The organism is Vibrio sp. 99K-1 (assembly GCF_013114585.1).
In the GTDB taxonomy this organism is placed as follows: Bacteria; Pseudomonadota; Gammaproteobacteria; order Enterobacterales; family Vibrionaceae; genus Vibrio; species Vibrio chagasii_B.
Map to the genome: position 1 here is coordinate 115343 of NZ_VTXF01000004.1, position 57671 is coordinate 173013.

The window sequence follows — 57671 nt, forward strand, 5'->3', positions numbered from 1 at the left end:
GCCGCGGTTACTGGCAGGCCCATACCGAGAATCAAAGATGCCAGTGCGATTAAGGCTATCATCACCAACAAGTCGCCATTGGCCCAGCTGTTGATCATCAATGAGAAGGTGTTACCAATGCCCGTGGTGCTGATCACGTTGATAACGAGGCCAATGCCCACTAACAATACCGCAGTGGTCGCCATATTTTTTGCGCCTTGAGAAAGCGCTTCGATGATCGCCTTTGGTCCCATTTTATGATTTTTAGAGAACCACGAAGCGACAACGACTGAGATGATTGAGATACCCGCAGCGTATGTTGGCGTAAAGCCTTGTACCAACAGAGTCACCAGAACAGCCAGTGGGATAAGGTTATGCCAACCGGACAAGAGTACTTTTAATAGAGGCTCACAACCCGAAGAGACTTTTTGTACACCGCTACGCTTCGCTTCAATACGCACGAAAAACGCCACCGATAAGAAGTAGATAAGCGCTGGCAAGAAAGAAACCGCAATGATGTCGACATAAGGGATCTGTGTGTAAGACGCCATGATAAAAGCACCTGCACCCATCACTGGTGGCATCAACTGACCGCCCGTCGATGCAGCCGCTTCCACACCAGCAGCAAAGCGTGAAGGGAAACCCGCTTTTTGCATCAGAGGAATACTGATAACGCCCGTCGACACCGTATTGGCTACGCTAGAACCAGACACCGAGCCCATCAAACCAGAACCAATCACCGCAATAAAGCCTGGGCCACCAATCACTTTGCCCGCCGCAGCGCGAGACACATCAATAATGTAATCACCAACCCCCGAGCGTACTAAAAAAGCACCAAATAGGATAAACATGAACACGAAGGTCCAGCTGATTCTAGAGATAGAACCGAACATCCCTTCCGATGAATAAAAGCTTCGGTAAAGCAGTGTCTCAAGGCTCAAACCAGGAAAGTGGAAGATGCCACTGGTCCATTGCCCCCAAAGCACCACGTAGCTCAAACACACTAGAATGAGTACTGGAATAAACCAACCCATGGTACGACGAATCAGCTCAATAACGATGGTAATCGCCAAGATAGAGAAGAACCAGTCACTGGCGATGAACTTCACGCCTCGTTCATAAAGGGCATCCTCTGCAAAGGGGATATAGATAAGGCAAGCCAATGCTGCCAATGCAATCCCGATATCGACAGCAAGAGCCACCTTGCTCTTTTTCAGCGAGATATGAGCGGGATACCAAAGCGCACAAATGATCGCGAAACCAGCAAAGTGAGTCGCTGAAATCCAAAGCTCAGGCAAGGTAGATAAAGTATTAAACCAAATGTGTAATAGGGAGAGGATCACTCCCATAGTTGTTATCGCTTTACCCACCCAAGGAAAATCCGTTCGGGTCGGCAATTCAAATTTTTTCAGTTCCTGCTGCAGCGAATCGCTCATAGAAAACTCCTGCTCTCCACAACAAAATGCGCAGAGAAAATCCATAAAATAAGCAGGTGCACGAACCCATTCACAACCTGAACGTGCACCTAGCGGTTAAGCAATTAAAGATGGTGGATCGACTAAAACAGTTAGCCGACGAAAGCCATTAGTTGACGATCAGCTCAGAAGGAAGCTCGATGCCCACTTCTTTGTAATAACGTGCTGCGCCCGGGTGAAGTGGAACAGGAAGGCCTGCAATCCCTTTCTCAAGCGCCATGGCTTTAGTTGCTTTGTGGATACCTTGTAGGAAAGGTAGGTTTTCATAGATAGCTTTGGTTAGCTGGTAGACATCTTCTTCTGAGATATCTTCACGAACCGCTAGGAAGTTAGGTTGAGCGATTGTGGTGATCGGCTTATCAACACCTGGGTAGGTGTTGGCAGGGATCTCGTACTTGGTCCAGATGTTGTAATCGCCATTCGCTTGTTTGATCTGTTCATCGGTAAACGACAGAATTTGAATGTCTTCACCCAGCGCTGCAAACGCTTGAGTTACCGCGCCCACAGGCACACCCGCTGGGGTGTTCATGCCGTCAATGGTGCCGTTTTGTAATGCGCTCGCGCTACCGCCGTAACCCATAAAGGCAAGTTTAAATTGTTCTGGGTTCACCGACAGGCCCTGCATGATCTGACGACCTGAATTTTCTGTACCTGAGTTTTTCTTACCAATCGAAAACTTCTTGCCGTTGAGGTTTTCTAAATCGCTCATGGTGCCTGTTTCAGTCAAGTCTGACCGAACAATAAAGTGCTCTACGTTTTGCCACAGCATAGAGACTGAACGCAGTTGGGTTTGACTGCCCGACTTCTCGTATGGCCCTAAACCTTGCCAAGCCCATGCACCGTACAAACCTTGCAAGATAGCAAACTGGGCTTCGTTCTCATTCAATAGTTTGACGTTCTCACCCGACCCGGCAGAGCTGATAGCCGCCAAAGAAAAGTGCTGCTTCGGCGCAAGCTTAACTTTACTCAATGTCGCCAACGCTACGCCTACTGGGTAGTAAGTCCCCCCAGTTGAAGCTGTTGCTAAGATGTAGCTGCGCTCTTCTTGAGCGGAGGCGTTGCTGATAAGGCCAATAGATGCCATTGCGATTGCTAAAGTTTTAACTAGCTTGTTGTATTTCATTGTTACTCTCCATGTAGAGTTATTCACGTTATAGTTTTGTTAACAACAACTGCTAGGTAGCAAGCACAATGCCAAAAATTAAGTTATTGATTTAATTAAATTTAAATAAAAATAACAATAATAATAGGCGGATTATTGCTTATTCGATGCAGATATCATGAGCCATTTTTTGCTCATTCAAAATGGGCATTAACATCTATATAAAGCCAGTCACATCACACTTTAGTTATCAAATGTGACCGGTATTCATAAAATCACAAATACAGAGTGAGCCATTTATTGCTTACTAATCTTCAATAAGCATTACAGTCAGATTGATCACTAAGAATCGACATAATCACTTCGATTCAGCCCATAGCGCACCATTTTTTGGTTCAGTGTTCGACGAGGTAAATCCAAATCTTGCATCACGTCATTAATGCGCCCTTGATAACGCACCAACGCATCATGAATGACTTTTCGCTCAAAGCTCTGCACCTGAACCGCCAGCGGAATACCCGCTGTCGCAGATTCCGTTACTGAGTTAGGACGACACGCCAATATGTCTCCCACCGTTAAACTTTCATCCAGCGCAAAACGAATCGCAACATTGCGCAGTTCACGTACATTGCCCGGCCACGAATACGACAATAGTGCATGGCGATCGGCTTCACTGGCCACTCGAGTTTCGCTATTCGCTTCTTGGGTAAAGTGTTCAAAAAGGATCAAAGCGTCATCTTCACGCTCACTAAGCGGTGGCAAGTGCAGCTGGGCAACGTTCAAGCGATAGAACAGATCTTGGCGAAAGTCTGGGTGATTCAACAAGTCACATTTCGAGGCAGATACTACCCTCAAATCAACATGTTGCTGCTGGTTGCCACCCACGCGTTCAACCACATTATCTTGTAAGGTGCGTAACACTTTGACCTGCATAGACAACGGCATGCTCTCGATTTCATCAAGGAAAACCGTGCCTTTATCAGCAAATTCAAGCTTACCAATGCGTCGTTTAGCCGCTCCGGTAAACGCTCCAGCCTCATGTCCAAATAGTTCGCTTTCAAACAAGTTCTCTGGAATGGCACCACAATTGAGCGGCACAAAAGGGGATCTTTTACGCTCACTAAACTCATGCAAGCAAGAAGCGACCAACTCTTTGCCACAGCCAGTTTCACCGTAGATGATCACATTAGTATCTATAGAAGCCACCTTCTGTATCTGTTCGCGCAGCTCGCACATCACCTTGCTGCGACCAATCAGAACCTGCTCAATGCCTTTTAGGTTATTTAAGTAGCTTTGGCGGTTAACTCTGTCTTGGCTGCTTTGATACTTCTCGACCGCTTCAGAGACAGTTTGGGAAAGGCGTTCAGGATCAAATGGCTTCTCGATGAAATCATAGGCGCCTTGATGTAAAGCCTTTACCGCCATATCAACATCACCATGCCCGGTGATCAAAATAACAGGGACTTCTGGCACCAAACTTTTAAAACGTCCAAGCAGCTCTACCCCATCTATATCGGGCAAACGCACATCACTAATGATGGTGTGAAAATCGCCTTGTTTTACTGCACTTAACGCATCTTGCCCAACCTCAAACGCAGTGACATCAAAGCCGGCTAACTGTAACCATTGGCTGGTTGCTTGACGCACAATCGCATCATCTTCAATCAAAGCTATACGTTGCATGGTCTGTTCCTAACACTTGAACCAAATATGCCGCCCACGGTATTCAAAAACCGAGCAGACGAAAAGGAGCTAGCTCCCACTTTGAGTAACACCTCTTTAACAGTTTTATGATGTTTGTTAGCTTCAACTTGTTTCATTCACCACCTGCTCAAAAAGCAAACACAACACAGCCTTAAACCACTAATTTAAAGGGATTTAATCAAGAATAATGAATAAAAATCGATATTGGTTATTTCTATTTGCCTGTTTAATTATTGGCTTAGTGCAGGTCACGACCAAAAACGGAATCAGCCAGTGGAAACTTGAACAAGCGCAACGTTATGCTGAGCAGCGCTTCCTTGGCTACATCGCTGAAGCAAGGCGAACCCTAAAACGTTTCTATTATCTGCCCTACCTAGTCACCAACGACGAAACTACGGTTCGCTTTATCGATGGTGAAGACCGCCTTGAAAAACGCATCAAAAAGCAGCTCATTCAATTGGACAAAGCGGCGAATACCAAAGGCTGGTATTTACTCTCCGATACGGGCGATTTACTGGTTTCTAGTGTTGAGAGGAGCAAGCTGAGTAAAAAGAACGCCAACACGATTGTGTCTAAGATCCACCAGCAAGGAGGGGCGATTTCGGTGGTGACCAAAAACAAAGGCGTCACCCCAGACTACTTTATTGCCGCGCCAGTTTATCGAGCCTCTGATGTGGTTGGCATTGTTGCGGTTCAAATAGACCTATCACTGCTGACCGATCAATGGTTTGCCGATGGAGAAGCAGTCCTGTTTCAGAATCCTCGCGAACAATTTTTTCTCTCAAGCGACCACAAGCTCAGTGCGGATTGGTTTAACGACACCTTCAATTCTCAGCCTACTGCCACCAAACGCGAATTATACGACCAAACCCATATTCGCGTTTGGCGACTGCAAGGCAAGGATTACCTAATTCAGTCAATCAAATTAGATGATCTTAATTGGCGTTTAACCTACCTCACCCCCTTAACTAGCCTCTATCAAACCACTAATTGGATAAGTTGGAGCGTCGCGGTGGGCTGTCTTTTCATCATGCTATTGCTGATAATTCTCTACCAAAGACGCCAGAAAAAACTCAGCAACCTACGAATCCAAAAGCTGATTGAAGAGTCTGAAAAACGATTGTCTGGAATGATCAACAAGACACACGTAGGACTTGTGCTGATCGATAAACACGGTCACATCCACGACATTAATCTGATGGCGAAAAACTACTTCTGCCTATCCGATTCGATGATCAGCAATATAAAAGTGTGGCAACTTTTTGAAGCCGGTAACCCGAACTCAACTACGCTACAGCTATTAAGAAATCTAGAGCAACACCAAGAGCTGGCCGAGATCACCAGCGTAGAAACTATGGCAAGACGCAGCGACGGCAGCTACTTCCCGGTGTTGTTCTCCATTAGTCCTTTTCCTTGGCATGCCACAACCTATTACCTGTGTACTGTGATTGATATCAGTAAACGTAAGAAAGCAGAGATCGCGGTACAGGAAGCCAATAAAACACTTCAACTGCGCGTCGAAGAGCGAACTCAAGATCTAAAAGATGCGCAGCAAGAGTTAGTCGAATCAAGCAAGCTAGCCGCATTGGGCCGTATGTCGAGTGCGATTACTCATGAGCTCAATCAACCGCTTACTGGCCTAAAAACCCTGCTTTCAAGTAACCAGTTACTGATGGAAAGAGGCGAGACTAAGATGTTGAAAGCGAACATGGACCTGGTGATGAGTCTCATCGACAGAATGGCCAACATGACCAGCCAGCTGAAGTCCTTCGCCTTTCAAAGATTGGAAAAACCTTATCCGGTGTCACTGACAGACGCACTTCAAGAAACCCTACGCATTCACCAAGCCGAGTTAGAACGTATCGATATTCGTGTTCGTGTCGCCTCTAATATTTCAATGGTGATGGGAGAAGAAGCGCGACTTAGACAAGTACTTGGGAATCTCTTAAGCAATGCCATCGATGCTACACAAAACCAGAAACCAGCGACCATTGTTATCAGTGCTCATACCGAGCAAGAGCGTGTCATCATCAAGGTTCAAGATAACGGTTGTGGCGTATCCGAAGACCAACTAGAAACCATTTTCGAACCCTTCCACACCAACAAAAAAATGGGTGAAGGCCTCGGACTCGGGCTCGCCATCACCGCCAACAATGTACGCGATATGCAAGGCTATTTGATTGCCAAGAACAACCCAGAACAAGGAATGACCTTCACGCTAACGCTTAAGAGTGCCGATAGTGAGTAGTTGCTTACATCATGTTTTAGACACATACTCTATTTGAATTCAGGAACAAAAAACCGCCCATAGAAGGCGGTTTGAAGAGTTTATTGGCGTGCGACTTGTTATCTCATGCTTACTTACTCAACTGCTTAAGCAGTAACTCCGTTGGACGAACAATCGCAATGATCGATTCATCGTAGATCTTCGCAGCATCAGATAGGATAGCTTGGTAGGCATTCGCGTCTGCTTCTCGAACTTGCTCACCCGCTTTCGCTTTAGCAATCAAGGTTAACGCCAAGTCTGCAACTTCGACCGTTTTCTCTGCCACCACCACAGTGTCTACCGAAGAGACATTGGCAGCAAAGATAGTTTCCGCCATTAGTGCAGCCGATTTTGCTTGCTGATAATGATCTGAAAGTTGCTCCAATGCCTGTTGATTACCTGTCGCGACTTCGTTCACCAAATCTTGCATCTCATACACTGCGTAGCTTTCTACTGGCAGCGCATCAACAAAGCGATTTAAGCGCTCGTATTGACTGTACAAAGTGCCTTTAGGCTCAGTAGAGTTCCACTTCTCCCAGTTGCGAGCATAGTATTGTGCTGGCTCGGTGTACTTTGAAAGGATACGAAGATCTTGGATATCTTGACCTCTGGCAATACGCTTTAGCAACATGTCTGCATCCGCGTGGTGACGCAGACCTACTGAGATTTCCGACCATGTATCCATCGCTTTCATGCGCTTGTACATGCTGCGCTCATCGGTCAGTTCAGCATCCGACCAGAAACGTTCTGCAATAGCGTAGCTACGAGGCCATAAGTAGTTTTCTACCGTGAGGCTGTCTTTGTTCTCAAGCCATATCGTAATCTCACCACCCAGAATCAACTCTTTTTCTTTGTCGGTAAGCTCAGCAGGGTAACCACCATTAGGCTCAGGGATGACACTACCTTCAATATCGCTACTCGCAATCACTTCACCTGTGGTTGGCCAGCGCACGTTACCAATCAATTGGTAGCTGCCCTCTGAGAATCCATTTGGATTTAGGTTCAGGTTGAACTCAGTGTAAGACATGAAGTTATCGAAGTGGCCGACAAAGGTTTTGCCCGGCACATAATCAAGGATGTAGATCTCTTCACGAGACTTGCCGTTGTAATCACTGAACGCGCGGAACGTACCGTCTTTCGCTTCAATGATGGTCAGCGTTCCCTTACGCGGGCCGCCTTTTGAGCGTGGCTTCTCCCATTGATACGTCACGAACTTCTCGCCACTATGAAGCTTATCATCAACCGTAATACCGGTTGGCATTGGGTCATTGCGATAGTGGTAACTCGTAGGCTGAGGCTGGTCTAGGTAATAGCCGGTAGACAGGATACCTGGGTAACCCTCTTTCGCCGCACGACCGATACTGTCATGACCTTGCCAGCTTTGAATCACAATAGAAGTTGGTAGATCTTTATGCCAAATCTCATCCCAACCCGTCATCTTCTTACCGCGCTCTTCCAGCATCTTCTCAACTTTTACGTTGAGGTAAGACTGCAAACCGCGCTCGCCATCAATGCCGTTCTCTGTGATGAATTTCTGATGCTTTTCGCTATTGATCCATTGAGAGTAATTCGGCTCATCGCCACCAATGTGGAAGTACTCATCTGGGAACAACTCGGTCACTTCATCAAACACATCACCCAGCATTTCATAAAGCTCTGGGTTTAGAGGGTCCATCAATGGCTCAAACACACCCCAGCCACGCTCTTGGTCATAGCTTTGACCTTCGCCACCCGACATCAAGCGTGGGTAAGCGTGCGCTACAGCAGAAGAGTGCCCCGGCAGGGAGACTTCTGGAATCACACGAATACCAAGGTTACGAGCGTACTCAACTAGGTAGCGAACTTGGTCTTTGGTGTAGTAATCACCGTCGGTGGTTTCTGACCATAGACGCGGCCAAGATTCCGTTTGAATGCGGATACCTTGGTCGTCCCAGAAGTGCCAATGGAACACGTTCATTTTCGCAGAAGCCATCGCATCTAGCTGACGAATCAACACATCAAATTCAATAAAGTGACGAGAAGTATCGTAGGAAACACCACGCCAGCGGAAGCGAGGTTCATCGACGATTGTAACGGCAGGAATATGGTAGCCAGTCGCTGTCGTTTCAACCAGTTGTAAAAGGGTTTCGATACCGTGAATAGCGCCGTAAGGGCTTGGTGCGCTCAACGTGATTTGTTCACCCTGAGTGGTAATCTTATAAGACTCTTCAGAGTCGATATTCTGAATTTCAGACTTTGGTGCCGCGTCAATATCAATGATCAGGTTTGCTTGGTCTGCGCTATCAACCTGCCAATTCAGAATCGGGATACCAGTTTGGCGTACCAAACGGTCGACAAAGCGTTTCGCCGTATACTCAACACGATCAGAATTAAAGCCTTTGATGTAAACCTTGAAGTTACCGTCGACCTTTACTTGCCCTGCTTGTAGTTCAACCGTTTGTGGGTACGGCATTAAATTAAGATCGGTATTCGGAGCCATTGCTAACGCCATTGGGGATACTACTGAACCTGAAATCAATAGAGACAATATAGTTTTTTTCATTATTAATTTTCCTATATAAGAGCGGTTCTGTTTGGTTTATCGGAGGCGATTCACAAAACAGAACCATCAGCCACTGCTGTTGTTTATCGTGAGCTCAAAAGCCTAATGCCTGTTTAAAAACGAATGAGCTCACAAACTTATGACTAGCTAACTAGCTCAACGGCTTCACGAACCAAGACGGCAATCTCATCCCACTGTTCGTTCTCGATCATCTTTGGAGAAACCATCCACGTGCCACCACAGCACACCACGCGATCAACGGCTAAGTAGTCATTGACGTTGTGTTTGCCGATACCGCCCGTTGGCATTAGCGACACATCAACGTAAGGCGCTAGCAAAGATTTCACCATATTGATGCCGCCAGACGCTTCTGCTGGGAAGAATTTCAAGAAGTTAAGACCAAGTTCAAGCGCTTGCTCTACTTGGCTTGGGTTATTTACGCCGGGAACGATTGGCATACCGATATCTTGACAGCGCTTAACCGTGTTTGGGTTCAGGCCAGGTGCAACGATAAACTCACTGCCCGCTTCTTTTGCAAGGGCGATCTGCTCTGGTGTCAATACTGTGCCAGCACCGATGCACATCTCTGGGTAAGCATCACGCATCGCACGAATTGAATCTGCTGCCGCTTCAGTACGGAACGTCACTTCTGCCACTGGCAGGCCGTTTTCTACTAACACTTTTGCTAGTGGAATCGCATGTTCCACCTTGTTGATTTGGATAACAGGGATAACTTTGAATTGCTTAAGTGTGTTGATCATTTCTTGAGACATAATAAGTTCGCTTTATTTTTCTATTTTTTAATTAAGTGATTCATGGCGCTTACCGGGATGATCGCGCCTGAATATTGAATAACGGTAGAAGCTAACTGATGACCCAGCGCTGCTGCTTCTGGTGCACTTTCACCCGTTAAGCGTGCTGCTAAGTAGCCCGCCGCAAAGGAGTCACCGGCAGCACAGGTATCAACAACGTTCGCAACAGCTGTCGCTGATACGTAGCTTTCTACTACCTTGCCGCTTTCTACCTGAACGATTTTGCATGGCTCGCAACCACGCTTGATAACGATCTCTTGGCAACCCAAGCGAAGGCAACGCTGTTGAACGCTCTCGGAGTTACCCCAAACCAGCAAGTCGTCGTCTTCAGTAATCAACGCGATGTCTACCAATGGCAGTAACTTGGCATACCAATATTGTGCTTGTTCAGTCGTCCAAAGTTGCGGGCGATAGTTGTTGTCAAAAATCACCTTACCGCCTTGGTTTGAGAACACGCCAATGGCTTTCAACAGGCGTTCACGTGAGGTGTCATCTAAAATCGCGATGCTGATACCGCTGATGTAAACCGCATCGACTTGTTTCTCTGTCAGCGCGATTTCAAGCTTATTCAGATCACCGGTTCGGAAGTAAGATTTAACTGCCGCGTCGTTGCGCCAGTAGTGAAAGTGTCGTTCACCAGTCTCATCGGTTTCGACCATGTAGAGACCAGGAAGCTTATTCGCAATGCGCTCTACGAAATTGGTTTGAATACCTTCTAACTGCCAGCTATCAATCATATTTTGAGACAGTTCATCGCCACCAAGACCTGTTGCGTAATGCACTAATAGGTTTTTATTTTGAGTTAAGCGAGAAAGGTAAAGCGCGGTATTTAGCGTGTCACCGCCAAACTTTTTGGTTAATGGGGAGCCGCTGATTTCGACCATACATTCGCCAAAGAAAGCGATATTGAAGTTAGAAGATGCAGGCATAGCCGATCCTAAAATAGATATATATATGGGGAAAAGGCCCTGCCACTAAGCAGGGCCTGAATTAAGCAAACCAGTTGTGGAGGCTAGGTTTAGCTTGTTTGATTTGCAGGACGTTGAGGTGCTGCTTCTTCTTCAAGTACGCCAGTATCAGACATTTCCATCTCCATCAGGGCACGCTCGTCATCAAGAATCGCTTTTGCCATTTCTGGTGTTACTTGGTTAGCCGGAGTCACTAGGCTCACTGCCACACCTGCAGCTAGAGCGAACAAGCATGATGGGATAACAGGGTTGCCCCAGAATGCTGTGTAGTCAGCGTTTAGCATTACTACAAATGAAGCCACAGAAGCACCCGCTAGCGTTGCAAGAGCACCTTGCCAGTTGTAGCGTTTCCAGAATTTACCCAACATACCGCACACGAACATGCCCGACATAACCGTTGAAATCATCTTAGTGATGTAGCCAATGATGTCGTTTGACGTCAGTGCGAATAGCAGTGCAAAACCAATCACCACAACCAAAGCTAAACGAGAGTAGTTCATCATTGATTCTTTGTTTGGTACGCGGCCTGTGAACATCACGTACACGTCACGCAGTAGAATAGATACACCAGCAATCGCATCTGAGCTTGCGCTCGACATAGTTGCAGATAGGCCAGCGATAAGAACAATCATGCCAACGCCAACTGGAAGTACCGTCGCTGCAATGTAAGGGAACGAGAAGTTCGGGTTATCCAGCGTTGGGTCAATAGCGTGCGCTGCCATACCAATGATTGCTGGAATGATAGAGAAGAAAAGGTACAACACACCAGACGCCACGAATGAACGACGGATAGTTGAAACGTCTTTACCAGAGTATATGCGTTGGCGGAATGAAGGCGTCGCCAGTACACCAACACCGATAACCACAGCCAGAGAAACAGCGGGCAGAATGCCTAGTTTATCGATTGCTAAAAAGCTCGTAGCAGCAGGGTCCATCGCAGCGTAAAGGTTATCCATGCCACCAATGTGGTTCACAGACATCACCGCCATCAAGATGAAGCCAGCAAAAAGGATGATAGCTTGAATGGTATCGGTCCATACAACCGCTGTGTAACCACCGATCACCACGTAGATAGTGAATGCCGCAGCAATAATGATCTTCGCAAGGTTAAGGTCAATGTCAGCAATCCACGCTAGGTACATACCGCCACCTAGAATGTGCGCACCTAACCAACCAATTGACGCGATGAAGATAAGTAGGCCAACCACGTTTTTCACTATTCGGTTAGCCCCCACGTAATACGCCAGCTCTTCACTCATTGTCATGAAGTTCAGCTTACGAACCGGAGCAAACCATAACGCAAGCAATAGGATGCCAACAGCACCGCCAATTCCGTACAGAGCACCAGCCCAGCCATTTGCGTAGCCGAAGCCAACCGCACCCATACTTGAACCCGTACCGACCATCGTCGCGACTGTTGTACCAAGTACTAAAAATAGTGGCAGGCCACGGCCGCCTAATAAGAAATCTTCGCCAGATTTTTGATTACGCGAGACAAACCAGCCTAACCAAATTAAAAAACATACGTACACGCCGAAGCCTGTAAGAAAAAGAGTGCTGTTCATTTGACACCTCTCAGTGAAATATTAAGCTCATTCCTGAACTTTTATTTATGATTCATTCATTTTATATTTCATATAATTACTTTGTTCATTTTGTATATTTTAATTAAAGTAATTTTTATAAATGTAGGGTGAGAGTATTAAGGAATAATAACAGGGATGACTACGCCCTAATACTCTCTAAGTAGGTTATTGTGATTAGGTTATAACTAAACGCGATCAGCGCGGTAGCAAGTCACATCTACTTCAACTTTCACGTCTACAACTAGGTCGCAAACCATGCAGATACGTGCCGGTGGATTAGCACCAAAGAACTCTTTGAATACCTTATTAAAAGATTGGAAGTAACGAGAATCTGTCAGTACAACCTTTACGTGTACTACGTCTTCTAGGCCGTAGCCCGCTTCAGTCATGATATCGACACAGTTTTGAATCGCTAGGCGAGACTGGTCAACAATACCGCCTTCAACCACTTCACCGTCAGTCATTGGTGTCTGGCCAGAAACATATAGGAAACCACCCGCTTCCGTTGCTCGTGCAAATGGTAAATGTTGTCCACCTGTACCTGTACCACCTTCAACACCGTAACGTTTAATAGTCATTTTTTAACTCCAGATGTAAAATATATAATATTGGTTATTCCAATAAATTTAATTTAAATAAAATAATTTCAGTTCTTTAAATTCGTTAATTACGATAAATAAAAACGCCCGAACGATTATTTTGTACAATTCCTTTTTGGTAAGTTAACTCACCATTAACAAAGACACTCTCAATTCCTTCTGCAACTGAAATAGGATTTTCAAATGTTGCGGTGTCTTTAATATTCTTTGGATCAAATAAAACTAAATCGGCAAATGCACCTTGGCGAATTTCACCTCGACCCGCTAAGTTGTAGCGCTCTGCTGACATACCAGTCATTTTGTGAATCGCTTCAGGCAATGCGAACAGTTTTTCATCTCGGCAGTAATGGCCTAACACTTTCGGGAAGGTGCCCCACAATCTTGGGTGCGGGTGCGGGTCATTCGGCAACCCATCGGAACCAACCATGGTCAACTTGTATTTCAAAACGCGCTTTACGTCGTTCTCATCCATACAGTGATAAACCGCACCCGCTGGTTGAAGCGCTTTTGCTGCCTCCATCAGGGGTAAGTTCATCTCATCAGCAATCTGCTTTAGTGTTTTGCCTGCATGTTCTGGTTTTGCTTCAGACCAAGTAATGAAGATATCGAAATCGTCCGTCACCTGTTTCAAGTCTAATGTCGAAGAGCTCGCTGAATATGGGTAACAGTCGCAAGACACATCTTGGTGCTCTGAAACCTTATCCATCAAATCAAGTACTTCAACAGTTCTGCCCCAGTTGCCTGCACCTGCACATTTAAGGTGAGAGATAACAACCGGTACTTTCGCGTATTGGCCTGTCTCAAACGCCTCTTCCATCGCGCTTAAGATCTCTTCGAATTCAGTACGCATATGCGTGGTATAGATGCCGCCATGGCTAGACAGCACTTTGGCTAACTGCATCACCTCATTCGCGTTGGCTTGCTTCGCACTTGCGTAAGCCAAACCAGAACTCAAGCCTAATGCGCCCTGCTCCATTGCTAAATCAAGGTTGCTTTGCATTGCTGCAATTTCTTCTTCGCTTGCGGTGCGTTGTAGGTCGTCCATCACTTGGTTACGCAGTGTGGTGTGGCCAACTAACGCTGCAACGTTCACCGCTGGTTGCGCTTGCTCCACTGCTTGTGCATACGCGGCAAAGGTTGGGTATTTGAAATCAGCCTGCGCGCCTAAAAGGTTCATTGGGTCTGGTGGGTCGCCAGCCAAAACTGTAGGTGATGCACTGATGCCGCAGTTACCAACAATCACGGTTGTCACACCTTGGCTGATCTTTGGTAGGCAGTCTGGGTAACGAATAACATTGGTATCGTCGTGTGTGTGTACATCGATGAATCCAGGAGCCAATGCTAAGCCTGCTCCCTCAACCAACTGGCTGCAATCTTCATGATCGATTTTGCCAATTTCGGTGATTTTTCCATCTCGGATTGCTACATCGGCACAAAACGATTGTTCGCCGGTGCCATCGAACACCTCTACATTTTTAATTATCGTATCGAACAACATTTCTCACTCTCTCAATCCACTCTGTTGATGGAGCTATATTAGAAATCCAGCCGATTATTTTCAGTGACAAAACACACATAATATTTTAATTTGTGTGATAGTTTCTATCACAAAACAAACACAAGATAGATTTAAATATTAAATAACAAACACTTAAATCATGTTAGGAATCAGCAATGAAACATAACCCTGCACAAAACGATGTTATAAAGTATCAAAAAGATTGTTTCGTCTTGACTGAAAGAGGCCAAAAAGGGAGAGCAGTATCACAAACTGAGAACGGCGTTTATCGACTGGTCGATGAAGACATTTCGCTTCCGGTAGCAATTATCAAGCAATCAGCGTTGACCAATAATCTGAATTGGATGCAATCATTCGCCGATCATCATCAGGTTAAATTGTCGCCACACGGCAAAACATCGATGACGCCTGATTTCTTTCGCCAACAGCTAGAAAATGGCGCTTGGGGAATTACCGTTGCAACACCTGCACAAGCAGAAATTGCAGCAATGGCAGGCGCAAAAAGAATCATCATGGCTAACCAATTGGTAGGTAAAACCAACATGGCGATCATCGAACAACTTATTAGTGAGTTCGACGTTGATTTCTATTGTTGTGTGGATTCATCAGTCAACGTGCAACAACTCAACCAATATTTCGCCAACAAAAAACAAACGCTAAAAGTGCTGATTGAGTTTGGTGTTCCGGGTGGTCGTTGTGGTTGTCGTTCTCCTCAAGAAGTTCTAGAGCTTGCGCAAACCATCCAAGATACGCCTGCGCTTTCGCTAGCGGGTATTGAGGTGTATGAGGGTGTGATTCATGGTGACAATGCCGAGCAAGACATTCGCACCTTCTTAAACCAGGCACTAAGCTCTGTCGAAAGCCTTGCATCAGATGGACTGATCACAGGACAGCCAATCATCACTGGCGCGGGATCGGCTTGGTATGATGTGGTGGCAGAGTGCTTGGCACACCTAACCGATTACTTGGCGATCATCCGCCCAGGTTGCTATGCCATCCACGATACTGGGATCTACCTAGATGCCCAAAGTAAGGTATTGCAGCGTGCCCAAGTAAACCAAGGCTACGCGTGTGAATTGGGTGGTGATTTAGAATCGGCACTTGAGGTATGGGCGTATGTTATCTCTCGTCCAGAGCCAACCAAACTGGTGATCGGGCTAGGTAAGCGTGATGTGGCCTTTGATGCTGGATTACCTATTGCTGAACGCGGATATCGCAATGGTGAAGCTATATCTGTGAAAGGTCTGACCGCTACTGCAGTAATGGATCAGCATACCTTTGTTGAAACAGACGGTTCTGCTGAGATTGAAGTGGGCGACATGATTGCGTTCTCAACCTCACACCCGTGTTTGACTTTCGATAAGTGGCGTTACATTGCTATCAGCGATGACGACTATCAGGTAACAAACTGGGTAGAGACCTGCTTCTAGCTCGATTTTTCAATAAGCTAGAATCAGCGAAGCATTCAGATATACTAACGGGGCTAAGGCTTAGCCCCATCAACAAAGGATCAGGATTCTTGAGTTTAGAAGTAGATATCATTTCACAAATAACCGAGCGTTTTCCCGCTCTTCGTGATGCCGAGAAAAAAGTCGCCAAGCTGATCATGGATGACATTGATTTTGCCGCCAAAGCCAGCATTACAGAACTCGCTGAAAACGCGCAAGTGAGTGAAGCTACCATTACCCGTTTTGCTAAGGCGATTGGCTGTAACAACGTTCGTGATATGAAGATCAAGCTTGCTCAAACCCTAACGGTTGGCCAGCGCTTTATTCTCGAACCGGTTAACCAAACTGGCTATCAAGGTATCTACGAGTCAATCAAGCAGAGCCTAGACATCAACCGCACTCTATTCAAAGAACAAGACGTTGAAACCGCGGTGAACTGGCTACACAACGCCAGACAGATCATTGCAATCGGCATGGGTGGCGGCTCAACTATTGCCTCTCAAGAGCTGCAACACCGACTGTTTCGTTTAGGCTATCCAGTGGTGTCGTACAACGATGGCTTAATGTCACGCATGGTTGCCGCAACAGCCGATGCCAATGATGTGATGGTGATGATTTCCGCGACAGGCTTTACTCCGGTGATCACCGAAACCGCCGAACTAGCGAAGCAATACGGGCTTAAGATCATCGCAATTACTCCGCAAGACACGCCACTGGCAAAGATTGCGAATACTGTTTTGCCAATCAAACACATGGAAACTGATTTCATCTACAAACCATCGGCGTCTCGCTACGCAATGCTAGCGTTAGTGGATGTACTTTCAATGGGCATGGCAGTTAATCACAAGAACCGATCGCGCGATAAACTGCGCCGCTTGAAGGTTGCTTTAGACTCCTACCGAGGTGGCGGCGACCGACAACCTCTTGGTGATTAAGCGTTGTCGAGAGTAGGCGTTTCACAGCTCAGTAAAAATTGAATCTAGATAGAAAAGCCCCGCATTAATCACTCAATCGAGTCGATACTGTTGGGCTTTTTTAGTTCGGGTTTTTAATGAAATCAATTAGTTGAATTAATGGAATTTATAATGAACTCGACGCGTTCCTCAACAGAACTTTTCGGCACTTCCAGCAGCTGATAGCCAAATCGGGTATAGGCTTCCACCATCTTTTCATTGGTGGCGACCGCCTCTTCAAAGTCTTGCTTACGCTCTTGGTCATTGATAAAAATCGCCTCCCAAGGTGGAAAGATAAATACCTTGACGTTGTATGCGAGCTCCTTACAGCTATTTAGCAAGGATTCTGGAATAGGCAACGTTTCTAACAAGCTGTAACCGTATGAATCTACGATGCTTCTATCAAAGAAAACGAGTTGCTCACTTGCCTCAAATGCTTGGTAATTGGCTAATTCTTCTCGCACCATCTCATCACGAAAAGCCACTTTGTCTAGCCAAGGTAAGGCACTCCCTTGTTGCTCAACTTGGTGCTGAATCACTTTACGCCCGACCTCTGGTGCGCAGCGATAGCCTTGGCTTTTCAAAGTGTCGATGACCGAGGTTTTACCTGAGCCCGGCCCACCGGTAAATACAATTAGATTTTTCAAATAGACCTCTTCAAGGGGAAAATAACGAATCGGACCTTAACGGAACCCAAGTTAACGAATCAAGGTCAGAATGGACTTAAATTCTGGTGCGCGGCAATCTTTCACAAGCTCGTATAAGCTCATTTCTAACCCAGTGATTTGAATGCCCGACTCTCGCATTCGGCAAATAGCTAAATCCTTATTAAGCGCCGTTCGAGAACTAATACAGTCGCTAACTACCTCAACCTTGTAGCCAAGATCCAACAACCCCTTTGCCGTTTGATACACGCAAATATGAGCCTCAATCCCACACACCAACCACGTAGCCACATCCTTGGCTTTCACCGCCTCAACAAACTTGGGCTCATCACACGCGTTGAACGTGAATTTAATTACTGGCTCAACCTCGCTCAATAAGTCATTCAGTTCGCTGACTGTTGCTCCCAATTTATCTGGATTCTGCTCCAAGGAAATGATGGGCAGCCCCAAAACCTGCGCGCCCTTAATCAGCTTCCCACAGTTAGAAATAAGTGTCTCACTCTCATCAACAAGGCGTGCGAGCTTGCCCTGAGCATCCACAACCACCAAGCCTGTATTTTGTCTCATTAGCATGTGTATCCCTTTTTTGGGCAACCTAACTCACTAAGCAATCTGATGGGTATGTTCTCTACTATGTAACGATTTAGCTTACAAAGCCATACAGTAATACGTATAAGACTACGGAATAATACTCACCAACGGTCGAAAGGCCGAAAACAAAAATAATTGATACTACATGACATTAAAGAGTGAGTAAGAACAATGAACAAATTCGCGAAATCAGCATTAGCACTGGGTTTAATCGGCGCGGTTTCTCTTCCTGCATTAGCAGCAGGCACTGACGGTGGTGCGTACATCGGTGGCGGCCTTGGTGTGTACCAAGATTCTGATACAGACGGTCAAGGCAACCTAGACTCAGACGGCATGGGTTACAACCTATACGGCGGCTACCAGTTCAACCGTATCGTAGGTGTTGAGCTTGGCTACAACGACTACGCAGACTACAAAAAAGGTACAGACAAACTGTCTCCAACGTCTGTTTCTGTATCAGCAAACCTAGGTTACACGTTCGACAACACGATTCGTCCGTTTGTATTGGCTGGTTTAAGTTCTGTTGACCTAAACGCAAACAAGAGCGCTGGTTACGCTGATGACAGCGGTACAGGTTTCCACTTTGGTTTGGGTGTTGAATACACGCCAATCGAAAACCTAACACTACGCCTAATTTCACAAGCAGATGCTGTGAGCGTAGAAAACTACTACGGTCCATTCAAAACCGAAGATAAGACACTGGCATTCAGCAGTGTTAGCCTAGGTGGTTCTTACAACTTCTAATGTAGCGAGCCTACGTAGAACACCCTAACGTAAATAATTCACTTTGCTGTTCCACCTTGTCATGAAGGTCACTCAGTAAAGTGAATTTTTCGTTTCTACTGCCCCACACGCGTCATTTCACTTTAGCCAGTTTATCGCTCATCATCGTCGATTTGAGCTGTATAGGTTGATATTAGAGCTTTCTTGATAGCGAGGCTAAAATAAAGAGATAAGAGGCGCAGGAGACAAGCATAGTGAATCTACCAAGTGTAAATATGTCGATAAACAAACTGCCCTTTGTATTGGCGGTATATTACCTGCTGATTATCAACATACCGCTCTCCCAAGAACTATTTAGTATTGTTCAGTCCTCAAAATCTGAGAGCCTCTGGTTTGTTCTATCCATTCCAATCTTCTTCCTCGCAGCGTTCAACTTCATCTTCCAAGTCTTCAACTGGCCGATGTTCTCCAAGCCATTCTTTATCTTCTTGCTCATCACCTCAACACTCGTCAGCTACAGCATGTTCAGTTACGGCATCTATGTAGACTATGGGATGATAGAAAACGTCTTCGAAACCAATAGCGGTGAAGCAGCCAGTTATGTAAGCGCGCACTCCGTGTTATGGCTGGTGCTGATGGGTGGCATTCCATCTCTCGTCCTTTTGTTCACGAAATTAGAAAAAGAATCATGGAAAGACTTCCTAGTATGGAAAGCAATTTGGCTTCTTTCATCTTTGATCGTGATAGCCATCATCGCAGGGCTGTTTTACAAAGATTATGTCTCGATTGGTCGCAATAACTCGCACATCAAAAAGATGATCATCCCGACCGAGTATGTGGCATCGACGGTAAAGTACATCAATAACACCTACATCAAAGAGCCTATCCCCTACCAAGAGCTAGGATTAGATGCGAAGCAAACACCGCAAGCCAAAGCAGCAACCAAACCGACCTTACTGGTGTTTGTGCTTGGCGAAACCGCGCGTGTATATAACTACCAATATCATGGCTATGAGAGAGCAACGAACGCTCACACCAAACCTTACAACCCGATATTTTTCTCTGATGTTCAGTCGTGTGGAACCGCCACCGCCGTATCTGTACCCTGCATGTTCTCTAACATGAACCGTAGTAACTACGACCGTGATAAAGCCTACAACCAAGATAACGTGGTCGACATCATGAACCGAGCCGGTATTCACTCAATCTGGCGAGAGCACGATGGTGGAGACAAGGCCGTTGCACATCGAATCAAAGAGATGACTCTCGTCGCCAAAGATAGCGACCCTTTGTGCAATAAAGACGTATGCTACGACACAGCGATGTTAGAGAACTTTGAGCAAGATACTCAAGATCTTAAGCAAGATAGCATCATTTTCTACCATATTTCTGGTTCTCATGGCCCGACTTACTTTGAACGCTATCCAGCAGAACATAAGAAATTCACCCCAGACTGTGCTCGCGCCGATATTGAAAACTGTACCAAAGAAGAAGTGATCAATACCTACGACAACACCATCTTGTACACTGATTTCTTCCTCTCACAGGCGATGCAAAAACTTGAGAAACTGACCGACAAATACAACGTGGCGTTGATGTACGTGTCCGATCACGGTGAGTCATTGGGAGAAAATGGCGTCTACTTACATGGCATGCCTTACTCTCTCGCTCCAAAAGAACAAACCCATGTCCCGATGATCATGTGGATGTCTGATGGCTTTGCCGAGCAAAAAGGGATAAGCCAGACTTGCTTAAGAAAGGCAGGGAAGGAGCAGAGTTTTTCACACGATAACTTATTTGACTCCCTACTTGGCTTAATGGACGTACAAACCTCTGAATATCGGGAGAACCAAGATATCTTTGCTCCGTGCCGCTCGTTTTAAAAGAGGCTTGTGTACTTTTAATTCCAAAGAGTGATTCTCGTATTCACTAACCATCACAACGAAACCAAGGGTGGTAAGGGGTTTAAGTCAACCAAAGGCACGTTTTGCCAGTGACTGTCGCTGGCAAACAGCCACATTGGCGCAACCGAATTTTGTTTGAGTGAAGTGACGTCCACTAACACCAGCAAAGCGTAAAAACGATGTACATAGTCAACGGTCTCTTTAGGCAATCGTAAATCGGAAAACTGCCGACTGCCCGCCTTTTTGACGGCCCGTTGCACTCGCCCTTCTCCAGCGTTATATGCCGCAAGAGTGAGGTTAATATCTCCATCAAACTTGCGATACAAAAAATCGAGATACTGCATCGCCGCATGAGTGCTGGGTTCAATCTCAAACCTTTGATCTTGCCTGTCATTAACCGTCAAACCAAACCTTTCAGCAGTCGCTGGCATCAACTGCCATAAACCTGCCGCTTTAGCGGGAGATACCGCATTGACGTTGTACGAAGACTCAAGCATAGGTACCAACACCAAGCTATCAGGGAGTGACCGCTCAGCAAGCTGCCTAAAGATTTCGTTAACTAGTGGGTCGAACTCTGCTAGCTTTTTCAATATTTGACTTTGATATGGCTTAAGCGTGTTGATATGGGGCTGGATAGCATTATGGGACGGACGATTTTGCGCATAACTGGAAGAAACTTGAAGACACATAAGGAACACCACCAGCTTAAATAACCAGTGTACGAGAAGTTGAGCGCTCAAACTTTTAGCCAAAACATCACTCCATCATCGTATTGTTTTTTATGCGTGTTAACTGTTCTTTGGCCGTGTTAACAGCCGACTTTCAACCTTAAAAGTACACAGATGCTCTGTTCAATCAAAGACTTACCAAAAAAAGGTTAATACCACGATGGTACAACCCAAAAATACCGCGAAACAGATGGGAATGACTAAGTGCTTATCTTTCTCGAGAGAGATAAAACCTTGCGGCTGTTGCACAATAAACATCACCAACAAAATATTGTAGATAGCAATCAACAAACCTACGACAAAAACATCGAAATACAGCAAACTTGTCGCTAAATAGACATAATATCCAATTAAGATGTAATCAATCAGCACTAGCCAAGCTAGGCACTTACGTGTGTTAAACATGACGTTGAGTGATTCAGTCATATCGGCTTAGCACTTCAAAAGAGGTGACTGGTTGGTTCAACTCTGCTTGTCTAACGGCCTTTCTCTTACTGTCGGGCAACACCTTATCTAACTCATGCTGAGCAAGTGGCGAAGAGCCATTACCACTACCGCCACTGCCGATCGTAAAGGACTTGTAGACCTTGTTTAATTGCGCCAACGTATTCGCCGTTAATATATAGAGTTCGATGCGACGATTAATGCCAGACTTGGTGTTCTCATAATCGACTGGAGCAGTATCACTCATCCCAGTCACTTGGAAAATATTCCGCTCTTGCAGCCCTCCTTTATTCAAATAGTAACGTGCACTGTTCGCTCTATTACTTGATAGCTCCCAGTTCGTCATGCGGCTTCCCTTATAACGACTGGCGTCCGTATGACCAGTAATGATCATCTTATTTTCAATATTCTCCAGTAACCCTGCGAGGTTGAGCAAAAGATCCTGATATAAAGGCGTTACTTTCGCCCCACCCCGGAAGAACATCGGCCCTTTGTCTGAGTCTGCAATCACCAATTTAGCGCCCTGTGGAGTAACAAAAACACTGACACTGCCAAGTGCATCAATGCCTGAAAGCTCTTGGGTTATGCGCTGTGCCAGCAATTCAAGTTCCTGCTGACTATTGAATTCCCCTTGCAATACTGAGGTGTCGTTAATTCTATGAAGATCGGCATCATAGTGGGAGGTCGCGACATGAGGCAGTGGTAGCGGGTTAATTGAATTGCCACCACTCTCACTGGTACCTAAATGCATGATTGGGTCATTGCCGTAAGCAAAGTAATTGAGGAGCTTTTTCTGATCATCAACATCCACGACCTGCAAAATCCATAGCACCAAAAAGAGACACATCAACGAAATCATCAGGTCCGCCATTGCGACCTTCCAACCACCATGCTGCAGTTCATTGCGCTTACGGCGACCTTTTTTCTGAATAATGATTTGTGGTTGCTGCATCATCGTCTCCTTAACTTGATGACGGTTGCTGTCTTAATACTTCAACCGCTTTCTCAAGTTCAACAAATGATGGCTTGTAGCGCGTCTCGATATTTTTTCGACCGGCATTGGCACACATGTGAGCCGACTGCCCTTGCGCATAAGCGGACAATATCGACTTAACACACAACAAAGGCGCTAGCTGATTCTCAGACACATCTTTAATGCTGCTCGACATCGGGCCTAACACACAGTAACAACCAAAAACGCCAGTGAAAGTACCCACCAATGCGCCAGCAATGTTCTTACCAATTTCGCTTATCTCACCATCTAACCCCTGCATCGTGAGAATTATCCCCATCACCGCCGCTAAGATCCCTAACCCTGGCATCGCCTCAGCTGTGGCATGCAGTTTCTCTGACGGCTTAGTATATTCGTCTTCTAGATGTTCAATTTCTTCTTCAAGAAACGCCTCAAGTAAATGTTGAGACTGCTTACCCGTAATCACCTGACGGAACGAATCGATAATAAATTGTGTGGTCAGCGCGTCTTTGGCAATTCGAGGATACTTCGCGAAGATCTTGCTTGATTCAGGATTCTCCACATGAATGTCCAACGCTTTGATGTTCTTCACTCTCGCGGTATTGATCAGCTCAAACATCAATGACAACAACTGCTGATAATAGTCCTTGTTGTAAGGGGTCGAGCGAAACGCAATACCAATCTGTTGAACCATCAATTTAAGCGTTGAAGAGGTCGTAGACATCAGCAAACTGGCAAAGGCCGCACCAAAAATAATGATGATCTCTGATAGCTTAAAGATGAACTCAAACTTACCACCAAGGAAAATGAAGCCGCCAAAAATCACACTCAATACAACGACAATACCGATTAACTTTTGCATACATCACTCTCCTTAATTCTGCTTTTGAGAATGTCCAAGCCTCGATGCTTGAGTCGGTGTACCTTAATCTCATTGATATCAAGGACCAACGCTGTCTCTTTGGTGCTCAAGCTCTTCACATAAACCAGGTACAAAATCCGCTGCTCCATTGCAGGGAGCGAGTTCAACACCTCTTTCACCTCGTTAAACAGCACTTCTTTGTCGGTTTCAGGTACAGCGGTTACCACCGACTCCAGCTCGATATCATCAAACACATCCACGAGAGTCATAGCTTGCTGATAATCGCTCGCTTCAACCCCTAAATGTCGACAGACTTCATTGCTGGTTGGCTCCCTCCCGAGTTGCTGGAGTAACTGTCGCTCGGCATGTTTGATGCGATTCACCAACTGGCGTTTATCACGCTCCATGTAGTCACGTCGACGCAATTCATCGATCAATTCACCACGAATACGCACCGCAACTGCACGGCGAAAATCATCATTAGCCACATGGTCAAACTTTCTCAATTCAATCACTAAGGTCATCATGGCGGTCTGTTTCAGATCTTCAAACGTGCCCTCATCCACCGCATAGCGATATTGATACAGCAACCCATTAATCAACTTAATGTTTTGCTGCAATACCAGCTTCTCAAGCTCTTGTAGCGTTGCTTGGTCATCGGTTTGAGTGTGTTGATATTTAGGCTGCATTAACATGGTGGCGACCTATTGAAATACCGCTTTGGTCACAAGCACGTCACCCACTTGCAAGCTTGGTAACTCGTCCAAATCGTCTTTCAAATCATCTTGAATGACATAGATAAACTGCTTGTTATAAAAGTAAGAGGCCTCCTTCACACTGAATTTTTTGATGATTCGATTTTTGATTCTGCTCAGTTGATCATGTACGTACCCACTGTTTCTCTCTGGCGTAAACATAGAGACATCCAGTAGCAACAGGCTTTGTCGGTTACCTAAATTAATCGGCACCAGCACATTTTCTAGCTGAACCTCGATCTGTTGTGTTGGAACCGGCTCTGGCTCACTTGGGATTAACCATGAACTCAAGGCAGCGATATTCAGTTGATTGGTTTGATAAAACCAAAAACCGGTCACACATAGAGCAAGGGTTAAAGCAAAGGTGATAAAGACTTTAATCATGTTCAGACCCTCGCTATGTATGCTTGGTATTCCAAAACATACTCTGGTTGCTCTTGCGCGTGATCATCACTGGAGGACGGACGTTCTTGCTCTAAGGGCTGATTTTGTTGCTTCGACTCAGGCTGGCGATGAGTCGGCTGGTCGAGAACGATATTTACCTCAGACAACTCTGAATTTTGCGAAGTCAATTCGTGTCGCAAACGCTCCGATGTCGCCAAGATGGCTTCTCTGGTTAGCGCAGATGACGCACTCATTTGGATGTTAACTTTGTCACCGTCCATGCGGATGTACATCTCGACCTTGCCTAACTCAGGTGGATCAAAACGAATTCGAGCCGCCTGATTTAACGTATCGAACTGAAGCTGGATCTTGTCTCTCAAGACTTGATGTATCTGCCTTTGGCTCTCTAAACTAAACTCTTTGGTCGCCTCTATCATCGGGGCCATCGCCCTAACATGGCTACTATCACTGGTAGTATTAACCGCTTCAACTAGGGGCAGCCCCGTTAACAGCGGTGTGTTGGAAATAGCTCCTAATTTGAGGCTTGCAGGAGTGGCGTTGAACATTGAGCTGGCCATCTGATGATTAGACGACAAAGCAAGCTCAGAGGAGGTGTAACTATTGGGCGTGTGACCAACAAATGAAGGCGTGCTCGCTTGCCAATCAGTCCCTGAATACTCCACGCCTTTAGAAAACAATAAAGCGCTGCTCGTTGAACCGAATTCAAAACCCGCTCCCCGTCTTTGATTCATCAATTCCAACTGCTGGGTAACAAAACGAGCAATCGCACTTAACTGCGGTGGTTGAATCTGTGATTGCAACACAAGCTCTTGTGTCGAATTGACCGACGGCACCGCCGCTCTATCACTCAGGTTCAACCCTTGCGCTTGTAATTCCAGTTGAGCTAAAGGTAAGTAAGAGTGAGTGGTATCAAGCTCAGGATTCAATAATTCAGAATTAGATAGTTGTGAGTAAGAGAGTACCGAGTGAGAAACACCAGCTATGCCTTCAGAAGAACGGGAGGTGGTGAGATAAGCAGGATCTGGAGAGCTTGCAGCCATAGACGAACTCACCTGGTCGAGTACCGAAAATAGCGACTGAAAAGACTGTGCAAGAGGCGTCATACGTATCTCGCCCAGTTCTGAAGCCAATCGTTCAGAAGCTAAAGGATCAGAAGCTAAGTGGTCAAAGACTAGAGGCGCCGATAACGTACTCGCGGTGTTACTTTTCACTGAAGAACTTGCCGTCGACAGTAAATCCAAACTGCCTCGATAAGACGACGTTTGTGCTTGCAATTCCATAATTACTCTCCCGCTCTGACCTGTGTCTGAGCATAGGCTTTGTCACGTTCACGTAGACTGATATTGTTACTAAGCTGCTGTTTTAATATGGCTTGCTCATGGTTCACCAAGATTCGGCATTGCTCATGAACCACCTTAAGTCGCCTAACGATAACAACATAGTCAGGGTGCGACTGTTCAACGGTTACAAGCACCTTTTTCACTAGCAGGTTAAGCTTCGCGATCTCAGCAAATTTTTTACGATTTGCTGCATCCTCTAACTTACTGACAAGACGTTCTAGCTGTTTAGGACTGGGCTTCATCAAGCCACTCCATGGCACCTTCCCAACCCTCTTTCAGATCGGTCACGACGCCAATCAACTTAACGATCAGCTCGGGATTCATCTCTTTTGATGCCTCAAATACAGTCGCTATGGCGTGCTCATATAAGGCGTGTATGTTTTGAATAAGCTCTTCCCCGGTCGATAAATCCAGAGACGCATCGAGCCCGACTAAGATATCAATCGATTTTTGTGTTGCTTTGGATTTGAGTTCCAAGTCTTTGGTTTCAATTGAGAATTTGACACTTTCTAACTCTTGAATCAGTCGCTCATGTAACATACAAATCAATTCAAAGCTCGACGACACTGAAGCATTCGCCGTCACTTGAACATTGGCATAATTGGCTTGCTGCTGTTTCCCTAAAAGCATGTGTTGCTCCTTAAATCGTGAAAAGTCCAGATACCGAATCCAATTGACTACTGAGTGAGTTCAGTTGAGTAAACTGAGACAAGTAGCGGTTGTAGTAAGTCTCATAGCGAGTATCGAGCGCCGCTAAGGCGTCATTAATGCGGCTCTTTTCATTGTCGAGCGTATCTATTCGTCGATTGAGGGAGCCGTTGGAGAAGTCGATATAGGTTTCAAGTTTGCTTTCAAACGCTTCAAAAACTCCACCGCTTCCGGTAAATAGCGTTTCAAAATCAACCGTCGCTGCCGCACTTTCGAATTTGCTAGAGTCCAGGCTAAGCTTGCCATCACGGTCGATTTCGAGCCCTAACTCAAACAAGCGAGTACCGTTGTAATCATCACGAATAACGCTAGCCAGTTGATTTTCAATGCTGCGCACTGCGCTATCTGAAGCCAACACTCCCCTTGCTTCATCCTCATTACCAGAAGCAGTTAGGTTAGTGATCTTAGTAACGGCACTGTTATAGGCGTCGACAAATTCTTGTAAGGAAGCCACCGTGTCAGAGAGATCATCGCCTATTTCAATCTTTGTCGCTGAATCTCCGGTGTTGTTCGCTTTAGTCAGCGTAAGGTCGACCCCATCGATGAGCGATTCAAAGGTATTACTTGAGTTAGTAAGTTGAGTTCCAAACTCACCACCGAGTGCGATCACCGCATCTTGGGCGGTTTGCATGGGAGCGGCGCTTGCTGTCGCGACGACTGTGTCCCAACCACTTGCTGCATCTGCAGACAAAGTAAAAGCAGCGTCAGCACCCTCATTTTCAGAACCAAACAGCACTTTCATCGCCCCTTGCGACTTAACGAGAGTAGCTTGAATAGAACCGTCAAATTGATCATTGAAGTAACTGACAAACTCGCTATACGTAACATCACCACTTACGTCAGTGTCTGCATCCATAATATTGATGTCTGTAGTAACGCCGTCTTGAGTGACAGAAAATACACCTCCCGACGCCATCACATCATTTGAATCGACCGAGTTGGCATCAAAAGCCACTTGATGATTGGAAGCCATCTGTTGCACAAAAACATCTAAGTTGATGTCATTCACACCAGAATCGACGGAGAGAGAGAAATAGTCATCACTCGATGTCGAAGTTGACGTTTGAGTGAGACTGGAGCCCGGTTTCGTAAATTCATAGATCTTGTTTTCTAAAGATTGAAGGGCCGTTTTAACTTTACCGATAGCGGATGTTTTAGAAGCAATCATCGACAGCTTTTGGTTATAACGAAATTCAAATGGCTGCACGTCTAAACTGGCAAAATTACTGGCTAACTGAACCGCGTCAACGTTCATAACCCTTCCCCTTAATTCTATAGGAGGTACAGCTCTACCCTCCTAGTGTTCGGCTATGTATGTAGCCGTTACTGCGAAAACAATTACTGCTCAAACTAGCCCAGTAGGCTCATCGCCAACTGCGGCACCATCTTCGATGCACTCAGCATAGAAGCACCTGATTGCATAAGCATTTGAGACTTACTCATCATGCCGGACTCATAAGCAAAATCGGTATCCATAATACGACCTCTCGATGTATCGAGGTTCTCTGTGATATTGCCAAGATTGGTAATAGTGTGATCTAAGCGATTGATATTTGCGCCAAATTTGGCTCTAGCCTCACCAATATTACTGATTAACGTGCTCATATCATCAATTGTTGAGTTAGCTGCACTTTGTGTAGAGATAGACAAAGTACCTGCGGTTCCGGCCATAAGATCTGCATACTCTGTACCAGCACCCAACGCTAGCCCTGAAGCTGCCGTGTCGTATATACCCCCAGCACCAGCATTCGCCGCAATACGAGAACTGACACTTATTGCGATATCGTCAAGCACGATTGCTAAATCAGCTTGTGACGTCCCTTCGTCCAATTCAGCTTTAGCCTTCAAATCGGCAAAATCATCATAGGTGCCTGTAATACCACCAGCATCCACACCATCACCTAATACTGTCGTGGTGGCTCCGGTAGCGAAGTTATCCGCTTCAGCCTGAAAGTCGGCACTCGCTGCAGCTCTCTGCTCAGCAAACACCGCATTAAAGCCTGTAGTAAAGCTTGAAACGCCACTCAACTCTTGGTTTAAATCTACATCTAATGTATTCGTAGCTTTATCACCAATTTGAAAAGTTACACCACCTGCGACTCCGAAAGAGTCGACTCCGGTCAAAAGCGATTTACCACCAAAACTGGTATTGTTAAAAATATTAGATAACTCACTTGCAAGCTGCCCAAACTCAGCATCCAGCGCCTGGCGGTCGTCATCAGTATATGTACCATTAGCCGCTTGCGTTGCTAAGTCACTCATTCGATAAGCAATATTGGTCATTTCATCCATTGCACCTTCTGCCGTTTGCATCATAGAGATCGCATCTTGTGAATTTCGCATTGCGACATTCAAGCCTCGGCTTTGAAGATTTAATCTGTTAGCAATTTGCAAACCCGCCGCATCATCCGCAGCTGAGTTAATTCGAAAGCCGGTGGACAGTTTTTCCATTGATTTAGTTAACGCATTGTTGGTCGACTGCAATGTATTTTGAGTCACTAAGCTTGCGTAATTTGTATGTACTGATATAGCCATCTGATGTTCCCCATCTGTGTTTGCTGTTCACTAACTGTTAACGACAGAGGAAAATTTTCATTTCATATTTTTCGAAAAAAGATCACTAAATTTAAAAATAGCAAGACTCAAAAATGAGAAGTACGTAAAAATATCCTAGTATATTAATCAACAATATTCATAATAATGGTTGTTATGAGACACGTATTTAATGCAGTGGCTGCAAAGCTAACAATTCCAATTGTGTTGCTCATGATCTTGGCGATGGTGATTTTGCCGCTGCCACCTATTCTATTGGATGCGTTTTTTACCTTTAACATCATGCTTGCCATTGTTGTCTTACTGGTCAGCAGCACCGTTTCGCGAGTGCTTGATTTCTCTATCTTTCCATCACTATTACTTGTCGCAACCTTGCTTCGATTAACTCTTAACGTCGCCTCTACTCGTATTGTTCTACTCGAAGGTCACAATGGCGGAGATGCAGCTGGTAAGGTCATTCAATCTTTCGGTGAAGTGGTTATCGGCGGGAGCTACGTTGTCGGTATCGTGGTGTTCGTGATCTTGATGATCATTAACTTTGTGGTCATCACCAAAGGTGGCGAACGGATCTCCGAAGTATCTGCACGCTTTACTCTGGACGCCCTACCAGGGAAACAGATGGCCATTGATGCTGACTTGAATGCCGGGGCTATCGATCAGAAAGAAGCGAAAACTCGACGTTTAGAAGTAGGAGAAGAAGCGGAGTTCTATGGCGCAATGGACGGTGCCAGTAAGTTTGTTCGTGGTGATGCGATTGCCGGGCTATTGATTCTATTCATCAACTTAATCGGTGGGGTGCTGATAGGCATTTTTGAGCACAACCTCAGCGCAGAAGCGGCTTTTCAAACCTATGCCCTACTAACGATTGGTGATGGTCTGGTTGCTCAAATTCCATCGCTGTTACTGGCCACCTCTGCCGCTATCATAGTGACGCGAATCAGTGACAACGATAACGACATGGCGCAAACGGTCAAAAGGCAGTTACTTGCGTCACCGAACAACTTATACATGGCAGCAGGGGTTATGTTTGTTATCGGTAGCGTGCCAAACATGCCACACTTAGCCTTTTATACCTTTGCCGTCTTACTAGCGTTTGTCGGCTGGAGACAATCGAAATTTCAACATGTGACACCCGAGACCAGCCCCGATTTAGATACGCTTCCTCAGCCCCATCAAGAAAACACCATCGACTGGAGCATTATTCCCAACGTCGATGTGATTGCTTTGTCGTTAGGCTTCAAGCTGGTTCCTTTGGCGAGCTCACAAAAGGGCGGTAACTTGATTAAAAGTATCCGTGGTAGCCGAAAAACACTCAGTGAACAAATAGGCTTTGTGATGCCAGAAGTGGTCATCACCGACAACCTTTCACTCAAGCCTTCTGAGTATGCCATTAGCATTGATGGTGATGAGATTGAGCGTGGTGAGGTGTATGCCGATAAAGCGATGGCAGTCGGCAACCATATTGACCACCCCGATCTGGATGGCATTGTTGGCATCGACCCTGCCTATCAGCTTCCAGCCCTATGGATTAAAAAAGGCGACAAAACCAAGGCGATCAACCATGGATTTCAGGTCATTGAAGTACATGATGTTATCGCGACCCACGTCAGCAAAGTATGCAGCGAACACCTAGACAACATCTTCAATTACGATGATGTAAAAGCCCTCAACCAACGACTTGCTATGCAGCATCCTGAGCTTGCAGAGAACCTAGCGAGCGTCATTAGCCCGAACCTACAAATGCAGGTCATCCGTCAGTTACTGGCTCAACAAGTGCCTATCATTAACGTAAGGACCATCGCTAATACCATTATTGAAAGCGTCGACACCATAAAAGACCCAATATTGCTGTCATCTAATATCCGGGTCGCGTTAAAACGAACCATCGTCAATTTGATCTCGCCAAACAGCAAGACCATCCATGCTTTCATTATTGGAGCAACCTTAGAAGGTGAATTGAAAGGCGCGATCTCTTTGAGTCAGCAAAGCGACCCCAATATCCCTCTCGACTCGATTCCTGTTGAACCGACTATCTTGCAAAAGTTCCAAAACCGCATGCCGACCATAGTACAAACCATGCAGAGCCAAAACCTGCCACCGGTCATAGTTGTGCCGCCTACGACACGCCCAATGATCGCCAAGTTAGCAAAAGCCTTTGCCAAAGAGCTGATTGTGTTGAGTTACAACGAGATCCCAAATGAGTATGGGTTGAACGTATTGGGGGATGTGGAATAAGTCATAAGAGGCAAGAAAGAAGCCCATCCAAGCTCAAGAAAGCCTATTGATGGACCTCTTTACCCATTGACCTTCCCGCGAAGCCAATGAATGGTAAAACACGCTGACTAAAGAATGGGTTCACCATTCACCATTCACCATTCACCATTCACCACGCGGGAATCTATTCATCCTATTGAGGTAAGACAACCTGACCTGAGACGATTGGGAAAGTGTTTATGGTTGGCTTTTTAGCCAAACGTACGGTTGTCGAGGCACCGCCAATTTCGTAAGTCACATCGTATCCATCAACTTGTGTCGATGTGGTGTATTCGGTGCTGCAGCGTTGCTCAGTGGTCGTTATTGTATCGTTTTTCTGTGCGTTATCTTGAATCTTACGCCCTGTCATTGCACCTGCTACCGTGCCAACGGCAGTCGCGATGGTTTTTCCTGAGCCACCTCCAACTTGGTTGCCCAAAGCTGCCCCAGCAGCAGCGCCGCCGATCGTGCCTATAATCTTGGCTTCATCTTTCACCTCAGCTTGTCGAGTAACCAGCACATTGTGGCAAACCTGATGAGGAGTCTTGACCGATTTAGTGACGGCCTCAACTAACGTAATATTGGCAAGTGTTGGGGCAGAAGCTTCCTCTTTACACGCTGAGAGTGTCACTACGGTTGTTGCTGCCATTACCACTGCTTTGATTTTCATTGTCTTTCCTTAATTATGTTTTTGTATCGGAGGGCATAATAAGGATTAAAATTAGTGATATTTCAGCGGTGAATGAATTCTATGTCATTGTCTGGTGAAGAGTCAGAGCCAGATAATCACACTGTAAAATTATTATCATGGCGTGGTGATTTACTATACAAACGTAGATTACGGGAGGATTTAGAATACTCGAACTCTATTTTTTTCAATGACGACGCCGCGTAACAACTTTCCAGATTGTTGGTTCTTAATTGAGACCGTATCGCCTATCAGCCCACTTTCCAACGCCATTCCTAACGTTTCTAAACGGATACTTTTCGATTGAAAAACCACATCCACAGCGTGCCCCTTTTCAACGTCATAATCCAAATACATAGAAGATGTAGTCAATAAATCGCCCTTGTTTACTGAGCGCTTGATTTTGCTGCCAGCGATTTCGTTAGCCTTGAAGAACACTTTTTGGTCTTTGTAGAGTTTGATAGGTTCAATCGCAATATCGTCATGCGTCAGTCTTTGGCCCTTCTTAAGCGCCTTATTGGCTGTCGCAGTCCAGACGGTTATTGTCGACGTGGAGGTCGCTGAAAGGGTCCATCTCTCTGGCTCACAGCGCACGTTCCACTTTTGTTTACCAAGCTTGATTTTACTTCTGTGCGTGACTTCAACCGACTCGCTACACTGTGGTAGCTGATGAATAGCTCGAGAAAAGCGAATCTGAATATCCAATTGATACTGCTGGGGATAACGGTAACGAATGGTTTGCTCAATGAGCGATTGGATTTGAGTGGAAAGTTGTTGTTCAAGAGTAATGTTACCGACTTCTGCGCTCACCTTGGTCACATAACCAAGGGCGAACAGCCATGTACTAGCTAGCTTTAATAACTTAGCCATACACCGCCTCAACCTAAACATTGACCCTTAGTTGATGCTTACCAAGCGCCTCTTCCATTGCTTGATGCTGCATCACCATGACGCTGCCTTGGCGCGCCAACTTAGTTTTGCACTGCTTGATAGTCAGCTCAATTTCCGCATCCAAAGTTTGAACACGTTGTAGTGCTTTTCCTTTGAGCCGAGCCTGCATACTTTTTGCGTACTGTCTGTCTTCACACCCCAGTCGCTTGGCCAGAGCAAATCGCTTATCGTCAGCGTCTGCTAGCCGTTGAGTCAGTGACGTGAACGCTTGATTGAGCGATTCCAGCTTCTGATACTCGCGGTTTAATATCGCCACACGAATGTCATCTAGACGTGCAGACAACTCGCCTGACAACGCCAGCACATGCTGACCATAGGTAATGTAACCAATCAGGTCGCTTCTACGTTCCATGATCCAGTCTCGTAATGACTTTCGCTAGTTCATCCATATCAAACACTAACTCTCCCGCGGAAATTTGCGCTTTAATCTGCTCGACTTTAGCCGTATCGATATCATCTACACCGTCAAAAAGGCTCTTGGTATTATCGAGTAACTCCACTTCATGTTGAGAGAGGTTAATCGGCTTCACCTTCGCTTTTTGATCCGGCTCTGTCTTTTTGTTTTGAACCACATCTACCTGAGTATGAGGCACAACGTGTTTCACATTGTCGACCTTAATTTGACTCATCTCTGCCTACCCATTTTGCTGCACTACTAATTAACTATAACGGCAGTATTTCGTCTCTGTTTCACCTTTTTCTCAATAGTTTGATTACATTGTCTCTGGTTGGCCCGCTAAAGCCGCGATGAATTGACTTCAGCGACAACTCTGGATTACTCACTAACTGATGTTTAAAACTGCCTAATTTGTGCAACTCTGGGTGTGAACAAAACGCGATAAGCTGGTCAGCTTTTTGCCTTTTCATTTTCAACATCTTCGATAATGCCAAATACAGTTTATTGACCCGTTCAAGTAAAGCATCGATTTGTTGATTCGAACCCGGCTCATTGACCAACAAGCGACTGATGTCGTCCAACACCGGATAGCGAGCTTGAGCCTGTACCGCAATCGGTGGTCCTTCAGCATAGCGACCACCTTGGCCCGAAACAAAGACCTGCCCATCCCACAATCGCCATTGTTGGTCTCGAATGCCGATCACGAACTCTTGTTGTGCATTAATTCTGAGCTGCAAATGCGCATAAGCAAACATCATCTTGAATTGTTCTAACAATACCTCTCTGTCTTCAGAGCGTTCAAACGCCAACGGTATCAATCGGTTATTGATGTACAGAGAGACAACTTCATCACGAAACCGCTCTCGCTGTAAGTCGAGCCCTGGAACCGTGAACTCGATAAAAGGGTTATCGCCTTGAATCGGCGCAAAACTTGAATCCACCACATAGTCACCAAACAACCGTTTCTGACTCCAAAACACCAGTTTTTTCTTAATCACATCGATGTGGTTAGCTTGCTCAGGGCTGTATTGATTCAGCTCTGCCAATTGGCGCAACTTAATCAATTCACTCGCCACGGTTCGTAGCACTTCCCCAGCCATCATGAGCCTGCTGTACATTTTGTGAGAGTCTGCGACTTCAGCAATCAGCTTAGGTCTTTCTTGCAAGTTCATTTGCACCATTTGCTGTCTAATGAGTGCATTATTCGGCTTGTTGCTGGTCAGCTTTTCTGGCTTCTTGATCTTTCCTGTCGTTGTCGGATTCACCTGATTCTTGCGCTGCGTAATACCCGTGAGTTTCATACTACCTCTCCAATTAGGTCAACCTTGGCTCGTTAGCAAAGTTCAGCTTGATGATCTCTTCCGATTGCATTTGTTTGACGATTTCAATGATATCTTTACGTGCTTGCTCAACCTGGCTGACCGGCACCGCGCCAATGCGCACCAAGTTTTCTTTGAGCTCTGTCGATACCCGTTGCGGCATGGAGTTAATGATGTAAAGACGGCAATCTTTATTGGTACCTTTCAGAGCATAAGCCCATTGCTCTAGGCTGACTCTTTCATTAATCAGGTTGATGGTCTCTAGGTCTTGATTAAATAGGGTAAAGAAATCAAACATCGCCTCTTCCACCAGCTCTGCGGCTTCAGCGTCTTGATCATGAAGGAATTGGAATAAATTGCTTTTGTCACCGGAATAACGGTTGATGAGGTTCGCGACAACTTTCGAACCTTGCAAGCTGGCAGACCCGCCACTGTGATAATTGATTTTGCAGCGATCGATAAGGTCTTTGAGTGTCTCCATCAGACCAGAGGTGAGTACCTGCGTCTTAGATATTTGCAGAATTAACGCATGGCACTCTTCTTCCTCATATTCATCCATGACACGGCTGCTGTATTCCAAAGGGAGGTGGGCAATCAACAGCGCTTGCAGGTTGATGTGCTCTTTTTTAAGGTCATTAACCAAGAGCTCCGGAGGAATCCACGCCAACTTTTCAGCATGTGAGCGGATCTCGTCACCATAGATCTCCGATACAAGATCTCTCGCTAAATTACCGTTTAACGTCTTTTCCAACACATTGGTGATGTATTGTCGTGTCCCGCCGAGAATCCCGGAGTGCTTACGAAAATCATCAAAAAAACCCGACAAAGAGACCAAAGCATCCTTAGCTTTAATGTCCTTCATCTTGCTCATGGCGTGCGTGATCTGTTTTATCTCTTCGTGGGTGAAGCCTTTGAGTACCTCAGAACCGATGTCTTCTCCCATCGTTAGCACCAACATCGCAACGCCGTCCACTGATTGATAGGTTTGTTTGCCATCCATGCACCTTCTCCTACTGACTTTTATTTGGTTCGTTATGCTTGTATCCAAGTACGTAAAATTTCAGCCACCCTATTCGGATCCTCTTTTGCGATGAGCTTGAGGTGTTTAATTTGAACTTCGAGTGGGCTATCTGCAGATGGCAAATTGTCATCGAGCGCTTTAATGCCGGTTGCATCAATACCTAACGATTCCAGTTTAGATTGCAATGCAGCATCAGCGGCACGCTCCTCTTTGGTAATGACGTCATCGTATTCCATGCTTTCCGCTTCCAACTCTTCTTGCTCCGCTGACTTAGTGAGATATTGAGCAAGAGGTCTCAGCACCACCATGATCATCAAACCACTGAGCATCACACCAAGTAGATATTTAAGAGGCTGCATAATATGCGTGTTCTCAAACCAAGCGACCGGGGCTTGCTCTGGAATGCCGGCAATCACAAAAGGGAAGTGAGTGGTATGAATACTGTCGCCGCGCTCGGTATTAAAGCCTATTGCTGAACGAACCACATTCTCAACATTAGTAAGCTCTTCAGGTGTCCAAGTTTGATTGGGGTTCGCTAAATCGTTGACCACAATAGAGACTGATAGGTTTTGCAATACACCTTGCTGGTGCTGAGTATGGCGAACCTTGCCGCTCACCGCATAATCACGCGATGTTTCACTTCGATTAACCTTGGCGTTGGGCTCTGGTTGAGGCTCTCCATCGGTCACGGGGGGGGTGTTACTCAATGCCCCCGGAATACCGAGCGCCATCGAAGACTCGTTCATGTCACTCAGTAAGGTCTCTTTTCGGACCACGGGATCAGCGTAGATCTCTTCTGTTTCTTCCACCTTAGAGAAATCAATATCACTGGCAATTTGCACTCGAAAATTAGCCGCACCGAGGATCGGAGTCAGCATATCGGTCGCTTGAGCAACCAAGGTTTTTTCAAGGTTACGTTTGTAATCGGATTGCTTGCCTGTCGTCACGGTAATGTCCCCAACCGTCGCGTCATTCGATAACAAACGACCGTGTTGATCGACTACTCGCACATGTTCCGATTTAAGCCCTATCACCGCACCAGACACCAAGTTAATGATTGACTCAACCTGCGTCGGCTTGAGGTCCATTCCATTGATAATATGAACAATCACAGAGGCTCTCGGCTGCTCAGCATCATCGCGCATAAACAGGCTTTCTTTGGGTATCGCTAAATGAACACGAGCTAAGCTCACGGCGCTCATGGTGGTGATACTGCGTGCTAGCTCGCCCTCTAAAGCATGGCGATAACGAGCGTTTTCCATAAACTGACTTTCACCAAGGCTCTTTGAGCTATCCAGTGAATCAAAACCACTCGGCAATTGTTCTTTTAAGCCTTTCGACGCCAATATCATCCGGATCTTGGCGACATCGCCTTCGGGAACCAGTATTTGTCCATCGTCCTGACTCAGTTGGTAACGTATTGATTCCTCGTCCAACATATGCAGCACTTGGCTAGAGTCGAAGTTCGCCGATTTACTATAGAGAGGTCTAAACCTTTCCGATGACGTCCACAACATAATCACGATGATCGCCGCTGTGATCGTCGCAAAAATAGTGATGATAATGACGTTGCGCTGTGAACTCTGCCAAAACATGGTGAGCCAACCAGAGGCTTCCGTGAGCTTCTCTTTAGCTGCTCCCATATTGTTGGTCAACGCGGGTTGAGTATCTGCTTCTCCTGCCATCGCTAATCCCTAGCCTAAATTGGCATTTTTATGATGTCTTGGAAGTTAGACACCATCTTGTTGCGCACTTGCATTAATGCATTGAATGAGAGCTGGGCTTTCTGAGATGCGACCGTTGCTCCCAATAAATCATCGCTTTTTCCTAACTCAACAGCGGTGATTTTTTCAGATGCATGAGACTGGTATCTATCCACAGTATCGAGCACACTTTTCAAGGTGTTGCTGAACGCCAGTGAACTGTCCGATACCGGATTTACCGCGAGATTGTCATGCGTGATGCCTCTCAACATGTTTCCAGTGACAGCTTGGTTAGAGAATGGATTACTGGCAACCTCTTGCTGCTGCTCTATCTTCCCTAACATGGCTTGTTGCATTTGGACTGCAGTCATCTTTTCCATTATTTACCCTCGCGGTTGCATCACTTGCGTACTAACCGAATTTCTACGCGACGATTCTTATCCCGGCCTTGCTGAGTCGTGTTGTCGTACTTGGGATAACGATCACCATGGCCACGTATCTCAATCATTTGCTTTGACACGCCATTGCCCATGAACCACTGCGCAACGTCCGATCCTCTCTGCTTCGAAAGTTGTAGATTAGCGACAGAATCACCGGAGTTATCGGTGTACCCATCAATCAGAATTTTAATGATTCTCGAGTCTCGTTTAACCAAGGTACTGATGTCGTTAATGGTGCGTTTCTGCCCTTCGGTGAGGGCCACCGCACCCTGTTGAAAGCGCAGTTCGACTCGACGTGCATGTTGGAAATTAACCGGCGGCAAGCCATAACGACATTCATTGAATTGTTCTAAAGCTGGCTTAAAGTTGGTGGTTGGGAAATAGACATCAAAGTCCATCGCATTGACGTTAAACCAAGCGCCACTCGCCATATCATCCAACATCAAGGTGGCGCCATCATCAGTCACCAGCGCCGCCCCTTGCTTGTTGACTCTTTCAATGGTGGTTGTGGTGTAAGACTGGGACGTTCCCCATACCGGCTCAGTGGTATTGAATGACGTTGAGGTCGGAAGCGAGCGCACACCTCGCTTTTCCACTCTGACTTTCATCGGGCTTGCTGCCAACAAAATGAATTGCACTGAAAAGCCAGTGTGGGGGTCGAAAGAGTTCAGTTCACACATATCAACAGACTCAGAAAACCGCCACTCGACGCTATCGAAGGGAACAATGTAGCGCTGCGCCAAAACCGGAGACGACATTACTCCCCAGCTTATTAAACATGCACTCAGCACCTTGCCAAGTCGACGTCGAAAAGCAGAAGAAATGTCTAAGCTAGCGCTCTCCCAAAAGTACTTATTCATAACAGGTCAAATAGTGAAATTCCGGCAACACGCGCAAAGGTTTTTTGCGTCGCTTCTAGCGCGATCATGCCTTGGTTAAGTTCAACGGATGCCTCTGCATAATCGAGTTCCTCTAGCTCAGAGCGAACCGTTTCTGCAAAGAACACCATATCGATGCTGGTCTCTTTTAGCCTTTCTAATGCGTTGTATTGACTCCCGATGTCGGTTAATGAAACCAACAAGTCTTGATGAAGCGCTTGGTTGGTATTGAGCGCGTTATCCAAAGCTGTTGTAAATCCCCCGGTTGCTAACTCCAACTCTGCTATCGCATTGTCTAAGTCAGTAAAAATTGCACTGCTACCTATGGTGTCGGTGATGGTTAAGTTACTCGGCACGTACTGATTATCACCCACCTTAGTTTCGCGATAATCTGAATTGGGATTTAAGGTATAAGGCGGTGCAGTATCGATTGCTGGATTGCTGATATCGGTACCTGAAAAGAGATAACTGCCATCATTGGCTTGGTTCAATGTGTTCAACATTTCCGTTTTAAGTGACTTAAGTTCGAGCACGATTCCCGCCCGACTTTCCGCATCAAGAGTGCCGTTTTTCCCTTGTAGAAGCAGTTCATTCACTTGTTGGGAGAGCGACTCCAGCGTGTTGACGTTAGTTTCGTAGCGCGTCAGTTGTGACTGCACATTTTCGATATTTCGCTGGTACTGCTGATTATCAGAGACTGTCTTTTTTAATCCCTCAAGGCGCACTGCGGCAATTGGGTCGTCGGATAAATGATTGATCCTCAGCCCAGTCGACATTTGCTCAAAAACTTTGTTCAAGCGGATGTTGTTGTCCATTAATGAACGCTGCATCACCGCGTTAAATTGGGAGTCCGTTACACGCATCACTTTTCTCCTAGAATGCTCTTAGCAAGGTCTGGAACATCTGATTGGCCGTGCTAATAATTTTCATATTGGCCTCATAAGCGTTGAGGTACAGCAGCATGTTGGCGGCCTCTTCATCGGAATTAACCGCACTGACACTGTCTCTCGCCACTTGTGCGTCTTCCATGCTCACTTGAGCTGCCGTTGCTTCGCTCTGTGCCTGGCGAGTGAAAATACCGATATCACCGAGTAGCCCTGAGTAAGCGCTGTAGGGTGTTTCTCCCACCACAGAACCATTGGTTAATGGTGTTTGTGACAGCATCGATAGGTCTTTCAACACATCGCCATTTCCGGCAAGCGTTGCACTCGATGAAAAGGCTAAGTCTTGTGCCGTGAGGCTAGGATCAATCGCCAAAGATAGGGCTTCACTGCCTGGGGTGTAAGTAAACAAGTTCTGACCCGCCACACTATTGAGGTCAAACCCAGAATTTAATGCCGAGTTCACACCGTCGGCCAAGCCTTTGGCAAGATCTGCTAGCAGTGTTTTGATGGGTTCATATTGATTCGTTTTTAGTGCTTCGAGCGCTCCTAACTCTCCACCTAATGAAGCATCAACAGGCGTTGTCATTGACTGAAAGGTGATATTCAAATCCGTGCTGTAAGGGTCGCCACTGGATAGGTCTCGCGCAAGCGATGCGGCATAGCCACCAATCACTAGAGGTTGGCCGTTTGGTGTAGAAAGTTCGACGCCGCCATTGGTGTAGATCACCTGAACATCGAGAGACTTAGAGAGTTCATTGAGGTGTTTATCCATCGCATCTTGTAAACCACCAACGTTCTTGCCTAGCAGCGCATCTTCTTGGAGCTTTTGGTTTAGAGAAGCGATGCTTTCTAATTGACTATTCACATGGGTAACCAGAGCACCATAGCGCTCACTTTGCGCGGCTTCTTGCTGGCTCAACTGGGCAGATACAGAGTTAAACTGTTGCGCCAAAGCGTCAGCATTGGTCAGTACTTGCTGGCGAAAAGCAACACTTTCGGGGGTCACACTGGCCTCATCAATGGCAGCAAAAAATCCGTTCATCCCCTGTGTCAGGCTCAGCCCATCCGCCCCCAATAAGTTTTCCAAATTGGAGAGACCATTGAAGTAGCTCTGGCTAAATTGGGCAGATTCCGTCGCTTCTCTTAATCGATTGATAGACGATTGATCGGCAATGCGCAGGATATCGCTCACCTCAACACCAGATCCTAAATTAATACCATTTACGGCATTGCCCGATAAACTGGCTTCCATGGTCACTATTTGACGGCTATACCCCGGAGTATTCACATTAGCGGTATTTTGCGCCGTCGTATTGAGCGCTACCCGGTTGGCGAGCGCGCCACTTAACCCGATGTTGGTCATACCCATTACTGATTCTCCTTATCAAAAGGTCGGCCCATAACTTGTGATGACAACTGTTTAAAAATCATCTCGGCTAATCCGAACGACGATTGACGGCTGATTCGCTGTGCAAGTTGAGCATCTAGCATGCCCTGAAACATATCGTCTGATTTCATCGACAACGGATTATCTTTGTCACTAAGCGCTTGGCTGGCAGAGCGCATTCGGGTCAGCATTTGTTGTAAAAACAACGCCTCAAACTGCTGTGAAGCCGCCAATAATCCTGAAGCAGAATTGTCATGCTTTAATTTAGCAAGCGCGTTGTTGTCCAAGTAAAAGTTGGTCATTGCTTGGCTCGAACCAGAGCTGGCTTTCGCCATGTGTCCTGTTTCAGGCGCTCTGTCCATCATTAATCTTTCAAATGGCTGTGAATATTCAGCCTGTTTGACCGACGCCGCCATTTTGGGACTATCCAGTATTGGCGCCGCATAATGACTTGATATTGGTTCAAGCGCCGCGTGAGTCACAGCCGTTAGATTCGTCATTAAATCACCACCAAGTCCCCGTTAATGGCACCCACCTCATCGAGTGCCTGCAAGATCTGCATCAGCGCTTCCGGCGTCGCTCCAATGTTGTTAATCGCATCAACGATCTCTTGCAGATTGGTCCCTCTCGGCCAAATCATAGTGGTCCCATCTTCTTCATCCACACTCACTTGTGAGTTCTGAATAATTGCGGTTTCCCCAGCAGTATTGAAAGCACCACCGGGCTGAGAAACGGATTGAGATTCCAGTATTGTCACGGTGATCCCACCTTGGCTGACCGCCGCTTCAGACACCGTCACATTCTGGCTGATCACCACTGTTCCGGTGCGAGAGTTGAACACCACCTTAGGCAATCGGCGGCCCTCTTCAACCTCAAGTTCTTGAATCATGGCAACGAACATCACTCGGTCTTCGCTATCAAGCGGGGCAGAGACTTGGATCTGACCTTTATTGAGCGCTTTCGCTACCTGACCGCCAAACATCTTATTAATGGCTTTGGAAACATTAAGCGCGGTTTCGTAATTCGGTTGTTTGAGCTGCAAGCGTATCGTTGGCTCTAAATCAGCACCGGTCGATACCTCACGTTCTAAGGTCGCACCATTGGGAATACGCCCGACGGTCGGAGTGTTTCTTGTAATGCTGGTTCCGTTTTCACCAGTGGCATTGAAGCCACCAACCACAAGACTGCCTTGTGCTATGGCGTACACTTCGCCATCAATACCTCGTAGTGGAGTGAGCAATAAGGTGCCTCCGCGCAAGCTTTTTGCATCCCCCAATGAAGACACCGTCACAGTCAGGGTTTGACCTGCACCTTGGTGAGGTTCCACCATGGCTGTGACACTAACGGCAGCGACATTTTTCAGCTTAGGGTTAGTGGAATCATCCAGTTGCACCCCAAATTGTTTGATCATGTTAACTACCGATTGTTGCGTGAACTTCACTTGCGATTTATCGCCAGACCCGTCCAAACCCACAACTAACCCATAGCCAATAAGTTGGTTTTGTCTATCGCCATACACCTCGGCGACTTCTGCAATTGGTCGTGCCGCATCTGCCGAAGAGATAAACCCAAGCAAACACCAAGGCAGCGCCAATGAGGTTAAGTAGAAGCGAATTAGGGCACTCATTAGAATGGCATCCATGGCGAATTGAAGAACTGTGTCAACCAACCAGCAGTGTTGGTATCAGCAAACGAGCCGCGGCCAGCATAAGTAATTCTTGCATCGGCAATTCGCTGGGAAGAGAGTGTGTTGTCTGCCTGAATATCATCGACCCGTACATTGCCAGTCAGACGAATGTATTCATCTCCTTGGTTAAGCTTGAGCCACTTCTCTCCTCTTACTCTAAGCACACCATTGGGCAAGACGTTGTACACGGTGACAGTAATAGAACCCGATAAGCTGTTACCTTGTTTCGAGGCAGCTGCGCCATCAAAATCTCGCGTGGCATCAACAGAAGCGCTCACGTCTTCAAAGGTCTTGTTGCCCAATGTAGGCGCGGTGATGTTAGCGCTGGAATCTTTGCCATATTGGGTTGAAGCACTCTTATCTGACTCTGTTTTTTCATCCAACAACACCGTTAAAATATCGCCCACACGGTACGCTCTTCGATCTTGGAACAAGGTCATCGAAGTCGTTCCCGTATAGAGGCTACCTTTACTGACTCTGGTCACTTGATAGTCCAGCTCGGGCGGTGCATACGCTTCATCATTTGGCGATGGTGGAATAAAATCGTCTTGGCGACCAGCACAACCCGCCACCATCACCACCAGCAAGGTAACTACGGCGAGATAATAAATCGCACCGATTGCATACGGCTTACCCAACCTTGGCTTAATTGGCTTTTCCATGTCAGATCTCCCTAGCAACCATCGTTATTCGCTCGTTAAAGCAAGAGCTATGATTGCTGCGCGATGTACTGCAGCATCTCATCGGCTGCGCTGACCATCTTGGCGCTCATCTCATAAGCGCGTTGGGTGGCGATCATATCAACCATTTCTTCCACCACCTGTACATTCGATCCTTCAAGTGCCCCTTGTTTTAACTGGCCTGAACCTTCTGTTCCTGCGACGAGCTCGACCGCTTCACCCGAGCCTTCCGTTTCAATAAATAAGTTTCCCCCTTGAGCAGAGAGCCCTGCAGGGTTCATGAATTTCACTATGGTGATTTGCCCTAGATCTTCAGGATTCACTTGGCCCGGTATCGTAGCGCTGACCACACCATCAGCAGTAATACTGACCAGAGTTGCTTCTGGAGGAATGACGACTTCAGGGATCAGAGGATAACCTTGGGTATTAACTAGCTGGCCATCAGAGTTGGTTTGAAACTGACCATTTCGGGTATAGAGCAGCTCGCCATCTGAGTTCTCAATTTGAAAGAAACCATCACCTAGAATAGCCAGATCAAATTGTTGGTTGGTATTCTGGATATTCCCTTGAGTAAACACTTTCTCGGTGCCGACCACTCGAACACCATTACCGAGCTGAATCCCCGTTGGATGTTCATTAAGCTCTGTGGTTTCGGTACCTGCTTGCTTATCAACACTGTAAAAAAGATCTTCGAACACCACTCGGTCTCGCTTAAAACCCACCGTATTGATATTGGCAAGGTTGTTCGAAATCGCCGTCATTTTTGCATCCTGTGCGGCCATCCCTGTTTTGGATATCCATAAGGCACTGTGCATAATTCCCTTCCTTAAGCTTTGAGAAGCTTATTGCCTATCTGAGCGATTTCATCCGCTGATGCCATCACTTCAATTTGCATTTCGTATTGTCGAGTCAGCGACATAATGCTGACGAGCTCTTCTAAACTGGAGACGTTACTCGCCTCTAAATAACCAGAACGAACCTGAACGCTAAAGTCTTCAGCCAGAACCTGACCGCCTTTAGGAACAAAGTGACCACTCGCATGCATCGTCATCTGTTCGTTCTCGGGCTTAACCAATTTAAGCGCGCCAACCTCTAGCGACGCCTCACCACCAATCGGGGTAATCGACAACAATCCATTCGAACTCATCGACACAAACTCAAAGTCTGGCAACACCATGGGGCCATCAGTCGACATCACTCGACGCTCACCAAGATAGAGTTGACCATTACCATCCAATCGAAAATTGCCCGCCCGCGTATAGAGCTCGGCAGGTTCATCTTCTAACCCTTCGAGCGTAATAAAGCCGTCACCATTGATAGCTACATCCAGTGGTCGCTCGGTGCGTATATCTTCACCTTGGGCAAAGTTATTGATCGAAGAGTTGGTTCTGGAGGTAACGGAAGTAAGAAAGCCTGAACCTTCAAGGCGCATTGGTGTTGAGTGCTCCATCAAGGCTTTAAAACCAACGGTGTCCGCATGGGACAAATTATTCGCGCGTACGTGCTGAGCGAGCATGGTTCGCTCAGCACCTTTCGCTGCACTAAATAGAATCGGATTCATAGTGCTACACCACGTTGAACAAGGCTTGTGTCAGTTGATCCGATGTCGATATCGACTTGGTATTGGCTTGATAGTTACGCTGAGCCGTCATCAAGGCCACCAGTTCAGACGTCAGATCGACGTTGGAGCCTTCGAGCGCACCGGAAGTCAAATCCCCGAACACACCACTGCCCGCAGTACCCAGAACAGGCGTGCCAGAACTAAAGCTTTGTAACCAAGCGGTATCACTGGTTTTGATCATGTTTTGAGGTGAAGCAAAGTCGGCAAGCACAACCTGACCTTGCAGTTGAGACTGACCATTGGTGTAGGTGGCAAAGATACGGCCATCGTTTTCCATTCGCACACTGGCATAATCACCTGAGGTGTAACCATTTGGGCTATTTTTGGAAACAACAAAGTCACTACCAAACTGGGTGACTGCGGATAGATCGATGTTCACAGTGACACTGTTTGCCCCATTGGCAGGATCAAAACTGACGGAGTAGTTACCGCCCGATGAGATGGTGCCATCGGCATTAAAGGTAAAGTTTGCAGTATCCGTCGCAGTTGGCGAAGCTGCGGGAATTAAGGCATCGGCGCCATCAATCGCTTTACCATCAACCAAGACATGGACATCCCAATCATTAGACGCACCTTTGACAAAATATTGGCTCACCGTATGTGGGTTACCCAAAGAGTCATAAACTGGGGTGGTATAAGAGTGGTTGTAGGTGGATGAATCACTATAATCAAATGCGCTGGCGGGAACCTGCTCTCTGGCATCGAGATTGGCAACAAACTCAATGGCATCTGTTTCCCTAGCCTGCAATGATGCAGTACTTATCTGCACCGTGCCTACCGAACCGAGCAATAAATTGTTATTACCATCAACCGAGTAACCTTGTAGGGCCGCACCGCTGTTCGCAGTGATCACCCCATCAGCATTCATGTTGAAAATACCAGAGCGGGTATAGAGAGTTTGCCCTTTACTGTCTTCAAGCACAAAGAAGCCATTGCCACTTAATGCCATATCCAGTGAGCGCCCGGTTCCTGTTACCGTTCCGCTTTTTTCAAAGTTTTGCGAAACCCCCACCACTTCAACACCGCCAGCTTCACTGCCACTGTAAACGGACGCAAATTCGGTTCTCGACTCTTTAAAGCCCGTCGTAGAAACGTTAGCAATATTATTGGAAATGGTGTTCAGCTCCGAGTTCGAGGCATTTAGCCCGCTCAGTGCAATACTAAAACTCATAATGTCTTCCTCTTCACGCTAAAGAGGCTATCTCCGTAGATTCGAACATCAGCGGAGAACGACAGCCGCCATCTTACTTACTTAAAAGAACTAAAAAATACAAACCAAAAACCGGCAAAGCCGAAAATGTAGCGAAAGTTATCTAACTAATTAAAAGCCTTACTCATTTGAGAAGGCAGCCACGTCATAAAACGCGACCATGCCAACCCCTTTAACCTGCAAGTGACTGGTGCCACCTATCAAAGGTGTCGTTACATGTTCCACCTGGCCATGCTGATAAATCGATGGCTGGTAATCTTGTCCACTGTCCAATTTGATACGCATCTGATACTCACCGGTTAGCCCCATGGCTTGCGCATCTAATGTGTAATCCACTCGCCCTGCGCTGTACGGACCAAGGTTCATCGACTTAACGTTGCCAAGCGAATCGACTAGCTCGAGCATCACGGTATTCGATGGCGCCTGTAACTCAATGTACCCCGTATGCTGCTCAACACCCGATGCAGACAAACGATCACTTTTTACCGTCACCGTTTTATCAATCAATGCGGCGGTGCTAAGCACTTGTAAGTTATCGAGCATTGTCGAATTATTTTGCGTCAGTTGAACCAGGTTTTCCGTACTTTCAACCTGAGAGAACTGCGCCAACTGTGCGACATATTCCGTGCCATCAGTTGGGTTAAGTGGATCCTGATTTTCAATCTGAGCCACCATCAAAGTAATGAACTCATTCTTTAATGCACTCGCACTGTTCGGATTATCTTGAGGGGTCATCGTTGACGCAGACTCAATATTATTGACCTGCGCAGCACCGGATATCGTTGTCATGGTGTCGTTCCTCTGGGGTCATTGGCGAACAGTTGGATTAACTGCGCCAAAGCCCCATCAATGATTGTTGCATCGACTTTACGTTGCCGAGCACTTCTACGCTGGCTTCAAAACTACGGGTAGCCGAGATCATGTCAGCCATTTCGTTAACGACATTAATGCCAGAGTAATAAACATACCCTTCGTCATTGGAGAGAGGATTGTTGGGCTCGTAACGCCCTTCCATCATTGAGGAGACTTCAACAACATCGGCAATGCGAATCGGCACTACACCTTGCTGTTGAGTTTGCTGTGCATTGAAATGGTTATAGACCGCTGAGAAAATCGGTTTCAACGGTTTATAGACTTGTGATGGGTCACCAGATACGGAATCGGCATTCGCCAAATTACTGGAGATAGTATTAAGCCTAACGGTCTGTGCACTCATCGCTGAGCCTGCCGTCTCGTAGATACCTAAGAATGCCATGATGTCCCTACCTAATTCACTTATTGTCCTTTGATGGCAGACTTTATCCCGTTGATCTTAGACTGCAAAAACGCAAGGCTCTGATGATAATCCATCACATTTTTCGCGAACCTAGCTTGCTCGTTTTCTAGCTCAACAGTGTTGCCATCTCGTGTTCTTTGCACAGGAATCCGATATTGAGCCGCCGTACCTATGTACCAGTCTTTTGAGTGACCAATACCACTGAGTACCGCCTCAAATCTGAGATCCATCGCTTTGTAATTAGGCGTATCCACGTTAGCAATATTGGAGCTCAATACTGCCGCTCTGTCCAAACGAAACTGCACCATTTTGGGGTGTACCCCAAGTGCATCGTCTAAGTGAATCATTGCCCTAGCCTCGTCGTTGTTTGGCCTTAATCCTTATCAGAAGTAGGCCTTTATCTTTTTATATTTTCTCTCGCAACCGAAGTTGAAATGAGATTGCTTTAACCTATAGTTAGGATTAATTAGCGTGTCAAATTTGAGAATGACCGCAAAAACCAACCATTGGTACTTGACATGAAGAAATTATCATTGACTGAATTCGGAAATCCGAGCATAAAAATGCGTAAGTTTCTGTTAAGACATTCAAGCCATTTCTCAACAGAAATTATTGATATTTTTAAATTTAACTTTGCGGGCCGTCACGTCAAAGCCACATTTTCAGAAGCGCGCCGACCACCAGCAAACAGCATCAAAACCGTTCTTCATATTGAGGAATTTGGACATGTTTTTTTCTTTATTTCACCCCAAGCTGCCGATATTCTGCTACACAAGCACCTCAACAACCCATTACCACTCAAAAAATCTAAGCGTAGCAACCCCGATATTGCGCTAACCCAAACCCACCTAAGGCTTTTTCAAAAGTTCACCATGGCGATCACCAACGCGCTGACTGCCGATGCCAATCACTACGCTATTGAGCACACCGACCATCAGCCCTCTGATATTGGCGTCACCATTACGTTTGAGTTTGACGACCAGCAACTCGATGTGACCTTCATGATCGACAACAAGTATGTGAAAAAGCTGCGCGACATGATGGAAAGTAACGAAACATTTGATCGGGAAGAGATACTCGACAACCTGCGTTATCAACCCGTCGAATTAGGGTGCGTCATGCTTCACAAGCAGTGCACACTGCATGAGCTTTCTCAGCTGAAACCCGGAGATTTTATGCCCATGACCCTATGCAAAAACCTAACAGTCAAGGTCAACGGGCACCCAACTTTTTTTGGCAAACTTCAATCCATAAACTCTGAACTGGGAGTCGAAATCGATGGCTAACGACAAAGAGACACGTAACATTGACAGCTCAATGAGCGACCTAAACCTGCATGATGAATTGCCAGATCTTGATGATTTAGATCTGGATGATCTTGCCGACGACATCGACCTTGGTGCCGACAAAGAGCACGTCAGTAACATCTCTCTGCTCAAGAGTATTCCTGTCGATATCACCGTTGAGGTTGCACGCAAGACATTGATATTAGACGAGCTACTGAACTTAAAGGCAGGCAGTGTTGTGATGTTGGAAAAACATGAAGGAGACCCTGTTGATATCAAAATCAATGGCACCGCATTCGGCACAGGGGAAATCGTATCCAAGAATGGTCAGTATGGCGTGAGATTACTGAGCATCATCAAGAAGCCAAGTAAGTAAAGCCTTTGAGTAACGCAAAGAATACGATGTCTAAACCAATATTCTTCACGCTCGCTTTGACCTTATTTGCGGGCGCATCGCACGCAGAAGGGCTGACGATTCTCAGTGAAACCACCACATCTGACGGCACAGAATACAGCGTTAAATTGCAGATTCTGATCCTGATGACATTACTGAGCTTCGTTCCAGCTTTCGTGATTATGTGTACTAGCTTCACACGAATTGTCATTGTTTTGGCCATTTTAAGGCAAGCGCTTGGCCTACAACAAACACCGCCAAATCAGGTGCTTGTGGGGATTGCCCTGATTTTCACTTTGCTGATCATGAGGCCAGTTTGGACCAAGATTTACGACACCGCTTACATTCCATACTCAAACGACGAAGTGACCTTGATGGAAGCGTTAGCCACCGCAGAAAAGCCACTACGTCGCTACATGCTCGACCAAACACAACGTAAGGCACTCGAACAAGTCTCCAAGATAGCAGGAGAAGCCTCCATAGAGTCAGATCAGGATATTCCCTTCTTAGTTTTACTGCCGGCCTATCTGCTGAGTGAGCTAAAGGCCGCCTTCCAAATCGGCTTTATGTTGTTTTTGCCCTTTCTTGTCATCGACTTAGTGGTGGCGTCTGTCCTGATGTCGATGGGGATGATGATGTTGTCGCCCTTAATTGTCTCTCTGCCTTTTAAACTGCTGGTATTTGTCATCGTCGATGGTTGGGGCTTACTCATGGGTAGTTTAGCCAACAGTTTCTGGATAAGTGGATGAGCCCGGAAGAAGCCGTCACTCTAGTAAGCCAAGCAATCTGGCTGATCATTCTTATGGTGTCGGTTCTTATCGTGCCTAGCCTGGTCGTGGGTTTGGTAGTAGCGATTTTCCAAGCAGTCACTCAAGTCAATGAACAAACCCTTAGCTTCCTTCCTAGGCTGCTCGTGACTCTGCTATGCATCATTCTTGCGGGTCACTGGCTATTACAAGAGATCAACGACCTATTCTTGTTTATCTTTAATACGATACCAAGCAAGGTTGGCTAGCCATGATGCAAATAAGCTTCACTGATATCACCCAATGGCTAGGGGTACTTTGGTGGCCTTTTGTTCGGTTTACTGGGCTTTTTCTGATCGCCCCATTTTTTGGCGATAAAGCGATTCCGGTAAGAGCTAAGCTGCTGTTTGCTTTTATTTTTTCTCTGCTTCTCGCCCCCTTAGTGAAGGAGGTCCCTCCATTTAACCCTTTCAGCATCGACACGCTACTGTTCTCTTTTTACCAGCTCATCTTTGGTTTTTTAATTGGTTTTGCGGTGATGATATTTTTCACCATTTTTTCGATTGCGGGTCAGGCCATTTCCATGCAAATGGGATTAGCTATGGCTGTGATGAACGACCCTGCCAACGGAGTCAGTATTGCCATCATTGGCAGGATCATGTTCATCACTTCCATGCTGCTTTTCCTCTCTTTGGATGGACACTTAGTGGTGCTACTTGTGTTCAAAGAGAGCTTTGAGTATTGGCCTCTCAATTCACCTTTCCCTTTCAACAGCATTGAATACGTATTAAAAATGGTGTCTTGGATGTTTGCGACCGGCTTGTTGGTAGCGGTGCCTGCTATCGTCGTGATGCTACTAAGTAATATTACGTTTGGTCTAATGAACAAAGCGGCGCCGTCTCTTAATGTCTTTGCTCTTGGTTTCCCAATGACCATGCTACTTGGCTTATTCGCATTAATGGCGTCTCTAACCGGTATCGGCGATCACTATTTTGATCTGGTATTAGAGTTGAACCAGCACCTGCACTATATGCTGAGGCTACCTAATGTCTGATCATCAAGATTCCGGAGATAAGAGCGAACAACCCAGTCAACATAAGCTCGCTAAAGCTAGGCGAGAGGGTCAAGTACCGCGCGCTAAAGAGTTCGTTTCTTCCATAACCCTCATCAGCGTCGTCGCTTACTATGTATTGAATGTAGACATGATTAAACAGACTTTCATTGAACTGTTTCTTGTAAGCTTTCAGTTTGATAGCCAAACGGTCAGCCAGCCAATGGCTATCGTCGAGTTAGTAGGCACCGCGCTTTTTTCGATGATCACGCTATTTTTCCCACTGCTGATTTATCAAATGATTGCCGCACTCGTCGGCTCGACGCTGCTTGGAGGGTGGATATTCAGCCCATCTTTACTGATTCCCAAGTGGGAAAAGATAAGTCCACTTAAAGGACTAAAGCGTATATTTTCCTCCCAATCGACCGTCGAACTTTTCAAGAACGTTATTAAGGTCTCTCTTTTCTTTACCCTGCTGTATTGGGTAATATCGAGCTACATCTCAGTGATCACCAACCTCGTCAGCGCCCACTTTGATACCGTGGTACTTTCAGTCGCGACCATTACCATTGAGTACTTGGGCTACCTTCTTTTAATCGTCTTACTGTTTGGCTTGTTTGATTTTCCTTATCAACGACATGAATTTACAAAGCAGATGAAAATGACTAAGCAAGAGGTCAAAGATGAGCACAAAGAACAAGAAGGGCGGCCTGAAGTGAAAGCTCGTATCCGTCAGATACAGACTCAAAATGCCAAGAGAAGTGCCAATGAGCGAGTGCCAAAAGCGAGTGTTGTATTAACCAATCCAACCCGTTACGCCATTGCCCTAATCTATGACTTGAGCCAAGCTGAAGCACCGTTTGTTGTCGCGAAAGGTCAAGATGATGTGGCGTTATACATCAGAGAGCTTGCAGCTAAACATGAAGTTGAAATCGTTGAGAGCCCTGCACTCACTAGGGCGATTTACAATACCACTCAAATCGACCAGATGGTTCCAAACCAACTCTTTGTCGCGATAGCGCACATCCTCACTTATGTTAATCAGCTAAAAGCATGGCGCAAAGGCGAAAGAAACAAACCCACCAGCTTGCCTCAATTCAACATCCCTAAATCTTGGTCCGACCCAGTCGATTAGATCGCGACTTCACCGAGTGAAACACCCAAAGTTGTCGTTTTTGTTCAATACCCGAATCCAATAGTCACTTACACTTCCGGTCATTGAAACAACAGAGATTAACGCGATGTTAGACATCAAAAAGATCACTACACTTAGCGACTTAAGTGAATTAAAAACGACTTACTTTTCAGAATCGACAGCGCCACTCGATGGCATGTGGCATTTTGGCTTTGTACCAATGTCGGACCATTTCGGCTTTTACGAAGGCGACAAGCTTGTCGGTTATTGCGTATTGAATGGTGAAGGCTACTTACTTCAATTCTATCTAGCACCAACCACCAACACCAATATTGCAGACTTGTTTACCTTAATCTTAGAAAACAACAGCTCTGTGGTTGGTGAGGTGAAAGGCGCATTTGTGAGTACGGCTGAACCACAATATCTGTCACTATGCTTGGACAATACTGAGTCCTTCAAAGTCAACGCACTGATGTTCCGCCAGCGTCCAACAGCCGTCGCAAACAGCATTGAAAACATCGAGATGACTCTCGCGACGGAAGAGCAACTCGATCAATTAGTCGAATTTGCTTCATCAGCGATTGGCGCGCCTAAAGAGTGGCTCAGCGGTTACTACAGCAACTTAATTACTCGCCAAGAGCTGTGGGGTTACTGGGAAAATGGCAATATTATCGCAGCCGGTGAGTGTCGTAAGTTCGATGAACACCAAACGCAGTATGCCGACTTAGGCATGATTGTCGCTGAGCAAGAACGGGGCAGAGGCTTAGCAACACGCGTACTGAACTTTCTAACACAACACACCACCAGCCAAGGTTTAGAAGTTATATGCTCGACCGAGAGCAGTAATATCGGTGCGCAAAAAGCAATTAAGCGAGCTGGTTTGTCATCAAAGCATCGCATCTTGCAGTTTGACTTAAACTAATAAAATACTCAGCCTAGCCCTTGCTCTGCTGAGTATGCTCAGGCGCAGGTCCAATACTAGGCATAATCCGTAAGGATAAAACTGTCGCCGACAAGGATATCCACATATAGTTGTGGTGATACTCATCAGAAATAGAAGCTAGAATGATCAATTGGTTACAGTCTCCTCAATCCTCCGTTGTTGCTCAATACATTGATTGTTATTGGCTTATCGAGAAAACGCCAGATGCTCAAACTCATCAGTTTCCGATACTCAACCCTGACCCTTCAGCACATTTGATTCTGTCGCCAAGCGATCAACCATATCACTACACAATAGAGCAACAAGTCCAACAAGGAATTGGTAGTCACCTATTACTGCCCCATCACAAAGCCATAAAACTGGATCACTCAAAGCCGTTTATCCACTTTGGCATCAAGTTCCATGTAGGGGCTCTGTACTCGCTCACTATCCCTGATTGCCCACACCCAAGTTTAGATCGCGTCAACAACATCGACCTTGCTGTTCTACTCAACAATTTTGATGCCGATGTAACGTCACTGATTAAACTTGCTCAAAGCGACTTTAAAGCTTGTTGCCAACAGTTGGATGATTTACTGCTGCCTTGGCTATCGACCGCTAAAACCGATAGACATAGCGAGCTCACTCGAAAAGTGCTGGGGGTGCTTGGTTCAACGCAGATTGCTGAACTTGGTGACAAGCTGTTTTGCTCACAAAGAACACTAGAGCGAAGCTTTAACAAGGTGACTGGCCTAACGTTAAAGCAGTGCCAATCCATGAACAAACTCGAAGCAATGCTCGAATATCTTTATAAGAAAGAGTTGAATGACATAGATTGGCTAGACGTTGCCTTTCAATTTGGGTTTAGCGACCAACCACACCTGATTCGGTACCTGAAGAAGACCATTGGCCTCACACCAAATACCTATGCCAAAGAAGGTGGGTTAACCATAGATGTTTATGGCGGTGTCAGGTCAGAGTAACGAACTGCCTGCGCGCTAGATCTCTGTCTATCGTGTCCCATTCGTAGCAAGTTTTATTGAGTTTAGAATTGCGACTCCATATACTGGAAACACCATCAGACGGAGGGCAATAATGAATAATAAAAACAAACACATAGTTTTAATTCATGGTCTGTATATGCCTGCGTTGATCATGCAATATCTAGATAGAAATTTTAAGAAACACGGCTTTACCACCCATAAGTTCGCCTACAACTCGCTACGTTTCCCTTCTGCCGCTAAACGCCTCAACCGCTTCGTGAATGCACGCTTTGATGAGCACGATGAGGTCTACTTTTTTGGTCACTCACTCGGTGGCTTGTTGATTCGTCACTACTTTAAATTTTACCAACCCGACTTTGCCGACACCTGCATCATTACCGCGGGGACTCCACACAACGGCGCGACTATCGCTAAAACGCTGTCGAATCATGGGCTTGGGTTTATCTTTGGTTCGAGCAAGATGATCTTAAGCGATGGCTTGGGTGATTATGATATTGATGTACCGATTGGCGTGATTACTGGCACCTACGACGCAGGTGTAGGTCGCATTGTATTGGGCAGAAACCCAGGTGATGGCACAGTTACGCTTGAAGACGCGAACCTGCGAGGCGCAACAGACACCTGCGCCCTCAAGCTCAATCACACAGCGCTTGTGTACTCAAAGGAAGTGGTTGCACTCTCAACTCAGTTCATCCAACACAGGGCTTTCAAGAGCGCTTCATAGCTTATTTACGTTAGCTTTCAAACATTTACTCCTGTATCGAGCTCTTGTTTTCTTATTTGTGATAGATAAAAACAAAAATACCACTCTGCGATAAGAGTGGTATTCAAAGATTCATGACTGTGAGTACACGGCTTGTTATAAGCGATTGACTCGTGTTGGTAAGAACACCTCACCCAACATGCATCGCACCGAACCACCACCAATATCTTCAATCGTTTTCACGTTAAATGGTAGTAACTTACCGTGTGTCGAAAGTTGTGCGAGTTGAGTTGGAGAGAACGCATCGTAAGCCGATTGAGACATCGCGATCACTTTGTCGCCATTCACGGTTTCAAGCTGCAGGATGTTGCCACAGAAGCGATTCATCTGATCGATTGAGATAGAGATAACCTGTTTATCTTTCGCGAGTGACTTAACCACAAAACGGCGCTCAAATTCAGGGATCACTTCATCACAGATCACGCAGAAGTTATCACCAATCGCCATCATTACATTGGTATGGTAGATCGGTTGACCAGATGGCAATGCCGTTTGAAACGAAACCACGCGTGAATAACCAATGCGCTTTGCATAGTCTTCTAACACTTCACGGTCACAACGCTGAGAAAGCGCAGCATAGATAGTCTTGTTGATATGGTCGATTACCATCACGCCCGTGCTCTCCAGATAAGAGCCTTGCGCGATATAAGACTCTAGCGACTCAGTGTGGTTAACTATACGACCCGACGCCTCTAGTGCTTCAATAAGCGCATTTGGTTTCACTTCATTCTGACGGTTTTCACAGGCCATTGGGAACGTGAACAAGCTGCCATCGCTACAAGTGCTGAACCAGTTGTTAGGGAATACCGCATCTGGCGTTTCCACACCAAGCTCTGGGTAATCAAACTCTACAACTTGCACACCCTCTTTACGTAATGAAGCCACCATCGCCTTAAATTCGGCCATAGTTTCTAACTTAACCTCAGCTTCAGTGAGGTTAACTCTGTTTTGAAACTCATTATCTTGTGCCGTTTCTTCGTTAAATCGAAATTCTTTTGGCGGCACCATAACAACGCAATTGGCGTTTTGAACATTAGTAATGTGAAGTGATTTTTTGTGTAGGTTTAACATTTCAACCGTCCCTATCTTTTATTTACCTCAGGATTGTAAACAAGTTGTTACGACAAGATTCACTGAAAAGAATAATGATTTGAATATTTATCCCAAACATTTACTGCCAAACCCAGTTTAAACCGTAATTTTTACTGCAAGATAACAGCACATCAGAAAGAACCAACAGTTTGCATATCAATTAGAGGATTTGCTGAATAAATATCCGAGCGCTCTTTTCTGTGTTACCGCGAGTTTTGGTTACAATTTAATCCATTTAGCGTTAGGATTATCACCGTTGCATAACAATCAATTACGTTTGAAATAAGCTTAACTCTTCCCATCTGATCCAATCTAAAATAAGCGTCATACACAATACGTTTTGGACCTTTCGCGATCACTAAAACACGGTGTTAAACCAAGCTCTAGAGCCAAGCGTTTGAGCCAGAGTGAAAACCAAACTCCATCGAATGATTTAGTGCTTATAAGAACGCATGGGCGCTCATAAAATTTCAAACCAAGACTGTGAAAATTTAAATTGAGACTATAAAACAAAGCTGCACGACGATGCCGCTGCATATAGAGACACGAGTTTATAAAGGGAAATCTATGTACAAAAAGTTTGAAGGTTTTACTGAAGCCTTTCCAAAGGGAGAACCGATACAACCTCCTACTGGAATACTGGCATTCTGCCGCCACTACACACGAGGTTTTGAAAAGCCACTGATCTTGCTCGGTATCATGAGCATGACGATTGCGATCATCGAAGTGGCGCTATTTGGTTACATGGGACAACTGGTTGACTGGCTATCAACAAGTAACCCAGAAACCTTCTTAGCTGACAACAAGTCCACTCTTATGGGCCTTGGTGTGCTGCTGTTGGTCGTGATGCCAATCTTGATCAGTGTGTACTCACTGTTGCTTCATCAAACCTTGCTCGGCAACTATCCGATGTCGATTCGCTGGTTAGCACACCGCTATCTGTTAAAACAAAGCTTATCTTTCTATCAAGATGACTTTGCCGGACGTGTTGCCACCAAAGTAATGCAAACATCGCTCGCGGTACGTGAAACCGTGACCAAGATGGTTGATGTGTTTGTTTACGTAACGGTTTACTTCACCGCGATGTTGTTCATGCTTGCCGAGTCGGATTGGCGCTTAATGGCTCCAATGCTGATTTGGCTATTCGTTTACATCGGTATTCAACTGCACTTCGTGCCAAAGCTAAAAGATGTTTCTTCCGAACAAGCGGATGCTCGTTCATTGATGACGGGTCGTATTGTTGATAGCTACACCAACATCGCCACCGTGAAACTGTTCT

Annotated in this window: 59 protein-coding genes (2 of these 59 running past the window's edge); 16 read left to right on the top strand and 43 right to left on the bottom strand. The window is 46.0% G+C overall.

The features are described from left to right. The 3 genes from F0228_RS04570 to F0228_RS04580 form a co-directional block, all read right to left on the bottom strand. On the bottom strand, positions 1–1415 hold the 5' portion of the coding sequence (locus F0228_RS04570; protein WP_171761943.1) for a TRAP transporter permease. The gene continues 763 nt to the left of window position 1, outside the view; 1415 of the gene's 2178 nt are visible here — the first part of the coding sequence; it begins with the start codon at positions 1413–1415; the stop codon falls past the left edge of the window. A gap of 148 nt (positions 1416–1563) precedes the next feature. Continuing rightward, entirely contained in the window at positions 1564–2577 is a 1014-nt protein-coding gene (locus tag F0228_RS04575; RefSeq protein WP_008216106.1) for a TAXI family TRAP transporter solute-binding subunit, read from the bottom strand. 321 nt (positions 2578–2898) lie between these two features. Next, a complete protein-coding gene (locus F0228_RS04580) occupies positions 2899–4239 on the bottom strand; it encodes a sigma-54 dependent transcriptional regulator (RefSeq protein ID WP_171761944.1) in 1341 nt (446 codons plus the stop codon). Between the two features lie 205 nt (positions 4240–4444). On the opposite strand from F0228_RS04580, the gene F0228_RS04585 reads away from it, so the two are divergent. Then, positions 4445–6508 (top strand): ATP-binding protein, encoded by a 2064-nt coding sequence (locus F0228_RS04585; protein ID WP_171761975.1) that lies wholly within the window; start codon positions 4445–4447, stop codon positions 6506–6508. 109 nt (positions 6509–6617) lie between these two features. On the opposite strand, the gene F0228_RS04590 is transcribed toward F0228_RS04585, so the two are convergent. The 6 genes from F0228_RS04590 to F0228_RS04615 all read right to left on the bottom strand — a co-directional run bounded on the left by F0228_RS04590 (position 6618) and on the right by F0228_RS04615 (position 14531). Further along, complete coding sequence (locus tag F0228_RS04590) at positions 6618–9068, bottom strand: family 20 glycosylhydrolase (protein ID WP_171761945.1); 2451 nt, start codon at positions 9066–9068, stop codon at positions 6618–6620. A 143-nt stretch (positions 9069–9211) separates the two neighbouring features. Further along, entirely contained in the window at positions 9212–9841 is a 630-nt protein-coding gene (locus F0228_RS04595) for a bifunctional 4-hydroxy-2-oxoglutarate aldolase/2-dehydro-3-deoxy-phosphogluconate aldolase (RefSeq protein WP_171761946.1), read from the bottom strand. Positions 9842–9861: 20 nt separating this feature from the next. Further along, entirely contained in the window at positions 9862–10809 is a 948-nt protein-coding gene (locus tag F0228_RS04600) for a sugar kinase (protein WP_061031975.1), read from the bottom strand. Positions 10810–10898: 89 nt separating this feature from the next. Beyond that, positions 10899–12413 carry a sodium:solute symporter family protein gene (locus F0228_RS04605; protein WP_061031974.1) on the bottom strand — a complete coding sequence of 505 codons (1515 nt, stop codon included), beginning with the start codon at positions 12411–12413 and terminating at the stop codon, positions 10899–10901. 206 nt (positions 12414–12619) lie between these two features. After that, positions 12620–13012, bottom strand: a complete 393-nt coding sequence (locus tag F0228_RS04610) for a RidA family protein (protein ID WP_061016111.1) — start codon at positions 13010–13012, stop codon at positions 12620–12622. A gap of 85 nt (positions 13013–13097) precedes the next feature. After that, complete coding sequence (locus F0228_RS04615; protein ID WP_116871156.1) at positions 13098–14531, bottom strand: D-aminoacylase; 1434 nt, start codon at positions 14529–14531, stop codon at positions 13098–13100. A 176-nt stretch (positions 14532–14707) separates the two neighbouring features. Between F0228_RS04615 and F0228_RS04620 the strand changes: the two genes are divergently transcribed. Continuing rightward, a complete protein-coding gene (locus F0228_RS04620) occupies positions 14708–15982 on the top strand; it encodes an amino acid deaminase (protein WP_116871155.1) in 1275 nt (424 codons plus the stop codon). An 89-nt stretch (positions 15983–16071) separates the two neighbouring features. Beyond that, a complete protein-coding gene (locus F0228_RS04625; protein ID WP_171730262.1) occupies positions 16072–16935 on the top strand; it encodes a MurR/RpiR family transcriptional regulator in 864 nt (287 codons plus the stop codon). Positions 16936–17057: 122 nt separating this feature from the next. On the opposite strand, the gene F0228_RS04630 is transcribed toward F0228_RS04625, so the two are convergent. After that, entirely contained in the window at positions 17058–17600 is a 543-nt protein-coding gene (locus tag F0228_RS04630; RefSeq protein WP_171730263.1) for an AAA family ATPase, read from the bottom strand. A 51-nt stretch (positions 17601–17651) separates the two neighbouring features. Then, positions 17652–18191, bottom strand: coding sequence for an isochorismatase family protein (locus F0228_RS04635; protein ID WP_116871152.1), 540 nt, complete (start codon positions 18189–18191; stop codon positions 17652–17654). 189 nt (positions 18192–18380) lie between these two features. Between F0228_RS04635 and F0228_RS04640 the strand changes: the two genes are divergently transcribed. Next, a complete protein-coding gene (locus F0228_RS04640; protein WP_116871151.1) occupies positions 18381–18953 on the top strand; it encodes a porin family protein in 573 nt (190 codons plus the stop codon). A gap of 233 nt (positions 18954–19186) precedes the next feature. Further along, positions 19187–20815 (top strand): phosphoethanolamine--lipid A transferase, encoded by a 1629-nt coding sequence (locus F0228_RS04645; RefSeq protein WP_171761947.1) that lies wholly within the window; start codon positions 19187–19189, stop codon positions 20813–20815. 53 nt (positions 20816–20868) lie between these two features. On the opposite strand, the gene F0228_RS04650 is transcribed toward F0228_RS04645, so the two are convergent. The 11 genes from F0228_RS04650 to F0228_RS25785 form a co-directional block, all read right to left on the bottom strand. Further along, positions 20869–21588, bottom strand: coding sequence for a lytic transglycosylase domain-containing protein (locus tag F0228_RS04650; protein ID WP_061031966.1), 720 nt, complete (start codon positions 21586–21588; stop codon positions 20869–20871). 111 nt (positions 21589–21699) lie between these two features. Continuing rightward, the gene (locus F0228_RS04655; RefSeq protein WP_008216133.1) at positions 21700–21990 is read right to left on the bottom strand and encodes a hypothetical protein; all 291 of its coding nucleotides are present in this window, start codon (positions 21988–21990) and stop codon (positions 21700–21702) included. Next, complete coding sequence (locus F0228_RS04660; protein ID WP_253820276.1) at positions 21983–22963, bottom strand: OmpA family protein; 981 nt, start codon at positions 22961–22963, stop codon at positions 21983–21985. Before F0228_RS04660 ends, F0228_RS04655 begins: the two co-directional genes overlap by 8 nt. A gap of 7 nt (positions 22964–22970) precedes the next feature. Beyond that, complete coding sequence (gene motA / locus F0228_RS04665) at positions 22971–23843, bottom strand: flagellar motor stator protein MotA (protein ID WP_102423999.1); 873 nt, start codon at positions 23841–23843, stop codon at positions 22971–22973. Then, positions 23831–24538: a sigma-70 family RNA polymerase sigma factor gene (locus F0228_RS04670; protein WP_061031963.1), complete on the bottom strand. Its 708-nt coding sequence runs from the start codon at positions 24536–24538 to the stop codon at positions 23831–23833. Before F0228_RS04670 ends, motA begins: the two co-directional genes overlap by 13 nt. A gap of 9 nt (positions 24539–24547) precedes the next feature. Next, complete coding sequence (locus F0228_RS04675; protein ID WP_171730265.1) at positions 24548–24982, bottom strand: flagellar biosynthesis sigma factor; 435 nt, start codon at positions 24980–24982, stop codon at positions 24548–24550. Between the two features lie 2 nt (positions 24983–24984). Beyond that, positions 24985–26283, bottom strand: coding sequence for a flagellar hook-length control protein FliK (locus tag F0228_RS04680; RefSeq protein WP_171730266.1), 1299 nt, complete (start codon positions 26281–26283; stop codon positions 24985–24987). Between the two features lie 2 nt (positions 26284–26285). Next, the gene (locus tag F0228_RS04685; protein WP_061031960.1) at positions 26286–26585 is read right to left on the bottom strand and encodes a hypothetical protein; all 300 of its coding nucleotides are present in this window, start codon (positions 26583–26585) and stop codon (positions 26286–26288) included. Then, positions 26569–26973: a flagellar export chaperone FliS gene (gene fliS / locus F0228_RS04690; protein ID WP_171368039.1), complete on the bottom strand. Its 405-nt coding sequence runs from the start codon at positions 26971–26973 to the stop codon at positions 26569–26571. The genes F0228_RS04685 and fliS overlap by 17 nt, the downstream gene beginning before the upstream one ends. Before the next feature lie 10 nt (positions 26974–26983). Beyond that, a complete protein-coding gene (gene fliD, locus F0228_RS04695; RefSeq protein ID WP_171730267.1) occupies positions 26984–28306 on the bottom strand; it encodes a flagellar filament capping protein FliD in 1323 nt (440 codons plus the stop codon). Positions 28307–28401: 95 nt separating this feature from the next. After that, on the bottom strand, positions 28402–29586 hold the full coding sequence (locus F0228_RS25785) for a flagellin (protein WP_081090315.1): 1185 nt from the start codon (positions 29584–29586) through the stop codon (positions 28402–28404). 165 nt (positions 29587–29751) lie between these two features. Here F0228_RS25785 and F0228_RS04705 point away from each other — a divergent pair, with 165 nt between their 5' ends. Continuing rightward, positions 29752–31839, top strand: coding sequence for a flagellar biosynthesis protein FlhA (locus F0228_RS04705; RefSeq protein ID WP_171730268.1), 2088 nt, complete (start codon positions 29752–29754; stop codon positions 31837–31839). Positions 31840–32011: 172 nt separating this feature from the next. Here the strand turns inward: F0228_RS04705 and F0228_RS04710 are convergent, their stop codons facing one another. The 20 genes from F0228_RS04710 to F0228_RS04805 form a co-directional block, all read right to left on the bottom strand. Next, positions 32012–32527 carry a glycine zipper 2TM domain-containing protein gene (locus F0228_RS04710; RefSeq protein WP_105058589.1) on the bottom strand — a complete coding sequence of 172 codons (516 nt, stop codon included), beginning with the start codon at positions 32525–32527 and terminating at the stop codon, positions 32012–32014. A gap of 180 nt (positions 32528–32707) precedes the next feature. Further along, positions 32708–33415: a flagellar basal body P-ring formation chaperone FlgA gene (gene flgA, locus F0228_RS04715; protein WP_061032390.1), complete on the bottom strand. Its 708-nt coding sequence runs from the start codon at positions 33413–33415 to the stop codon at positions 32708–32710. 13 nt (positions 33416–33428) lie between these two features. After that, positions 33429–33848, bottom strand: a complete 420-nt coding sequence (locus F0228_RS04720; protein WP_105058590.1) for a hypothetical protein — start codon at positions 33846–33848, stop codon at positions 33429–33431. Beyond that, complete coding sequence (locus F0228_RS04725) at positions 33838–34125, bottom strand: flagellar biosynthesis anti-sigma factor FlgM (protein ID WP_061031954.1); 288 nt, start codon at positions 34123–34125, stop codon at positions 33838–33840. Before F0228_RS04725 ends, F0228_RS04720 begins: the two co-directional genes overlap by 11 nt. A gap of 61 nt (positions 34126–34186) precedes the next feature. After that, entirely contained in the window at positions 34187–35194 is a 1008-nt protein-coding gene (locus F0228_RS04730) for a hypothetical protein (protein ID WP_171730269.1), read from the bottom strand. A gap of 13 nt (positions 35195–35207) precedes the next feature. Continuing rightward, the gene (locus F0228_RS04735) at positions 35208–36212 is read right to left on the bottom strand and encodes a FliG C-terminal domain-containing protein (protein ID WP_061031952.1); all 1005 of its coding nucleotides are present in this window, start codon (positions 36210–36212) and stop codon (positions 35208–35210) included. A gap of 32 nt (positions 36213–36244) precedes the next feature. Next, complete coding sequence (gene fliF / locus F0228_RS04740; protein WP_061031951.1) at positions 36245–37918, bottom strand: flagellar basal-body MS-ring/collar protein FliF; 1674 nt, start codon at positions 37916–37918, stop codon at positions 36245–36247. 14 nt (positions 37919–37932) lie between these two features. Further along, positions 37933–38208 carry a flagellar hook-basal body complex protein FliE gene (gene fliE, locus F0228_RS04745; RefSeq protein ID WP_244268250.1) on the bottom strand — a complete coding sequence of 92 codons (276 nt, stop codon included), beginning with the start codon at positions 38206–38208 and terminating at the stop codon, positions 37933–37935. Between the two features lie 128 nt (positions 38209–38336). Next, positions 38337–39236 (bottom strand): OmpA family protein, encoded by a 900-nt coding sequence (locus F0228_RS04750; protein ID WP_171730270.1) that lies wholly within the window; start codon positions 39234–39236, stop codon positions 38337–38339. After that, positions 39233–40117 (bottom strand): flagellar hook-associated protein FlgL, encoded by an 885-nt coding sequence (flgL, locus tag F0228_RS04755; protein ID WP_061031948.1) that lies wholly within the window; start codon positions 40115–40117, stop codon positions 39233–39235. The genes F0228_RS04750 and flgL overlap by 4 nt, the downstream gene beginning before the upstream one ends. A gap of 10 nt (positions 40118–40127) precedes the next feature. Beyond that, the gene (flgK, locus tag F0228_RS04760) at positions 40128–41507 is read right to left on the bottom strand and encodes a flagellar hook-associated protein FlgK (protein ID WP_116871140.1); all 1380 of its coding nucleotides are present in this window, start codon (positions 41505–41507) and stop codon (positions 40128–40130) included. Next, positions 41507–42025 (bottom strand): rod-binding protein, encoded by a 519-nt coding sequence (locus F0228_RS04765; protein WP_105058597.1) that lies wholly within the window; start codon positions 42023–42025, stop codon positions 41507–41509. The genes flgK and F0228_RS04765 overlap by 1 nt, the downstream gene beginning before the upstream one ends. Then, complete coding sequence (locus F0228_RS04770) at positions 42025–43152, bottom strand: flagellar basal body P-ring protein FlgI (protein WP_171730271.1); 1128 nt, start codon at positions 43150–43152, stop codon at positions 42025–42027. The genes F0228_RS04765 and F0228_RS04770 overlap by 1 nt, the downstream gene beginning before the upstream one ends. Next, complete coding sequence (gene flgH / locus F0228_RS04775; RefSeq protein WP_081090314.1) at positions 43152–43874, bottom strand: flagellar basal body L-ring protein FlgH; 723 nt, start codon at positions 43872–43874, stop codon at positions 43152–43154. The genes F0228_RS04770 and flgH overlap by 1 nt, the downstream gene beginning before the upstream one ends. 47 nt (positions 43875–43921) lie before the next feature. After that, positions 43922–44707: a flagellar basal-body rod protein FlgG gene (flgG, locus tag F0228_RS04780; protein WP_102423980.1), complete on the bottom strand. Its 786-nt coding sequence runs from the start codon at positions 44705–44707 to the stop codon at positions 43922–43924. An 11-nt stretch (positions 44708–44718) separates the two neighbouring features. Beyond that, positions 44719–45453: a flagellar hook-basal body complex protein gene (locus F0228_RS04785; protein WP_105058600.1), complete on the bottom strand. Its 735-nt coding sequence runs from the start codon at positions 45451–45453 to the stop codon at positions 44719–44721. Positions 45454–45457: 4 nt separating this feature from the next. After that, on the bottom strand, positions 45458–46684 hold the full coding sequence (gene flgE / locus F0228_RS04790; RefSeq protein WP_061031943.1) for a flagellar hook protein FlgE: 1227 nt from the start codon (positions 46682–46684) through the stop codon (positions 45458–45460). Positions 46685–46843: 159 nt separating this feature from the next. Next, on the bottom strand, positions 46844–47512 hold the full coding sequence (locus tag F0228_RS04795; protein ID WP_171761948.1) for a flagellar hook capping FlgD N-terminal domain-containing protein: 669 nt from the start codon (positions 47510–47512) through the stop codon (positions 46844–46846). 37 nt (positions 47513–47549) lie between these two features. Next, complete coding sequence (gene flgC / locus F0228_RS04800; protein WP_008223411.1) at positions 47550–47978, bottom strand: flagellar basal body rod protein FlgC; 429 nt, start codon at positions 47976–47978, stop codon at positions 47550–47552. Positions 47979–47998: 20 nt separating this feature from the next. Beyond that, positions 47999–48346: a flagellar basal body protein gene (locus F0228_RS04805; RefSeq protein WP_008223413.1), complete on the bottom strand. Its 348-nt coding sequence runs from the start codon at positions 48344–48346 to the stop codon at positions 47999–48001. A 171-nt stretch (positions 48347–48517) separates the two neighbouring features. On the opposite strand from F0228_RS04805, the gene F0228_RS04810 reads away from it, so the two are divergent. The 9 genes from F0228_RS04810 (at position 48518) to F0228_RS04850 (ending at position 55261) form a co-directional block, all read left to right on the top strand. Then, positions 48518–49285, top strand: coding sequence for a FliM/FliN family flagellar motor C-terminal domain-containing protein (locus tag F0228_RS04810; protein WP_061031941.1), 768 nt, complete (start codon positions 48518–48520; stop codon positions 49283–49285). Beyond that, a complete protein-coding gene (locus F0228_RS04815; protein WP_008218033.1) occupies positions 49278–49661 on the top strand; it encodes a FliM/FliN family flagellar motor switch protein in 384 nt (127 codons plus the stop codon). Before F0228_RS04810 ends, F0228_RS04815 begins: the two co-directional genes overlap by 8 nt. Before the next feature lie 26 nt (positions 49662–49687). After that, a complete protein-coding gene (fliP, locus tag F0228_RS04820) occupies positions 49688–50428 on the top strand; it encodes a flagellar type III secretion system pore protein FliP (RefSeq protein WP_171761949.1) in 741 nt (246 codons plus the stop codon). After that, entirely contained in the window at positions 50425–50694 is a 270-nt protein-coding gene (gene fliQ, locus F0228_RS04825) for a flagellar biosynthesis protein FliQ (RefSeq protein WP_008218029.1), read from the top strand. Before fliP ends, fliQ begins: the two co-directional genes overlap by 4 nt. A gap of 2 nt (positions 50695–50696) precedes the next feature. Further along, on the top strand, positions 50697–51479 hold the full coding sequence (fliR, locus tag F0228_RS04830) for a flagellar biosynthetic protein FliR (RefSeq protein ID WP_061031939.1): 783 nt from the start codon (positions 50697–50699) through the stop codon (positions 51477–51479). Next, positions 51472–52611, top strand: a complete 1140-nt coding sequence (gene flhB / locus F0228_RS04835) for a flagellar biosynthesis protein FlhB (protein WP_171761950.1) — start codon at positions 51472–51474, stop codon at positions 52609–52611. The genes fliR and flhB overlap by 8 nt, the downstream gene beginning before the upstream one ends. A 106-nt stretch (positions 52612–52717) precedes the next feature. After that, entirely contained in the window at positions 52718–53533 is an 816-nt protein-coding gene (locus F0228_RS04840) for a GNAT family N-acetyltransferase (protein ID WP_171761951.1), read from the top strand. Between the two features lie 143 nt (positions 53534–53676). Beyond that, entirely contained in the window at positions 53677–54516 is an 840-nt protein-coding gene (locus F0228_RS04845; protein ID WP_171761952.1) for an AraC family transcriptional regulator, read from the top strand. 112 nt (positions 54517–54628) lie between these two features. Continuing rightward, a complete protein-coding gene (locus tag F0228_RS04850) occupies positions 54629–55261 on the top strand; it encodes an acetyltransferase (protein ID WP_171730278.1) in 633 nt (210 codons plus the stop codon). Positions 55262–55396: 135 nt separating this feature from the next. On the opposite strand, the gene F0228_RS04855 is transcribed toward F0228_RS04850, so the two are convergent. Then, positions 55397–56371 carry an arginine deiminase-related protein gene (locus tag F0228_RS04855; RefSeq protein ID WP_116871129.1) on the bottom strand — a complete coding sequence of 325 codons (975 nt, stop codon included), beginning with the start codon at positions 56369–56371 and terminating at the stop codon, positions 55397–55399. A 588-nt stretch (positions 56372–56959) separates the two neighbouring features. Between F0228_RS04855 and F0228_RS04860 the strand changes: the two genes are divergently transcribed. Further along, on the top strand, positions 56960–57671 hold the start of the coding sequence (locus F0228_RS04860) for an ABC transporter ATP-binding protein (protein ID WP_105058609.1). 1139 nt of this gene lie beyond the right edge of the window; the window shows 712 of its 1851 coding nt (coding positions 1–712); it begins with the start codon at positions 56960–56962; the stop codon falls past the right edge of the window.

Excerpts from the sequence above, each read along its gene's own strand:
- F0228_RS04575 (WP_008216106.1), bottom strand. The coding sequence starts at position 2,577 with ATGAAATACAACAAGCTAGTTAAAACTTTAGCAATCGCAATGGCATCT.
- F0228_RS04580 (WP_171761944.1), bottom strand. The coding sequence starts at position 4,239 with ATGCAACGTATAGCTTTGATTGAAGATGATGCGATTGTGCGTCAAGCA.
- F0228_RS04590 (WP_171761945.1), bottom strand. The coding sequence starts at position 9,068 with ATGAAAAAAACTATATTGTCTCTATTGATTTCAGGTTCAGTAGTATCC.
- F0228_RS04595 (WP_171761946.1), bottom strand. The coding sequence starts at position 9,841 with ATGTCTCAAGAAATGATCAACACACTTAAGCAATTCAAAGTTATCCCT.
- F0228_RS04600 (WP_061031975.1), bottom strand. The coding sequence starts at position 10,809 with ATGCCTGCATCTTCTAACTTCAATATCGCTTTCTTTGGCGAATGTATG.
- F0228_RS04605 (WP_061031974.1), bottom strand. The coding sequence starts at position 12,413 with ATGAACAGCACTCTTTTTCTTACAGGCTTCGGCGTGTACGTATGTTTT.
- F0228_RS04610 (WP_061016111.1), bottom strand. The coding sequence starts at position 13,012 with ATGACTATTAAACGTTACGGTGTTGAAGGTGGTACAGGTACAGGTGGA.
- F0228_RS04615 (WP_116871156.1), bottom strand. The coding sequence starts at position 14,531 with ATGTTGTTCGATACGATAATTAAAAATGTAGAGGTGTTCGATGGCACC.
- F0228_RS04620 (WP_116871155.1), top strand. The coding sequence starts at position 14,708 with ATGAAACATAACCCTGCACAAAACGATGTTATAAAGTATCAAAAAGAT.
- F0228_RS04635 (WP_116871152.1), bottom strand. The coding sequence starts at position 18,191 with ATGCTAATGAGACAAAATACAGGCTTGGTGGTTGTGGATGCTCAGGGC.
- F0228_RS04640 (WP_116871151.1), top strand. The coding sequence starts at position 18,381 with ATGAACAAATTCGCGAAATCAGCATTAGCACTGGGTTTAATCGGCGCG.
- F0228_RS04655 (WP_008216133.1), bottom strand. The coding sequence starts at position 21,990 with ATGACTGAATCACTCAACGTCATGTTTAACACACGTAAGTGCCTAGCT.
- F0228_RS04660 (WP_253820276.1), bottom strand. The coding sequence starts at position 22,963 with ATGATGCAGCAACCACAAATCATTATTCAGAAAAAAGGTCGCCGTAAG.
- motA (WP_102423999.1), bottom strand. The coding sequence starts at position 23,843 with ATGCAAAAGTTAATCGGTATTGTCGTTGTATTGAGTGTGATTTTTGGC.
- F0228_RS04670 (WP_061031963.1), bottom strand. The coding sequence starts at position 24,538 with ATGTTAATGCAGCCTAAATATCAACACACTCAAACCGATGACCAAGCA.
- F0228_RS04675 (WP_171730265.1), bottom strand. The coding sequence starts at position 24,982 with ATGATTAAAGTCTTTATCACCTTTGCTTTAACCCTTGCTCTATGTGTG.
- F0228_RS04680 (WP_171730266.1), bottom strand. The coding sequence starts at position 26,283 with ATGGAATTGCAAGCACAAACGTCGTCTTATCGAGGCAGTTTGGATTTA.
- F0228_RS04685 (WP_061031960.1), bottom strand. The coding sequence starts at position 26,585 with ATGAAGCCCAGTCCTAAACAGCTAGAACGTCTTGTCAGTAAGTTAGAG.
- fliS (WP_171368039.1), bottom strand. The coding sequence starts at position 26,973 with ATGCTTTTAGGGAAACAGCAGCAAGCCAATTATGCCAATGTTCAAGTG.
- fliD (WP_171730267.1), bottom strand. The coding sequence starts at position 28,306 with ATGAACGTTGACGCGGTTCAGTTAGCCAGTAATTTTGCCAGTTTAGAC.
- F0228_RS25785 (WP_081090315.1), bottom strand. The coding sequence starts at position 29,586 with ATGGCTATATCAGTACATACAAATTACGCAAGCTTAGTGACTCAAAAT.
- F0228_RS04705 (WP_171730268.1), top strand. The coding sequence starts at position 29,752 with ATGGTTGTTATGAGACACGTATTTAATGCAGTGGCTGCAAAGCTAACA.
- F0228_RS04710 (WP_105058589.1), bottom strand. The coding sequence starts at position 32,527 with ATGAAAATCAAAGCAGTGGTAATGGCAGCAACAACCGTAGTGACACTC.
- flgA (WP_061032390.1), bottom strand. The coding sequence starts at position 33,415 with ATGGCTAAGTTATTAAAGCTAGCTAGTACATGGCTGTTCGCCCTTGGT.
- F0228_RS04720 (WP_105058590.1), bottom strand. The coding sequence starts at position 33,848 with ATGGAACGTAGAAGCGACCTGATTGGTTACATTACCTATGGTCAGCAT.
- F0228_RS04725 (WP_061031954.1), bottom strand. The coding sequence starts at position 34,125 with ATGAGTCAAATTAAGGTCGACAATGTGAAACACGTTGTGCCTCATACT.
- F0228_RS04730 (WP_171730269.1), bottom strand. The coding sequence starts at position 35,194 with ATGAAACTCACGGGTATTACGCAGCGCAAGAATCAGGTGAATCCGACA.
- F0228_RS04735 (WP_061031952.1), bottom strand. The coding sequence starts at position 36,212 with ATGGATGGCAAACAAACCTATCAATCAGTGGACGGCGTTGCGATGTTG.
- fliF (WP_061031951.1), bottom strand. The coding sequence starts at position 37,918 with ATGGCAGGAGAAGCAGATACTCAACCCGCGTTGACCAACAATATGGGA.
- fliE (WP_244268250.1), bottom strand. The coding sequence starts at position 38,208 with ATGTTGAGAGGCATCACGCATGACAATCTCGCGGTAAATCCGGTATCG.
- F0228_RS04750 (WP_171730270.1), bottom strand. The coding sequence starts at position 39,236 with ATGAATAAGTACTTTTGGGAGAGCGCTAGCTTAGACATTTCTTCTGCT.
- flgL (WP_061031948.1), bottom strand. The coding sequence starts at position 40,117 with ATGCGTGTAACGGACTCCCAATTTAACGCGGTGATGCAGCGTTCATTA.
- flgK (WP_116871140.1), bottom strand. The coding sequence starts at position 41,507 with ATGGGTATGACCAACATCGGGTTAAGTGGCGCGCTCGCCAACCGGGTA.
- F0228_RS04765 (WP_105058597.1), bottom strand. The coding sequence starts at position 42,025 with ATGACGAATCTAACGGCTGTGACTCACGCGGCGCTTGAACCAATATCA.
- F0228_RS04770 (WP_171730271.1), bottom strand. The coding sequence starts at position 43,152 with ATGAGTGCCCTAATTCGCTTCTACTTAACCTCATTGGCGCTGCCTTGG.
- flgH (WP_081090314.1), bottom strand. The coding sequence starts at position 43,874 with ATGGAAAAGCCAATTAAGCCAAGGTTGGGTAAGCCGTATGCAATCGGT.
- flgG (WP_102423980.1), bottom strand. The coding sequence starts at position 44,707 with ATGCACAGTGCCTTATGGATATCCAAAACAGGGATGGCCGCACAGGAT.
- F0228_RS04785 (WP_105058600.1), bottom strand. The coding sequence starts at position 45,453 with ATGAATCCGATTCTATTTAGTGCAGCGAAAGGTGCTGAGCGAACCATG.
- flgE (WP_061031943.1), bottom strand. The coding sequence starts at position 46,684 with ATGAGTTTTAGTATTGCACTGAGCGGGCTAAATGCCTCGAACTCGGAG.
- F0228_RS04795 (WP_171761948.1), bottom strand. The coding sequence starts at position 47,512 with ATGACAACGATATCCGGTGCTGCGCAGGTCAATAATATTGAGTCTGCG.
- flgC (WP_008223411.1), bottom strand. The coding sequence starts at position 47,978 with ATGGCATTCTTAGGTATCTACGAGACGGCAGGCTCAGCGATGAGTGCA.
- F0228_RS04805 (WP_008223413.1), bottom strand. The coding sequence starts at position 48,346 with ATGATTCACTTAGACGATGCACTTGGGGTACACCCCAAAATGGTGCAG.
- F0228_RS04810 (WP_061031941.1), top strand. The coding sequence starts at position 48,518 with ATGAAGAAATTATCATTGACTGAATTCGGAAATCCGAGCATAAAAATG.
- F0228_RS04815 (WP_008218033.1), top strand. The coding sequence starts at position 49,278 with ATGGCTAACGACAAAGAGACACGTAACATTGACAGCTCAATGAGCGAC.
- fliP (WP_171761949.1), top strand. The coding sequence starts at position 49,688 with ATGTCTAAACCAATATTCTTCACGCTCGCTTTGACCTTATTTGCGGGC.
- fliQ (WP_008218029.1), top strand. The coding sequence starts at position 50,425 with ATGAGCCCGGAAGAAGCCGTCACTCTAGTAAGCCAAGCAATCTGGCTG.
- fliR (WP_061031939.1), top strand. The coding sequence starts at position 50,697 with ATGATGCAAATAAGCTTCACTGATATCACCCAATGGCTAGGGGTACTT.
- flhB (WP_171761950.1), top strand. The coding sequence starts at position 51,472 with ATGTCTGATCATCAAGATTCCGGAGATAAGAGCGAACAACCCAGTCAA.
- F0228_RS04840 (WP_171761951.1), top strand. The coding sequence starts at position 52,718 with ATGTTAGACATCAAAAAGATCACTACACTTAGCGACTTAAGTGAATTA.
- F0228_RS04845 (WP_171761952.1), top strand. The coding sequence starts at position 53,677 with ATGATCAATTGGTTACAGTCTCCTCAATCCTCCGTTGTTGCTCAATAC.
- F0228_RS04850 (WP_171730278.1), top strand. The coding sequence starts at position 54,629 with ATGAATAATAAAAACAAACACATAGTTTTAATTCATGGTCTGTATATG.
- F0228_RS04855 (WP_116871129.1), bottom strand. The coding sequence starts at position 56,371 with ATGTTAAACCTACACAAAAAATCACTTCACATTACTAATGTTCAAAAC.